The following is a 57,223-nucleotide window of genomic DNA, read 5'->3' on the forward strand; positions in this document are numbered from 1 at the left end:
CGCGACCCACTGGCCATCGACCAGCGCGATGCGCACAGCGCCGATGGGACCGGAGAAGGGCAGGCCGGAGAGCTGCGTCGACAGCGACGCGGCGTTGATCGCGAGGGTGTCGTAGGCGTCGTCCGGGTGGATGGCGAGGACGGTCACGACGACCTGGACCTCGTTGCGCAGACCCTTGACGAACGTGGGGCGCAGCGGACGGTCGATGAGGCGGCACGCGAGGATCGCCTCGGTGCTGGGACGTCCCTCGCGGCGGAAGAACGAGCCGGGGATGCGTCCCGCGGCGTACATCCGCTCCTCGACGTCCACCGTCAGCGGGAAGAAGTCGAACTGGTCCTTGGGGTGCTTGCCGACCGTCGTGGCCGACAGCAGCATGGTCTCGCCGTCGAGGTAGGCGACGGCCGATCCGGCGGCCTGGCGCGCGAGGCGCCCGGTCTCGAAGCGGACGGTGCGGGTGCCGAAGCGCCCGTTGTCGATCACTGCTTCGGTGAATTCAATCTCGGGACCCTCCACGGGTGCCCTCCGTTTCTCAAAGGGTCCGCGTCCATCACCTGACGGTCTTCGATCGAGGTCCACGGACTGGTGCAGCGTCTGCGCTGCTTCCGTGAGCCACTACCGAGGACCGGACGAGGGCGACGAGCGGACCGGTGCTGTGCTGGGTTGTGCAGGACGTTCAGTGAGACTGAACCAGCCCGGACCCACGAGGGATCCGGGCTGGTAGGAGCATCCTCAGCGACGAAGGCCGAGGCGCTCGATGAGGCTGCGGTAGCGGTTGATGTCGACCTTCTGCAGGTAACCCAGGAGGCGACGGCGCTTACCGACGAGGAGGAGCAGACCACGACGGCTGTGGTGGTCGTGCTTGTGCTCCTTGAGGTGCTCGGTCAGGTCCTTGATGCGCTGCGTGAGCATCGCGATCTGGACCTCGGGTGAACCAGTGTCGCCCTCGGTGGTGGCGTACTCGGTCATGATCTGCTGCTTCGTGGCAGTGTCGAGGGGCACGGCTCTCCTTGTGTCAGTCGTTGCGCGGCGCTCCGGGGCATGTCCACCCGAGCTCTCTGTGTCCGCGGCCGTTCAGACGGCGGTGTAAGTCTAGCAGGGTTCCGCGGGCGTCCCGGGTCCGCTCGTCGGCTCCCCCACGCTGCTGACGATCGCCAGCGCTACGGCGGACGCGCCGGTCTGCAGGGCGACGACAGTCCAGGACGACGCGCCGTTCACGAGTGCGACCCCGAGCGGGATACCGCAGAGCATGGCGACGTCAGGGCCACGCGTGATGAGCGACAACGCACCGGTCGGGACCGCGCCTGCCGGGGTCGCCAGCAGCGGACCGGACCAGTCCGGGGCCACCCGGTAGGCGCTGCGCACCGCCGCGGCGCCGAACGTGGGTGCCGCGGCGGCGATCAGAAGGATCCATCGGGGGTCCGTGAGCACCGGCGTGAGGCCCACAGCGAGACAGGCTGCCGCGCACAACCCCGGGAGGATGATGCGGGAGAGGCGTGTGCGTCGCGCTGAGAGCGGCAGGAGGCCGTCGAGCGCGGGGACCATGTCCGCGGCGCGCGCACCCTCGGCACCGGCGCTGGCAGCGGAGAGCGCCACCAGCAGGACGATCGCGACGAGCGCGAGACCACCGTCGATCGCCGGGACCTGCTGCGCCAGGAGGATGACGGCGCCGAGCCCGAGCGCCCGCGCCGCCGCGCGGGGACGACGGCTCAGGAGGACGAGATCGGCGACGAGCAGGGCCGACACAGGTCCCCGGACGGTCGTCAGGCGACGACTGCGGAACGTCGTGCGTTCTCCGACGGCGTCCGACAGCACCCGTGCCATGCTCTGGACGTCGAGCGAGAGGAAGGCCACCGAGACCTGCTCGGTCACCGCGCTGCGAGCGCGGAGCACGGCACTGCCGACGAGGTCCAGGCGTCGCCACCAGGGGACGAGCAGCGCGAGCGAGCACACGAGTGCTGCGCCGACGAGGAGCGGCTCGACGGCCAGCGGGACCGAGGGAGCGTCCCCCGAGAGCATGAGGACGACGCCGGTGACGGGCAGGACCCCCAGAGCGACGTCACTGCAGCGCGCCAGATGCTCGACCGACCGGGCCGCTGGCTGAGCGAGCCCGGCGAGGGCGACGACGACCGCACCGCTCGTCGCCCCGAGGAGCGCGGCAGTGAGGACGTCCGCCACGCCCGTCATCCGATCGACGACGACGAACGCTGCTGCACCGCCGACCGTCCACGTCGCGGTCACCCGCCCGAAGCTCGCGGCGAGCAGCCCGTGGCGATCGACCGGCATGGCCAGCCACCAGGATGCGCCCGCGGACGACACACCCACGGGTCCCGTGCGCACCGCGCCACCGAGAGCGGCCGCGACGAGCGCGAGCATCCCGATGAGGCCTACGGTCTCCGCCGGCAGGTTGCCGTGCGTCGCTGTGTCCGTCGTCAGGGTCCCCCGCACCACGTCGGCGATGCCGATCACGAGGCCGATGGAGATCGCTATCGACACCACCGCGTAGCCGATGCTGGTGAGCAGCTCACCCGGGCCGGCGTCGGCACCGGCGGAGGCCGCCCGCGCCGTCAGCTGGCGGACCTCGCGTCCGGTGAGCTGCTCCTGCGGGTCGTGCGTCGGGCGCAGCAGCGTCATGCGCCGCCCTCGAGCGCCTCGAGCGCTGCCGAGTTGCCGAGCCGTCGACACACGTCGTCCGCGACGTGCAGGGCCTCGGCACCGGTCGCTCCGAGGAGCGTCGGGTCGTGCGTCGCGAAGATCACGGCGACTCCCGCGGACGCCTCCTCGACGAGCATCTGAGCGAGGGTGCCACGCATCCGGACGTCGAGACGTTGCTCCGGTTCGTCGAGCACCAGCAGCTGACGCGGCCTGACGAACCCGGCTGCCAGGAGCAGCCGTCGCCGCTGACCCGACGAGAGTGTCTGGGGGACCACGTCCCGCTGCTCAGCGATACCGAACTGGTCCAGCAGGTCATCGACGAGCGCACCCGCCGCGGGTACGCCATGACCACGAGCAGTGAGCACGAGATGCTCCCGCACCGTGAGCCCTGGGAAGTACGCGTCCGCGTCGAGCACGCCAGCAACCGCCGCCCGGAACTCGCGCTCACGCTCGTCCACGGGACGACCGAGCACCTCGACGTCCCCACCGAGCGGCTCGAGCGTGCCGAGGAACGATCTCAGGACGGTCGACTTGCCGCTGCCGTTGGGTCCGATCACGGCGACGAGCTCCCCCGGCGCGACCTCGAGGTCGACGGGCGCACAGACGCGGGTCGACCCGTATCCCACGAGCAACCCCCGGGCGCGCAACGCCAGGTCCACCGGCGTCACGCGGGGGATCTCCCGGAGGGATCGGTGGCGGTGGCCACACCGAGCACCTCGCGTGCCTGCGCGACGTCGATGTGCATCTGCGCGACGAGCGGCTCGAGCCCGTCGAACCGCAGTGTCGGGCGCAACCGCTCGACGAACTCGAGGACGATCTCCTCGCCGTACAGGTCGAGGTCGGTCCGGTCCAGCACATATGCCTCGACCCGGCGCTCGACGCCGTCGAACGTCGGGTTGGTGCCGATGGAGATCGCCACCGGCAGCACCCCGTCGTCGGCGCCGGCTGCGAGGACGGCGGGCCGCCGCATCCACCCGGCATAGACACCGTCCCCCGGGACCATGCCCACGGCGTCCTGGCTGAGGTTCGCCGTCGGGAAGCCCAGCTCGCGGCCCCGGGCATCCCCGTGCACGACGACGCCCCGCAGGGAGTGGTCGCGTCCGAGGATCTCCGCCGCTGCGCGCACGTCGCCCGACGCAAGGAGACCGCGGACGGCCGTCGACGACCATCGCGCGTCCCCGGCACGGCCGAGGTCCTCGATGACCTCGACATCGAAGCCGTAGACGTCTCCGAGCTCCCGCATCGTCTCGAGAGACCCTGAGTTGTCGACACCGAACCGCACGTCGCGTCCGACGACGACCGTGGTGGCGTGGAGCGCCTCGACGAGGTGCCGGACGACGAACTCCTCCGGCGTCTGGCGCGCGAGCTCGAGCGTGTACTCGAGGACGAGGACGCCGTCGAGACCCGTCTGCGCCAGCAGCTCGAGCCGGTCCGCGATCCCGGACAGGAGCGGGGGCGCCTCGTCAGGACGGTGCACCTGCGCGGGATGCGGGTCGAACGTCACCGCCACCGCGCAGGCGCCCGTGGCGCGCGCTCGCTCGACGATCGTCGACAGGACGAGGGCATGCCCTCGGTGCACGCCGTCGAAGTTCCCGAGGGTCACGACCGAGGGGCCGTAGCCTTCCGGCACCTCGCCCAGACCACTCCAGTGCTGCACACCTACTCCTACCGAACGATGTCGCGGCCGCTCGCCGCAGGGTCAAGACTGCCACGGGGCGTCCGGGCAGAGAGAATCAGGACGGCTGGCCCGCACTCCCGTACGACGCCCGGGTCCCGGGGCGCGGGCTCGCGGCTCACGCCGGGGCGAACACGAGCACAGGGCGCGCGTCCTTCCCGGTCTCCCGGACGAGCGCGATGAGCTCGCCACCGGGCGCGACCGCTGCGACGAGCGCGCCCTCTGGCCCGCCACCGGTGACGAGACGCTTGCCGTGGCCGAGGTCACGCACCTCGTCCTCCGTCACCTGCCGGACGTCGAATCTCGCGCGTGCGGCGTCGACCAGCGGCATGACCGCGAGCCTGCCGTCCGCGTCGACCTGCTCGGCCATCTGGTCGAGCGTCGCGGCATGGTCGAGGAGGTATCCACCGACCCGCGTGCGGCGCAGCATCGTCAGGTGGCCTCCGCACCCGAGGGCGTCGCCGAGATCGCGAGCGAGCGCCCGGACATAGGTACCCGACGAGCACACCACGGTCACGTCGAGATCGAGCACCACCGTGCCCGCATCGTCGTCCGCGTGGCGCTCGTGGACAGCGTCGATGTCGAACCGGGAGACCGTGACGGAACGCGCCGCGAGCTCCACGGTCTCCCCCGCGCGTACGCGCGCATATGCCCGTCGCCCGTCGACCTTGATCGCACTGACGGCGCTGGGGACCTGCTGGATCGACCCGGTGAGCGCGGCCACGGACCGGACGAGCGCGTCGCGGTCCACGCCCTGCGCACCTCGAGCGACGACGACCTCGCCCTCGGCGTCGTCGGTCGTCGTGCTCTGACCGAGGCGGATCGTCGCGCGGTACTCCTTGTCCTCGCCGACGACATAGGTGAGGAGCTTCGTCGCACGGCCGATGCCCAGCACGAGGACACCCGTCGCCATGGGGTCGAGCGTCCCCGCGTGCCCGACCTTGCGCGTCGCGGCGAGCCGACGCACGCGCCCGACGACGTCGTGGCTCGTCCACCCCTGGGGCTTGTCGACGATGACGAATCCGTCGGGCGCGGTGGGACGGTCACGGTCCGGCCGCGGGCCTGCTGCGTCAGGCCGGGTCACCGCTCGTTGTCACCGCTGTCAGCGGTCTCGCGGCTCTCGACGTCCGTCTCGTCGTCCGTGTCAACGACGGGCTTGCGGTACGGGTCCTCGTCGCCGGCATAGCGGGCGTTGGCCCGGAGCTCGGCGAGCTCCTTGTCCCGGCGCGCGGCGTCGAGCAGTGCGGCATCGAAGCTCGCGGCGTTCTCCGGGACCGAGTCGAGGAAGAACTCGATCGTCGGCGTGAGGCGGATCCCGGTCTGCTTGCCGACCTCGGACCGGATGACGCCGCGGGCGCTGGCGAGCGCGGCCGCGGTACCGGCCCGGGCTTCCTCGTCGCCGAGCACCGTGTAGAACACCGACGCGTTCTGCAGGTCTCCCGTCACGCGGACGTCCGTCACGGTGACGAAGCCCAGACGCGGGTCCTTGATCTTCGTGTCGAGCATCTGCGCGACGATGACCTGGATGCGCTCAGCGAGCTTGCGGGCCCTCGGGTGGTCGACCATGTCAGTTCCTTCCTGGACCTGGTGGAGGTGTGGGAGAGCCCGCGGGGCGGGGAGGAGACTCCTCTCCTCCCCGCCCCGCGGGCTCGTGGCGGGCGCCGGTGGGCGCCCCGCCACGGGTGGTGCTCAGGAGCGCGGCTTCTCGCGCATCTCGAACGTCTCGATCACGTCGTCGACCCGCAGGTCGTTGAACGACCCGAGACCGATACCGCACTCGTAGCCCTCACGGACCTCGGTCGCGTCGTCCTTGAACCGCTTGAGCGACTCGACGGTGAGGTTGTCCTGCACGACGGCACCGCCACGCAGCACACGAGCCTTCGTGTTGCGACGGATCGTGCCGGACCGCACGAGGCAACCCGCGATGTTCCCGAACTTCGAGGAGCGGAAGATCTCGCGGACCTCCGCGGTGCCCAGCTGGGCCTCCTCGTACTCGGGCTTGAGCATGCCCTTGAGCGCAGCCTCGACGTCGTCGATCGCCTGGTAGATGACGGAGTAGAACTTGATGTCCACTCCCTCGCGGTCAGCCAGCTCGGCCACCCGCTCACCCGTCTTGACGTTGAACCCGATGATCACGGCGTTGTCCACCGTGGCGAGGTTGACGTCGTTCTGCGTGATCGCGCCGACGCCGCGGTGGATGACGCGCAGCTCGACCTCGTCGCCGACGTCGATCTTGAGCAGCGCGTCCTCGAGTGCCTCGACAGCACCGGACACGTCGCCCTTGAGGACGAGGTTGAGGGTCTCGACCTTGCCCTGCTGAAGGGCCTGGGTGAAGTCCTCGAGGCTGATGCGCTTGCGGCGCTTGGCCAGGAGGGCAGCACGCTCGGCCGCCTCACGCTTCTCGGCGATCTGGCGAGCAGTGCGGTCGTCGGGCGCCACGAGGAACGTGTCCCCGGCACGCGGCACCGATGTCAGACCGAGCACCATGACCGGGCGGGCCGGCGTCGCCGCCTCGACGGGCACACCGTGCTCGTCGAACATCGCACGGACACGTCCGTACGCCGTACCGGCCACGATCGAGTCACCGACGTGCAGGGTCCCGGACTGGACGAGGACGGTCGCTACCGCACCGCGCCCCTTGTCGAGGTTCGCCTCGATGGCGACACCGCGAGCGTCCTTGTTCGGGTTGGCCCGCAGGTCGAGCGAGGCGTCAGCCGTGAGGAGCACCGCACCGAGCAGCTCGTCGATGTTCAGCCCCTGGCGTGCAGAGACGTTGACGAACATCGTGTCGCCGCCGTACTCCTCCGCGACGAGGTTGTACTCCGTGAGCTGCTGGCGCACCTTGTCGGGGTTCGCGCCTTCCTTGTCGATCTTGTTCACCGCCACGACGATCGGCACGTTGGCCGCCTGTGCGTGGTTGAGCGCCTCGATCGTCTGGGGCATGACGCCGTCGTCCGCAGCGACCACGAGGATCGCGATGTCGGTGACCTGGGCACCACGAGCACGCATGGCCGTGAAGGCCTCGTGACCCGGGGTGTCGATGAAGGTCAGCGCACGGTCGACGCCCTCGTGCTCGTGGTGCACCTGGTAGGCACCGATGTGCTGCGTGATGCCACCGGCCTCCCCGGAGACGACGTCCGTCTGGCGGATCGCGTCGAGCAGGCGGGTCTTTCCGTGGTCGACGTGACCCATGACGGTGACGACGGGCGGACGTGCCTCGAGCTCCTCGTCGCCCTCCTCGGCCAGCTCGGCCTCGAGGTCGATGTCGAAGCCACCGAGCAGCTCGCGGTCTTCCTCCTCGGCCGACACCATCTCGATGACGTAGCCGAGCTCCGCGGCCAGCGTGCCGAACGTGTCCTCGTCGAGGGACTGGGTCGCGGTCGCCATCTCACCGAGGTGGAACAGCACGGTGACCAGGCTCGCGGGGTTCGCGTCGATCTTGTCGGCGAGGTCGTTGAGCGACGAGCCGTGGCGCAGCCGCACGACGGTGCTGCCGTTCCCGCGGGGCACCTGGACGCCACCGAGCGACGGCGCCTGCATCTGCTCGAACTCCTGGCGCTTCGCGCGCTTCGACTTCCGTCCACGGACGGGACGGCCGCCTGCGCGACCGAACGCGCCCTGCGTGCTTCCACGACCCGCGCCACCCGGACGGCCACCACCGCCGGGACGACCAGCGAAACCGCCGCCCGTCCCCGGCGCACCGCCACCACCGGGAGCACCGCCACCGGGACGGCCGGCGAAGCCGCCGCGTGCGCCGCCACCACCGCCTCCTGGGCGTCCGGCGCCCGCAGGCGCTCGGTCACCCGGACGAGGAGCAGCACTCCGACCGGGCATCATGCCCGGGTTGGGGCGCGGACCGCCGGGACGCGGAGCAGCGGGGCGGGGCCCGCCGGGCCGCTCGGACGTGTTGCCCTGAGCCGCCGCGGGGTTGACGTTCTCCGTGCGCTCGGGACGCTGTCCCGGTCGCGGCATCCCCTGGCTCGTGGCGAAGGGGTTGTTCCCGGGACGCGGCGCGCCGGAGCGCGGCATCCCCTGGCTCGTGGCGAACGGGTTGTTCCCGGGACGCGGCGCGCCCGTGCGCGGTGCGCCGGACCCCTGACCGGGAGCCTTGGGGGCGCGCTGAGCGTCCGCAGCAGGCGGAGCCTTGGGGGTCGGCGCGCTCGGCCGGGGGCCAGCGGGCGCCGGTGCGGCGGGTGCGGGGGTTGCCTCAGGTTCTGCGGAGGCAGCGGGCGCTGCTGCGGGAGCAGCGTGCGCTGGCGCGTCCGCGGTCGGCTGCGTGGGAGCCGCCTCTGCGGGGGGCGCCGGCGCGGGAGACGCCTGCGCGGGGACCTGCTCGGCGGGCGCCGCCTCGGCGGGCTGCGCGGACCGCGGCGCGGCAGGCTTGCGCGCAGCCGGCTTCGCGGGCGCACTCTCTGCCGCCGGGGCCGGGAACGCGTCCCGGAGCTTGCGAACCACGGGGGGCTCGATGGTTGATGATGCTGACCTGACGAACTCACCGAGCTCGGTCAGCTTGGTCATGATGGTCTTGCTTTCCACCCCGAGCTCTTTTGCGAGCTCGTAGACGCGGACCTTAGCCACAACTCTCCTGTCTTGGTCCACCCAAGGCAGGGAGGACCGTCGTTAGTACTGGGAACTCATCGCTGAGTACTCATCGGGCGCCCATCGGCTTCGAACCCGCTTCCTTGTCGACGTGTCGTGCTGACGCGGGGCACGGACCCCAACGCTTCCTTCATCTGATCCGGATCGACGACCACTGCCGAGCGCAGCGCACGAGGAAACGCCTTGCGACGTACCGCGAGCTCTGCACAGACGGTCCGGGGATGGAGCCAGGCTCCACGCCCCGGGAGGGAGCGATCCAGGTCCGCCAGCAGGACGAGCGGCGAGCCGTCGTCCCCCGAAGACCGGTCTATCACGAACCGGACCAGAGATTCCTGGCAATCACGACCTCGACACCCCACGCATGTCCGCACCGGTCCGACACGCCCCTCGCAGACAGCGGAGGCATCGTTGGACGACAGGGGAACAGGCGCAGACTCTCGCAGTCGCGACCCAGACTCCACTACTCTACCGCGCCCGCCCACAGATCGGGACCTATTCCGCTCCGGGAGATGTCGCGGCGTCGTCGTCGGGCGCGCCACCGTCCGACCTGATGTCGATCCGCCATCCGGTGAGCTTGGCGGCCAGACGGGCATTCTGGCCCTCCTTGCCGATCGCGAGCGAGAGCTGGAAGTCCGGGACGACCACACGAGCGGCCCGGGCATCCGGGTCCACGATCGTGACGGAGCTGACGTTCGCGGGTGACAGAGCGCTGGCCACGAACCGCGCCGGGTCGTCGCTGAAGTCGACGATGTCGATCTTCTCGCCGTGCAGCTCCGCCATCACGGCACGGACGCGCTGGCCCATCGGGCCGATGCATGCACCCTTGGCGTTGAGACCCGACACCCGGGCACGGACAGCCATCTTCGTGCGGTGCCCTGCCTCGCGAGCGATCGCCATGATCTCGACGGACCCGTCGGCAACCTCGGGCACCTCGAGCTCGAAGAGCTTCCGGACGAGGTTGGGGTGGGTACGGCTCAAGGTGATCGACGGCCCCTTCATCCCACGGGACACGTCGAGCACGTACGCGCGCAGGCGCTCACCATGGACGTACCGCTCCGTCGGCACCTGCTCGTGCGCTCCGAGCACCGCCTCGGTGCCCCCGATGTCCACGAGGACGTTGCGCGGGTCGTGGCCCTGCTGGATGACGCCGGCGATGACCTCGCCCTCCTTCCCGCGGAACTGCCCGAGGATCTGGTCGTCCTCGGCGTCCCGCAGGCGCTGCAGGATGACCTGGCGTGCCGTCGAGGTGGCGATCCGCCCGAAGTTGCTCGGCGTGTCGTCGAACTCCGGCCCGAACGAACGCACCACCGGCGCCGGGGCCTCCTCGCCGTCCGCCGCGGGCAGCGCCTCGCCCTCCGTCTCGATCTCCTCGCGGGCCCACACGGTCACGTGGCCGGAACGCCGGTCCACCTCGACGCGTGCCGTCCGGTGCGCGTCCGGCGTGCGCTGGTACGCGAGCGCGAGGGCCTGCTCGATGGCGGAGACGAGCACGTCGAGACTGATGTCCTTCTCGCGCTCGAGCATCCGCAGGACGGTCATGTCGATGTCCATGTCAGGCCTCTTCGTCTGTGTCGTCGGGCGAGAGCGGGACGAACGCGTCCTCGTCGAGCTCTGCGGCACGCTTGAGCTCGACCTCGACGCGACCGCTCCGGATCGCGCCAGCATCGATCCGGCGCCCGCCCGGGTCCAGCACGACCGTCTGCCCGTCGACCTCGACGATGCGGCCGGTGACGGTCGACCGGTCCTCGAGGTCCAGCGTGACGAGCCGGGTGCGGGCGCGCTTGAGGTGCCGCAGCTCGGTCAGCGGCCGGCTGGTCCCTGGCGTGGACACCTCGAGGGTGTAGACGCCGGGCACCGTGCCCCGCTCGTCGAGCGTGTCCGAGATGACGCGGGACACCTCGGCCACGCGGTCGAGACCCAGCGACCCTGTCTCGTCCTCGGGGAGGTCGAGCGTGATCCGGACGACGGTCTTCGAACCGGCCGGCGCGACCTTCACGTCCTCGAGGAACAGCCCGGCGTCCTCGACGGCCGGGCGCACCGCACTCGCCACCTGGTCCGCGGTGATTGCTGCCATCACTTCACTCCTGTCGGGTCCACAGCCCACCGGGCATGGATGAGACCGGTGTGCAGTTGTTTCTGCACGCAGTCTACCGAGTGCAGAGCCGTCGGCCGTCCCCTCGCCTCGTCGAGCCGTCCTGCGCACCGCGAGGGATCCGTGCCCACCCCGGGGCGTCTCGGGTGGACCGCGTCGGACCCACGGGAACGGCGCCACGTGGCATCATCGGGGACGATGAACCTTCCCCGCGTGCCCGCCCGGTCTGCTGCCGCGCCCACAGGTCCCGGCGCCAGCACCCGCCGCCGCGTGCTCGCGGCGGGGATGAGCGCCCTCGTCGCGCTCCTCGGCGTCTCGGGGTGCGGTCTGCGGCTCGAGACCCCGGCGCCGTCCGCCCTCGTGCTCGACGCCGACGAGGTCTCCCGCCAGGCGATGGTCGCGGACGTCGTCGCGGTCCGGGACGCCGCGACCCAGGCGCGACTCCCGCTCGCCGCCGAGGACCCCTCCGCCGGCGCGCTCGACCAGGTCCTGCTGCTCGCGGACCAGCACCTGACGGTTCTCGGCGGCGCGTCCGACGTCGCGGACGGCGCAGGAGCCGATCCCGCAGACAGCGCGCTTCCCGCGGACGGTCACACGTCGCTCGAGCCCGGCACCGTGACCAACGACACCGGCGGCGTCGACCCGTCCGGCACCTCCACGCCTCCCCCGCAGGACGCCCCGTCCGAGCCCGCTGACGCCGCCGCGGTCGTGGGCCTCCTCACCCAGTCGTCGGCCCGCGCCCGCGGGTCCCTCGCGACACCGCTCGACGGGGGCCTCGCCCGCCTGTACGCGTCGATCGCCGCGTCCCAGCTCGAGAGCGCGCGGGACCTCGCGGCATCGACAGGCGTCGAGTTCATGGTGCCCGAGACGTTCACGACGCAGGAGCCGGCGACCCTCCCGCTCGACGTCGGGCTCGAGGAGCTCGCCGTGCTCGTCCGGAGCGAAGACTCCGCGGGCTACGCCCACGAGGTCGTCGCCGCCTGGTCGTCCGACGCCGTGCGGGGGCTCGCCATCACCCGCGCCAGCACGCACCGGGACCGTGGCCAGGCGTGGGCCACGCTGGCCTCACTCGACGGGACCACGCGCGATCCCCGGCGGGCCGCGTACCAGCTACCCGTGACCGCCGTGTCCACCCCCGACGGTGCCGCCGCCCTCGCGCGGTCGGTCGAAGACACCCTCACGACGACCTACGCGACTCTCGTCGGGCGGGTCGATGCCGCGAACCGGGCCCCCATGCTCGACCTCCTCGTCGACAGCTACGCCGCAGCGCGGGCATGGGGATCGCCCGTCCTCGCGTTCCCCGGCCTGCCTGAGCAGGCCGCGCAGGGGTAACGCGCTCTCGGCACGGGTCCGCCGGGTCGCAGGCGCCCCGAGGGGGCCCGTGCCGAGAGCGTCAGAGCGACTCGACGAGCTCGGCGATCCGATCGACGGCAGACTCCACGGCGACCTGCTCAGCCTGGCCCCCGACGCGCGGACGGACCTCGACCACGCCGTCCGCGAGCCCACGCCCGACGACGACGACGAGCGGCACGCCCAGCAGCTCCGCATCCGCGAACTTCACGCCGGGCGAGACCTTCGGACGGTCGTCGAACAGGACCTCGACGCCCCGCGCGGACAGCGTCCCGGCGATCGACTCCGCTGTCTCGAAGACAGCAGGGTCCTTGCCCGTCGCCACGACGTGCACGTGGGCCGGCGCGACCTGGACCGGCCACGCCAGACCCTTCTCGTCGTGGTGCGCCTCGGCGATGGCGGCGAGCGCCCGGGTCACCCCGACACCGTAGGAGCCCATCGTCACGGTCACCTGCTTGCCGTTGACGTCGAGCACCTTGAGACCCAGGGTCTCCGCGTACTTGCGGCCGAGCTGGAAGATGTGGCCGATCTCGATCCCGCGGGCGAGCTCGAGCGGGCCCGAACCGTCCGGCGCGGGGTCTCCTGCCCGCACGGCAGCGGCCTCGATCGTCGCGTCCGCGCGGAAGTCGCGCCCCGCGACGAGGTCGAACACGTGCTGGTCGCGGACGTCTGCGCCCGAGATCCACCGGGTGCCCGGAACGACCCGGGGGTCGAGGAAGTACCGCACCGCGGTCTCGTCCCCCGTGGTCGTGCGCCCGAGGGCACGAGGACCGATGTATCCCTTGACGAGCTCGGGGTGCTTCGCGAAGTCGGCGTCGCCGGCCGGCTCGACCTCCGCCGGAGCGAGCGCCGCCTCGACGCGGCGGAGGTCGATCTCCCGGTCGCCGGGAAGACCGACGACGACGACCTCGCGGCTGCCGTCCGGGTGGGTCAGGGCGAGCACGACGTTCTTGAGGGTGTCCGCCGCCGTCCACGCCACCCCGTCGGCGCGCGGGTGCCGCACGTTGGCCAGCTCGACCAGGCTCTCGATCGTGGCCGTCCCGGGAGTGTCCTCGACGTGCGCAGGTGGCGCGTCGCTCGCGTCGACCGACTCCGGGACCGGGGTGACGACCGCCTCGACGTTCGCGGCGTAGCCACCGGGTGAGCGGACGAAGGTGTCCTCCCCGATGGGCATCGGGGTGAGGAACTCCTCGCTGCGCGAGCCCCCCATGGCGCCCGAGGTCGCGGCGACGATGACGTACTCGAGACCCAGGCGCGTGAAGATGCGCTCATAGGCGTCACGCTGGGCCTGGTACGAGACCGCCAGTCCGGCGTCGTCGAGGTCGAAGGAGTACGCGTCCTTCATGATGAACTCGCGGCCACGCATGAGACCCGCGCGTGGGCGCGCCTCGTCGCGGTACTTGGTCTGCACCTGGAACAGCGTCACCGGGAGGTCCTTGTACGAGGAGTACAGGTCCTTCACCAGGAGGGTGAACATCTCCTCGTGGGTCGGCGCGAGCAGGTACTCGGCGTCCTTGCGGTCACGCAGACGGAAGAGGTTGGGGCCGTACTCGGTCCACCGGTTCGTCGCCTCGTAGGGCTCACGAGGCAGGAGCGCGGGGAAGTGCACCTCCTGGGCACCAGCACGCTCCATCTCCTCGCGGACGACAGCCTCGACCTTCGCGAGCACCCGCAGCCCCAACGGGAGCCAGGTGTAGATCCCTGGCGCGGCCCGGCGGATGTATCCGGCACGGACGAGCAGGCGGTGGCTGGCGACCTCGGCGTCCGCCGGGTCCTCCCGGAGGGTGCGCAGGAACAGCGTGGAGAGGCGTAGAAGCATGGCACGAGCGTAGTCGTTCTGGACGCTCGCCCGTGACCCGCAGGAGCACCGGTCAGAACAGGACCGTCGCGAAGGTGCCCACCTGCTCGAACCCCACCCGCCGGTACGCCGCCAGCGCGCGATCGTTGTAGTCGTTGACGTACAGGGAGACCACCGGTGCGATGTCGCGCCGCGTGGTCGCGACGACAGCAGCCATGCCCGACTCGGAGTAGCCCTGACCCCGGTGGTGCGGCGCGACCCACACGCCCTGGACCTGCGCCACGCCGCGGCTCGCCGCCCCGATCTCCGCCTTGAAGACGACCTCCGGGGCACGGTCGAGGCCCCGCACGCCGTCCGCGTCGATGCTCCTGCCGTCCGTCGTCTCGACACGGACGAAGGATCGGCGTCCGGTGATGAGCGAACGGACACGGTCCTCGTACGCGCTCGCGGAGTACTCCATGGGTGAGTATCCGACCTCCTCCTGGAACATCCGCACACAGGCGGGCAGGAGCACCGGATAGTCCGTCATCTCGGAGTACCGCACGCGGTCGTCGGGGACGACGAGAGGGTCGGTGGTGATCATCATCGACGGCTGGTTCGCGCGGACCTCGCGTGCCGCGGGCCAGATCGGCTCGAGCCGCCGCCACAGCCCGAGCGCAGCGTCGGCAGCACCGACGATCGACGAGCACCTGCGTCCCTGCACCATCGCCTGCCGGGCGAAGGCGTCGAGCGCCTCAGGTTCCGCACCCGGCACGACGGGGACGAGGTTCGCCCCGGACCAGCAGACCGCCTCGATCGGTCCGTCCGCGGGAAAACCCCACACCTGGCCGCCGGACCGGGCGATGGACTGCTCGGCCGCCGCCTCGATCCGGGTGGTCGCGAGGACCGAGGCCACCGGATCGACGGCGCAGACCTCGAGCGCACGGCCGAGATCAGCCTCCGTGAGCATCCGCACCCCGGACGCGCCGCTGGCCGTTCCCGCCCCCTTCATGCCCGCCATGTCACCGCGGGTGGCTCGACGCGCACGAGAGGTGCGCCTCAGCTGACGGAGACGACTGCGCCGCCCCCGGGGCCGTCGACGGGCTCCATGGTCGCGGCGATCCGCATCGCCTCGTCGATGAGGGTCTCCACGATGAGGTGCTCGGGCACCGTCCTGACCACCTCGCCCTTGACGAAGATCTGGCCCTTGCCGTTCCCCGAGGCGACACCGAGGTCCGCCTCCCGCGCCTCACCCGGGCCGTTGACGACACAGCCCATGACAGCGACGCGCAGCGGCACGTCGAGGCCCTCCAGACCGGCAGTCACCTGCTCGGCGAGCGTGTAGACGTCCACCTGGGCACGCCCGCACGACGGGCACGAGACGATCTCGAGCTTGCGGGGACGCAGGTTGAGGGACTGCAGGATCTGGATCCCGACCTTGACCTCCTCCACCGGGGGTGCGGAGAGCGAGACGCGGATCGTGTCGCCGATGCCCTTCGACAGGAGCGCACCGAACGCCGTCGCCGACTTGATCGTCCCCTGGAACGCCGGGCCGGCCTCCGTGACGCCGAGGTGCAGCGGCCAGTCACCGCGCTCCGAGAGAAGCTCGTAGGCGCGCACCATGATCACGGGGTCGTTGTGCTTGACGGAGATCTTGAAGTCGTGGAAGTCGTGCTCCTCGAACAGGGACGCCTCCCACACGGCCGACTCGACGAGAGCCTCAGGGGTCGCCTTGCCGTACTTCGCGAGCAGTCGCGGGTCCAGCGAACCGGCGTTGACACCGATCCGGATGGAGACGTTCGCGTCACGCGCAGCGTCAGCGATCTGTTTGACCTGGTCGTCGAACTTCCGGATGTTGCCGGGGTTCACGCGCACGGCCGCGCATCCCGCGTCGATCGCCGCATAGACGTACTTCGGCTGGAAGTGGATGTCCGCGATGACGGGGATCTGCGACTTCTTGGCGATGGCCGGCAGCGCGAGAGCATCGTCGGAGCTCGGAACGGCGACGCGCACGATGTCGCACCCGGCGGCGGTGAGGGCGGCGATCTGCTGGAGGGTCCCGTTGATGTCGGTCGTCGGGGTGGTCGTCATCGACTGGACGCTCACCGGTGCGTCGCCGCCGACGTCCACCTTGCCGACCTTGATCTTTCGGGTCGGGCGCCGAGGGGCGAGGACAGGGACCGGGGCCTGGGGCATGCCGAGACTGATAGGAACACTCACCCGACCAGTATCCACCTCCCGCGGTCCGGCTGCCGCCGTAGGCCCGCCGACCGGACCGACGTCCCTCGAACCTTCACAGGATCCGGATCGGCTTGACGATGTCCGCGTACATGAGCAGAGCCCCCATGGCTCCGAGGACGAGGAACACCCCGTAGGCGACGGGCATCATCCGGGCGGTGTCGGCCGGCGCTGGACGAGGCTGCCCCCGCAGGCGCGCGACCTGCCGACGCCCGCCCTCGTACAGGGCCCCCACGACGTGGCCGCCGTCGAGCGGGAGCAGCGGGACGAGGTTGAACGCGAAGAGCGCGAGGTTGAGGCCCGCGACCATCATGAGCAGGTCGGCCGTCATGAGCGCCGGGCCGTACCCGTCGACGTCGGCGGAGGTGATCTCACCTGCGAACCGCCCGATACCCACGACCCCCACGACGGACGTCTCGTCGCGCTCCGCGTCCCCGAACGCCGCCTCCGCGATGTCCACCATCCGCTCCGGGAGGGTGGCGATGACCTGGACGGTCATCGCGAGCCGCTCCCCCACCATCCCGGGGACGACGGTGATCGGCTGGGGCTGCAGCTCGTCCGTCGGACCGACGCCGAGGAACCCCACCTCCTCGGTGCGAGGCGTCCCGTCCGCGGTCTCGACGGGCTGGCCCTCCTCGTCGAGGACGAGGCGCTCGGCCACGACCGGGGTGACCGTCATCGTGAGGATCTCGCCGTCCCGCTCGACAGCGACCTCCGTGCTGCGTCCCCCGGAGGCGGTGATGAGGTCCACGAGCTCGTCCCACGACGAGACGTCCTGACCCCCGAAGGCGACGATCGTGTCACCGGGCTCGATGCCCGCCGCCGCGGCGGGGGCGGGCACGTCGGACGCGGTGCACTCCGCGTCCGCCGGCGCGTCCGCGGGCAGCACGCACTCCGAGACGCGGGCGACGGTCGTCGACGGCTCCATCGCCCCGAACCCCACGACGACGGCCGAGAAGAGCACGACGGCGATGACAAGGTTCATGAACGGCCCGCCGAGCATGACGACGAGCTTCTTGGGCGCCGAGAGGTTGTAGAACGCCCGCCCCTCCTCGCCGGGGTGGATCTCCTCCGCGCTCGCGTCGCGCGCCGACTGGATGAGGCGCGCGATGCGGCCGGTCCTGCGCGCGCGTCGAGGGTCGCCCGGGGGGTACATCCCCACGAGCCGGACGTAGCCACCGAGCGGGATCGCCTTGATCCCGTACTCCGTCTCACCCCGGGTACGGGAGAACACCGTGGGGCCGAATCCGACCATGTACTGACTCACCCGCACGCCGAACCGCTTTGCCGGGACCATGTGACCCAGCTCGTGGAGCCCGATCGAGACGAGGACGGCGACGACCATGACGAGGACGCCGGCGAGGTAGGCCATCTGATCTCCTGTGCACGGGGCCGGAGCCGCAGTGGCTCCGGGGATGAGGCAGGGGCCGGCGGCGGTGCCCCTGTCGATGGATCATGATGCCGCCGCCCCCTGAAGATTTCCAGAGAGGCGGAGGGGGATCTTTGCTCCCTCAGGAGGCAGCGAGGACCTCGCGGGTCCTCCTGCGTGCCCACCGCTCGGCCTCGAGCACTGCCTCGAGCGTGAGCTCGCCGTCATCGCCGTGATGCTCGCCGAGCACACGTTCGACGGTGTCCACGATGTCGAGGAATCCCGTCCGTCCGTCGAGGAAGGCGCTCACGCACTCCTCGTTCGCGGCGTTGTACACGGCGGGGTGCGTCGCCGACGCGACCACGGCCTCGCGCGCCAGCCGGACCGCGGGGAACACGGACTCGTCGAGCGGCTCGAACGTCCAGGCAGCTGGCTGCGTCCACGCGCAGGGCGACGCGACGTCGGCCAGCCGCTCCGGCCAGCTCAGGCCGAGCGCGATGGGCAACCGCATGTCCGGCGGCGACGCCTGGGCGATCGTCGAACCATCGACGAACTCGACCATCGAGTGCACCACGGACTGCGGGTGCACGACGACGACGATGTCCTCGACCGGGACGTCGAAGAGGAGGTGCGCCTCGATGAGCTCCAGACCCTTGTTCATGAGCGACGCGGAGTTCACCGTGACCACCGGCCCCATGGACCACGTGGGATGAGCGAGCGCCTCGCGCGGGCCCACCGCCGCGAGCCGGTCCCGCGACCACCCGCGGAACGGCCCGCCCGATGCCGTGAGGACGAGCCGGCGGACCTCGCCACGCGAGCCCGAGCGCAAGCACTGGGCGATCGCCGAGTGCTCCGAGTCGACCGGCACGACCTGGCCGGGGCGGCCCTGCGCCTGCGCGACGAGCGAGCCACCGACGACGAGCGACTCCTTGTTCGCCAGCGCCAGCGTCGAGCCGGCGCGGAGCGCAGCCAGGGTCGGGCCCAGCCCGACGGAGCCGGTGATGCCGTTGAGGACGACGTCGGCACCCGTTCCCGCAATGACGGTCGCCGCGTCCGGCCCGGCCACCACCTCGACGCTCCCCGCCGCGCGCCCGACCGCACGCAGTCGCGCATCGAGGGCCGCGCGGACGGCCGGCACCGCACCAGGCTGCGCGACGGCGACGACCGGGACGTCGAACGCGACGGCCTGCTCGGCGAGGAGCAGCGGATCACCGCCCCCCGAGCCGAGCGCCGTGATCGAGAACTGGTCGCGGTGCCGGTCGACGACGTCGAGAGCCTGGGTGCCGATCGACCCTGTCGACCCGAGCACGACAAGGGAACGGTGACCGCCAGCACCGGCCACGCCGGTGCTACTCGACACCGAGGAGGACCTCGACGGCGCGCGCGAGGAAGGCATCGACCGGAGCCTCGGCATACCCCTTCGATCCCCGCCGTGGACGGAACACCGCCCGGCGGATCTCGGCCGCTGACACGGCCTCGGTCTGGTCGAAGTACGCGACGAGCCGGTCGCAGAGCTCGTCGACCTCGTCCTTGTCGTACCCCGGTCCCCCGCGCGGCGCGTCCGCGAAACGTTCCCCGTCAGGACGGCGCAGGCGGCCGTAGAGGCTCCGCGCTCTCTCCGCGAGGTCGGTCATCCAGGCACCCTGACCCTGCGCGAGGACGAACTCCTGGCGCTGCCGGGCGACGAAGGCAGCCTCGAGCCGGTCGAGTGCCGCATCGACCTCGCTGGTGACATAACCGCCCCGGACGAGCGCGAAGGTCCTCGTCTGGATGTCCCGGCTCGTCAGCTCCTCGCTGCCCGTCCCCTCGTACGCCTCCCGCGCCTCGTCGAAGAAGTCGTCGACCTCGTCCTGGTCGTACCCCTTGCGTAGGCGGGAGACGGTCGAGAAGACCTTCGTCATGCTTCTTCCTCCGCTGCGAGCTGCCCGCAGGCACCGTCGATGTCGCTCCCCCGGGTGTCCCGGATCGTCGTCGGGATGCCGTGGCCGCGCAGGCGCGCGACGAACTCATCCTCCACGGCCGGGTCGCTCGCCGTCCAGATCGACCCGGGCGTGGGGTTGAGCGGGATCGGGTTGACGTGCACCCAGCCCTGGCCCCGTGCAGTGAGCTTCTCACCGAGCAGGTCGGCGCGCCACGCATGATCGTTCATGTCGCGGATGAGCGCATACTCGATGCTCACCCGCCGACCGGTGACCTCGAAGTACCGACGGGCCGAGTCGAGCACCTCGTCGACGGACCACCGGGTGTTGATCGGCACGAGCTCGCTGCGCAGCTCGTCGTCCGGGGCGTGCAGCGAGAGCGCGAGCGTCACCGGGATGCCCTCCTTGGCGAGCTTGTCCATCGCCGGGACGAGACCCACCGTGGAGACGGTGATGTTGCGCGCGGACATCCCGAACCCGTCGGGCGTGGGCGCCACCGCCTGACGGACCGTCGCCATGACCGCCTTGTAGTTCGCCATCGGCTCACCCATGCCCATGAAGACGAGGTTGTTGAGCCGGGTCGGCCCACCAGGCAGCTGCCCGTCCGCGAGAGCCTTCGCGGCGGACCGCACCTGCTCGACGATCTCCGCGGTCGAGAGGTTACGGGTGAGTCCCAGCTGTCCCGTCGCACAGAACGGGCACGCCATCCCGCACCCCGCCTGGCTCGAGACGCACAGCGTCGAACGGTTGGGGTACCGCATGAGCACCGACTCGACCTTCACGCCGTCGAACAGGTGCCAGAGAGTCTTCACCGTGGAGCCCCCGTCCGCCTGCATGACACGCGCGGGTGTGAGCAGCGGGGGCAGGAGCCCTGCGGCGAGGGCGTCACGCGACACCTGCGGGAGGTCGGTCATCGCTGCCGGGTCCGCGGTGAGGTGCGTGAAGTAGTGCGTCGCCAGCTGCTTCGCCCGGAACGGCTTCTCGCCGAGGTCGACGACGGCCTGGACGCGCTCCTCGGGTGTCATGTCCGCGAGGTGGCGCGGCGGCTTGCCCCGGCGGGGGGCCGCCATCGTGAGGGTCAGCGGCGTCGAAGGTGCAGCCATGGTGAGAGGTCCAGTCACGTGCGGTAGGGCGGCGTCAGACCGGCAGGTCAGGCGCCACGGAGAACAGCAGATATACGAAGGGAGCGGTGAGCAGCATCGAGTCGAGGCGATCGAGGACGCCCCCGTGCCCCGGCAGCAACGATCCCATGTCCTTCAATTCTAGGTCTCGCTTGATGAGCGACTCCGCGAGGTCTCCGAGCGTCGCCGTGAGCGGCGCGAGGAAACCGAGCGTCAGACCGATGACCGGGTTGACGTCGAGCACGAGGATCGACCCGACGAGACCCACTGCGAGGGCGAGGACGAACGACCCGGCCAGACCCTCCCAGCTCTTCTTCGGGCTCACCGAGGGCGCCAACGGATGGCGTCCGAACAGCACGCCGGCGACATATCCGCCGACGTCGTTCGACACGGCAAGGAGGATGAAGATGAGCACCTGCTCGCGGCCGTCCTCGGCCCGGAGCATGAGCATGACGAAGCCGCCCATGAGAGGCAGGTACGAGGCGGCGAAGACGCCCGCCGCTGCATCACGGACGGCTCCGATCCCCCCACCGTCGACGATCCGCCACACGACGAGCCCGGCCACCGTGAGGACGAACGAGACCATGAGCGCCTCGGCGCCCGCCTGGTACGTCGAGACGAGCATCCCGACGGTGCCCACCACGAGCGGCACGAACGGGATGTGGACGTTGCGCCGCTGAAAGGCCTTGGTCAGCTCCCACAGCGCCGCAGTGATCGCCACGAACGCCAGGAGGATGAAGCCCTCCTTGCGGAAGTACAGAGACCCGCCGACGACGGCGAGGAGGGCGACGCCCACCCCGGTCGCAGCGGGGAGGTTGCGCCCCGCGCGCGGGGCGCCCGGAGTGGGCAGGGACACCGACGAGTCGACCATCAGACTTCGAGGAGCTCGGCTTCCTTGCGGGCGAGAAGACCGTCCACCGCATCGACGTGCCGCTTCGTGATCGCCTCGAGCTCCTTCTCCGCGCGGGCGCCCTCGTCCTCGCCGGCGTCGCCGTCCTTGACGAGGCGGTCGAGCGCCTCCTTGGCCTTGCGCCGGATGCTGCGGACGGACACGCGTGCGTCCTCGGCCTTCGTCTTGGCGAGCTTGACGTACTCCTTGCGCCGGTCCTCGGTGAGCACCGGCAGGACGATGCGGATGACGTTGCCGTCGTTGCTGGGGTTGACGCCCAGGTCGGAGTCCCGCAGGGCCCGCTCGATGGCTCCGAGCACCGTCTTGTCGAACGGGGAGACGAGGATGGTCCGCGCCTCGGGCGTCGTGAACGACGCCAGCTGCTGGAGCGGCGTGGGGGCGCCGTAGTACTCGACGACGATCCGCGAGAACATCGACGCGTTCGCACGACCTGTGCGGATCGTCGCGAAGTCCGTCTTCGCGACCTCGATCGCCTTGTCCATCTTTTCCTCGGCCTCGAGGAGGGTCTCGTCGATCACCCGTGCTCCTTCATCGCTTGCGGATGCCACACGGTCCGCGTGGCTCGTACGTCGGACGACGCCCCGGCAGACCGGGACGCGTCCTGCTCACCCTGATGTGACGAGCGTTCCGATCTTCTCACCGACGAGCGCCCGGGTGACGTTCCCGGGGGTGTCCATGCCGAACACGCGCATGTGCACGTCGTTGTCCCGGCACAGGCTCAGTGCGGTCGCGTCCATGACGGCGAGGTCCCGGATGAGCGCGTCGGTGTAGGTCAGCTCGTCGAACCGCTCAGCGGTCGGGTCCGTCCGGGGGTCGGCGCTGTACACCCCGTCGACGCCGTTCTTTCCCATGAGCACCTCGTCGCAGTGCGTCTCGAGCGCTCGCTGTGCCGAGACCGTGTCTGTCGAGAAGTAGGGCAGGCCGGCGCCAGCACCGAAGATCACGACGCGGCCCTTCTCCAAGTGGCGGATCGCACGGAGCGGGATGTACGGCTCCGCGACCTGACCCATGGCGATCGCCGTCTGGACACGCGTGCTCACGCCGGCCTGCTCGAGGAAGTCCTGCAGGGCGAGGCAGTTCATCACCGTCCCCAGCATCCCCATGTAGTCGGCCCGCGCCCGGTCGAGTCCCTGCTGGGAGAGCTCGGCGCCGCGGAAGAAGTTGCCACCGCCCACGACGATCGCGACCTCGACGCCCGCGCCGACCGCCTCGGCGATCTCCGCCGCGACGCGCCGGACCACGTCCGACGCCAGACCGATCTGGCCTCCGCCGAAGGCCTCGCCGGAAAGCTTGAGGAGCACCCGCCGCGCACGCGTACCACGCGCTCCACGGGGCTGAGCGCCGTCGCTCATGAGGTTCTGGGTCACTGTCCTACCATCCCACCGTTGTCGTGCCAGCCCTACGTGTACGGAAAGCCCGGCCCGCAGCACCTGCGGACCGGGCGACCATGTGGTGTGTCAGGCTCCGACGCGGAACCGCACGAAGCCGGTGACGGAACCGCCGACCTCGGAGGCGGTCTGAGCGACCGTCTTCTTCGGGTCCTTCGCCAAGGGCTGGTCGAGGAGGACGACCTCCTTGAAGAACCCGCCGAGGCGTCCTTCGATGATCTTCGGCAGCGCCGCCTCGGGCTTGCCCTCGTTGCGCGAGGTCTCCTCGGCGATGCGGCGCTCGTTGGCAACCGTCTCGGCCGGGACATCGTCCCGCGTCAGGTAGGACGGGGAGAGCGCGGCGATGTGCTGCGCGATGTCCTTGGCGACAGCGGCGCCGGCCTCGTCGGTGGCCACGAGGACACCGATCGACGGCGGAAGGTCCTTGCTCGTGCGGTGCAGGTAGCTGCTGACCTTCGGGCCACGCACACGCTCGACGCGACGCAGGACGATCTTCTCGCCCAGCGTTGCTGCGGTGTTGTCGATGAGGCTCTGCAGCGTCTCGCCGTCCACCTCGGCAGCCAGTGCGGACTCGACGTCCGTGGCACCGCTCGCGACGACAGCCTCGAGCACGCGGGCACCGAGGTTGACGAAGTTCTCGCTCTTCGCGACGAAGTCGGTCTCGGAGTTCAGCTCGATGATCGTGCCGACCTCGCTGTCGCCGTCCGTCGCCACGGACAGGGCCACGAGACCCTCCGACGTCGAACGGCCCTCGCGCTTGCTCACGCCCTTGAGGCCCTTGACGCGGATGATCTCGAGCGCCTTCTCGGCGTTGCCGTCAGCCTCGTCGAGCGCCTTCTTGACGTCGAGCATGCCGGCACCGGTGCGCTCACGCAGCGCCTTGATGTCTGCGGCGGTGTAGTTCGCCATGTGTGTACGTCCTTTGCAGAAGAATCGATGGAGAGAGACGTGGTGGCCGGCTCCTGCGAGCCGACCACCACGTGCACCCTGCTTACTTGGACTCGGCCTCGGGGGCCGTCGTCTCGGCGGCGACGGGCGCCTCCGTCTCGGCCGCAGCGGCCTCGGGCGCTGCAGCCTCAGGCGCAGCAGCCTCGTCGGACGCGTCCACCTCGGTGGCGACCTCGGCGACCGCGTCGGGCGTTGCCGCGGCCTCGACAGCCGCGACCGGCGCGGGCTCGACGGCTGCAGGCGCCTCAGCACCGGCGAGGAGCTCGCGCTCCCACTCGGCGAGCGGCTCGGACTCAGAGCCCGCGGTGGCGCCGGACTTGCCGGCGTGGCGCTGGATGAGGCCCTCGGCGACGGCGTCCGCGACGACCCGCGTGAGGAGCGCGACGGCGCGGATCGCGTCGTCGTTGCCCGGGATCTTGTAGTCGACGACGTCGGGGTCGCAGTTGGTGTCGAGGATCGCGACGATCGGGATGTTCAGCTTGCGTGCCTCGTCGACCGCGAGGTGCTCCTTGTTCGTGTCGACGATCCAGATGGCGGAGGGGATCTTCGCCATGTCACGGATACCGCCGAGCGTGCGGGCGAGCTTGTCGCGCTCGCGACGCATGATGAGGAGCTCCTTCTTCGTGAAGGCGCTTCCTGCGACGTCGTCGAAGTCGATCTGCTCGAGCTCCTTGAGGCGCTGCAGACGCTTGTTGACGGTCTGGAAGTTGGTGAGCATCCCACCGAGCCAGCGGTGGTTGACGTACGGCATGCCGACTCGGGCGGCCTGCTCGGCGACCGGCTCCTGCGCCTGCTTCTTCGTGCCGACGAAGAGGACGGAACCGCCGTGGGCGACCGTCTCCTTGACGAACTCGTACGCGGTGTCGATGTACGTCAGCGACTGCTGGAGGTCGACGATGTAGATGCCGTTGCGCTCGGTGAAGATGAAGCGCTTCATCTTCGGGTTCCAGCGGCGGGTCTGGTGTCCGAAGTGGACACCGCTCTCGAGGAGCTGGCGCATGGTCACGACGGCCATGGCACTTCCTTTCGGTGCGGGTCGGGACGATGCCCCGGCTCCGCGCGCATGTTGGCGGTCCGGTGGACCGCATCTCGGTTGTCGACGCGCCCCGGTCGGAGCCCGTCCCTAGCACCACGGATGGCCACGCCGGGACGAACCCGGACCGTAGTGGCTGCGCCGGACGGCACGGAGGCCGTCGTCTGGTGCGTGAAGTCGACCAGCTGTCGTGCCGCTCATGCGAGATGAGGGCAGCACTGACGTACTGATCGCGTAGGTGAGTCTACCCGACGCCTGCACTGTGGACCGCCGTGCGCGTCCACATCCCCACTGCGCCCCGGTGCGGGGGCCGACTCGCGGCAGGACGCTCACCTCATGCACCTCGACACCCGGCGCGCCGTGCCGCGGCGAACCCGTCCCTCAGCACTGCTCCTCGTGCTCGCGCTCGCGCTCGCGCAGGTCGCCACGAGCGGTGCGCCCGCCGGAGCAGCACGAGCCCGGGACGACCCCGCCACGGCCACGGGGCCGGCTCCGGCGTGGGACGAACCGCTCTACGCGCTCCCGATCGCCACCGGCGGCGGGAACGAACCCCCGGCACGCGCTGCTCTCCTGGCCTCAGGGCTGCTCCTGCGGGACTTCCACGCGCCCGAGGTCCGCTGGGCGGCCGGTCACCGGGGGGTGGATCTCGCGCACAGCCTGGACGGGGAGGTGCTCGCGCCCGCGGACGGCACGGTGACGTTCTCCGGGGTGGTCGTGGATCGTCCGCTCGTCGTCATCGCCCACCCGGACGGTCTGCGCTCGACGCTCGAGCCCGTCGTCTCGGGCCTCGCCCCCGGCGACGTCGTGGCGCGGGGCGAGGCCGTCGGCACGCTCGCCGATGCGAGCGGGAACCACTGCGCACCCGGAGCATGCCTGCACTGGGGCGTGCGCCGAGGCGACGACTATGTCGACCCCCTCGCACTGCTCGGTGTGCTGGAACCGATCATCCTGCTCCCCGACGCGCGGTGAGACGCGGTCAGGAGGTCTCGCTCGTCGTCAGCCGCGAGCGCAGCCGGAGCATCGCCGCCGTGTGCATCTGCGAGACCCTGGACTCGGTCACCCCGAGCACCCGCCCGATCTCCGCGAGCGTCATGCCCTCGTAGTAGTAGAGGACGACCATGATCTTCTCGCGCTCCCCGAGCTGGTCCATCGCCTGGGAGAGCAGGAACTTCGTCTCTTTGCTCTCGAACGTCCCTGCGGGGTCGTTCGACCGGGAGCGCTGGACGGCATCGAGGGCGCTGACCTGCTCCACGCGGTCGCCCGTCCCCACGACTTCGTCGAGCGCCACGAGGGCGACGGAGGCGACCTGGCTCTGGATCGCGTGCAGCTCGGTGGTCGCGATGCCGAGACGTGCGGCGAGCTCGTCGGGGCTGGGTGCACGGTGCAGCTCGTACTCGAGCTCGGCGTGCGCCTGGTCCACGGCCCGGGCCTTGCTCCGCACCGACCGCGGCACCCAGTCCGCGGCACGGAGCTCGTCGAGGATCGCGCCGCGGACACGCGTGTTCGCATATGTCTCGAACTTGATGTCCCGCGCCGGTTCGAACTTCTCGATCGCGTCGATGAGGCCGAACATCCCGTAGGAGACGAGGTCCGCGTGCTCGACCGAGCTCGGCAGCCGCATACCTACCCGCGACGCCACCGATGCGACGAGCGGCGCGTAGTGGAGGATGAGCTGCTCCCGCACCGCCGCCGTCGGCGACTGCTTGTACCGCGCCCAGACCTCGATGAGCTCGGCGGCGACCGCAGCACCGTCAGGGCTCTCGACGACCACCGGGGGCTCCGCCTGCGGCGTCTGGTCCAAGCGCGCGTGCAGCAACCCCGAACGCGCGGGCCGCCTGATCACGACGGTGGCAGCGGCGGTCGGTGCTGGGCTCGCTGTGGGCATGAGGGTCTCGTGGTCTTTCATGCTCGTGGGTGCGCCAACCGATAGGACGACTGCAGTCGCTCGGCGGACACGTGGGTGTAGCGCTGGGTCGTGGCGAGGGTGGCGTGCCCGAGGACCTCCTGGACGGTGCGCAGGTCGGAACCGCCCTCGAGGAGATGGGTCGCCGCGCTGTGGCGCAGGTCGTGGGGTGCGACGTCGTCGACCCCTGCGAGGGCCGACAGGCGGTGGACCGACTCGCGGACCTGACGTTGCCCCCACCGCTGGCCCCGTTGGCCGATGAAGAGCGCGTCCGTGGGCACCTTCCCGACGAGCGCCGGGCGCCCCGTCGAGAGCCACTGGTCGAGCGCGCCGGCGGCGGGAACACCGAACGGGACCATCCGCTCCTTGCTGCCCTTGCCCATGACTCGCACGGTGCGCTGCTCGAAGTCGACGTCAGCGATGTTCAGCTCCACGATCTCTCCGACCCGTGCCCCCGTGGCGTACAGCAGCTCGACGCAGGCCCAGATCCGCAGGTCCCCCGGTTGACCGCTGGCGGCGATGTCCCGCGCTGCGTCCATGAGCGTCGCAGCGGAGTTCACGGCGAGGACCGTGGGGAGGCTCCGGTGCAGGCGCGGGCTCGCGAGGCGCGCGGAGGGGTCCTCCGAGATGCGGGAGGTCCGCACGGCCCAGTCGAAGAACGTCCGGACGGCCGCGCCGCGTCGGGCCACGGTCGAGCGGGAGAGCTGGCGGGCGGACATCTCGGCGAGCCATCCCCGCAGCAGCGTGAGATCGACCTCCTCGAGCGAGGGGACTCCGTGGGCGACGGCGAAGGCGAGGAGCTGCTCGAGATCCGAGGTGTAGGCCCTGACCGTGTGCGCCGACAACCCGCGCTGGGCGGTCAGGTGCGAAGCAAAAGCCACAAGGACCTCGGGCTGCGTGCGGGTCCCGGGATCCCCCGTCGGCGAGTGCATGCCCTTACGGTGACGGGTGCCGGTCGAGGTTTCAAGGGTCCTTCGCAGCACCCGGGGAGCGGCTCGCCCGAATTCGTTCAGTTTGCAGCACAATCCTGGCGCCGAAGCGGACGGTAACAGGCAAAGTTCACCCATAGCACGGTTGTGCACATCTTGCTACCTGCAGCCTCGTCACGCTGCCGGAGCTCTGCGCCAGCCTCCGCTCTCTCGCACGGCGAGACCCGCCAGCTCGAGCCGCCCCAGGGCATCCATCCCCTCGGCGGGCGACACACCGGCAGCGCGCACGATCGCCTCGACGGGCGCGCCGCGTCGTACGGGGAGCGCATCGAAGACACGGCGACCGGCATCGTCGAGTCCGTCGTGAGCACGACGCGCGGCGGCGTCCCGCGCGTCCTCCCCCGCCCGGGCTCCCGCGCCGTCCGTCCCGAGCCCACCAGCAAGCTCGAGCACCTCGTCCACGTCCGTCACGCACACAGCGCGTCCCTCCCGCAGGAGCCGATGGCACCCGGCAGACGCCATGGAGGTCACCGGGCCGGGCACCGCACCGACCGGCCGCAGGAGCTCGAACGCCAGTCCCGCTGTGGCGAGCGACCCCGACCGCCATGCCGCCTCCACGACGACGGTGGCTGCCGCGGCCGCCGCGATGAGCCGGTTCCTCTTGAGAAACCGCACCCTGCTCGGCACCGACCCTGGCGGGACCTCGCTCACGACCGCTCCCCCGCGCACGACGACAGCGCGCAGCAGGTCGGCGTTGCCCGCCGGGTACAGACGGTCGACACCGCCGGCCAGGAACGCCACCGTCGGGCCACCCACCGCGAGAGACGCACGATGGACCGCCGCGTCGATCCCGTAGGCGCCGCCCGAGACGGTCGTCACGCCCCGCGCCGCCAGCCCCGCGCTCATCTCGCCCGCGACGCGGTCGCCGTAGTCGGTGCTCGCTCGCGCGCCCACGACAGCCACCGCGCGGGCCAGGAGCCGTGCTGGATCGCCTGTACCACGCACCCACAGGCACGGCGGGGCCGCGTCACCGAGCGCGTCGAGCTGGTGCGGCCAGGACGAGCTCCCGGGAACGACGAGACGTCCGCCGAGACGGTCCAGCACCCTCAGCTCGCGGTGCGGGTCGAGGCCGACCGTCCGCGGCAACCAGCGAGCGACCGCTCGGGCCATCCGCTGCCGCGCACGCTGGTCCTCCACACCGAGGTGGTCGGCAAGCCGCGCCACCCCGCGCGCGGGGCCCGAGGGGTCGACCGTGTGGAGCCAGGCGAGAGCGGGGACGGCCCCGACGGTCCGCAGGAGGGCACCTGCGACCTCGTCCCCGGGCTCCACGATCCTGCTCCATGCGGCGCGGGCCTCGAGCTCCTCGCTCGGTGGCGTCGTGGTCATGACCCCTGCCCACGGGTCCGCAGCGCGAGTGCGTGCCCGATGTCCTGACGAGCGGGAGCGTCCCGCCCCGCGAGGTCGGCCAAGGTCCACGCCACCCTGAGCACCCGATCGACGCCACGGAGGCTGAGCGTCCCGTGGTCGAGCGCCGCGTCAAGGTCGGCGAGCAGGCGCCGGTCGGGGCCCAGCCTGTCCCGGAGCCACGTCCCGGGCACCTCGCTGTTGGTTCCCCAGCGCGTCCCCGCCAGTCGCGCGCGGGCGGCCGCGCGTGCGGCGTGGACCCGTGCGGCCACCGTCGCGGTGCTCTCACCGCGGACGTCGCTCGCGACGTCGAGCCGCGTGACCGGGTGCACCTCGACCTGCAGGTCCACGCGATCGAGCAGCGGCCCCGAGAGGCGGGCGAAGTAGCGCCGCCGCGCGATCGGGCTGCACGTGCAGTCGAGGCCCTTGCCGATCGCCAGACCACACGGGCACGGGTTCGCGGCGAGCAGCAGCTGGAAGCGCGCCGGATATCGGGCACTGCCTGCGGCCCGCTGGATGACGAGCTCACCCTGCTCGAGCGGTTGACGCAGGGTCTGCAGCACCCGCGGCGAGAACTCCGGGGCCTCGTCCATGAACAGCACCCCCCGGTGCGCCCGCGAGGCAGCACCGGGCCGCGGAAGGCCTGACCCTCCCCCGACGATCGCGGCCGGCGTGGCGGTGTGGTGCGGGTTCTCGAACGGTGGCCTCGCGAGCAGGCCTCGCGCCGGGTCGAACGTGCCGGCGACCGAGTGCACCGAGGTCACCTCGATCGCGTCCGCCTCCGTGAGGTCCGGGAGCAGGCCGGGCAGCCGTGCGGCGAGCATCGTCTTGCCCGTGCCGGGTGGCCCGACCATGAGCAGGTGGTGCCCGCCCGCGGCGGCGACCTCGAGCGCCGACCGTGCCGCGACCTGCCCGATGACGTCGCGCAGGTCGGGGACGGCAGCAGGCGGGGCCGGGACCACCTGCCGCCGTGCCTGCAGGGACGCGTCGGACGGGACCGGCACGTCCGCGCCGTACGCGTGCGCGAGCTCGGCGAGCGTCCCGACGCCGAGCACCTCCACCCCCGGTACGAGACGGGCTTCGGCCACGTCGGCGAGCGGGACGACGACCCGGCACACCCCGGCCTTCACCGCAGCGACGACCGCCGGCAGCACGCCCCGGACCGAGTGCACCCGGCCGTCCAGCCCGAGCTCGCCCAGGTGCACGGCCCCCACCGGACGCGCCGGGTCCACGAGGCGGGCACCGGCGAGCATCGAGATGGCGATGGCGAGGTCGAACCCCGACCCTGCCTTCGGGAGCGCGGCCGGGGAGAGATTCACGGTGACCTTGCGCTGGGGCAGCACGAGGCCTGCCGAGGAGATCGCTGCCCGCACCCGGTCCCGCGACTCGGCCAGCGCGGCGTCCGGGAGACCGACGAGCGTGAAGCCCGGGACAGAGGCTGCCAGGTGTGCCTCGACGTCGACGACGTGCCCCTCGAGGCCGACAAGACAGACCGACAGGGCTCGCCCGAGCGACATCAGGACACTCCCCGCAGGTGCTCGACCGTGGCAGCACCGGACCGCGGCAGGACGACGGCGACGACGTCGATCCGCACCGAGGCAGCTCCCACGGCGTGCTCGCTGAGCCACTGCCCGGCCAGCCGACGCAACCGGGCCAGCTTCGCGGGCGTGACCGCCTCTGCCGGGTGGCCGAACCCCGTCCCGCGGCGTGTCTTGACCTCGACGACGACAACCTCCGGGCCCTGCCGCGCGACGATGTCCAGCTCACCGCGGGTGCCGCGCCAGTTGCGGTCGAGCACCTCGTACCCCGCGTCGACGAGAAACCGCTCCGCGACCCTCTCTCCATGCTGGCCGACTGCGGCCCGTACGTTCGACGTCATGTCCCACCTCCGCCACGACTGTGCGACGCAGGAACGCGGACCGTCCCGGCCGCGGCGGCACCCGGTGGACGCGGGCGGGGCGGACCGTTCTGTGGAGGACATGCTGCCGCAGGTCAACGGCTGGCTGGCCCAGCTCCTCAGTGACGGGGCAGGAGAGACGCCACGCAGGTCAGAGGTCGAGCTCCGCCTGGACGAGCTCCTCGACATTGACGTCCTTGAACGTCACGACACGGACCGACTTGACGAAGCGCTTGGAGCGATAGACGTCCCAGACCCACGCGTCGGTGAGGCTCACCTCGAAGTACACCTCGCCCGCCGCAGACCGCACCTGGAGGTCGACCTTGTTGGCGAGGTAGAACCGTCGCTCGGTCTCGACGACGTACGCGAAGAGCCCGACGACGTCGCGGTACTCACGGTAGAGCGCGAGCTCCATGTCGGTCTCGTAGTTCTCCAGGTCTTCTGCGCTCACCCGACCATCATGGACCATCGGCGGCGACGAGGTCCGCCCGGTCCATCCCGGGCAGCCGCCAGCTCACCCGGTGCGCCGGGCTGGGACCGTGCACCGCGAGCGCATCGACGTGCCTGCTCGAGCCGTACCCCTTGTTGGAGTCCCACCCGTACACCGGGTGCAGCTCTGCAAGCCGCACCATGTGCGCGTCCCGGTCGCACTTGGCCACGACGCTCGCCGCCGCGACGGACGCGCAGCTGAGGTCGGCCTTGACCCGGGTGAGCACCCGTGGCTCGACATACCCCGGCGGGCAGCTCACCGGGGCAGCCAGCAGGTCGAGGAGGTCGGCCTGCGGCTCGGTGAGCCAGTCGTGGGACCCGTCGAGCAGAACGGTATCGACGACGGGCACCGTCCGCGAAAGCTCCACGAGGGCGCGTCGGCCTGCCAGACGGAGGGCGCGGATGATGCCGAGCTCGTCGATCTCCGCGGGCGTGGCGGAGCCCACGGCAGAGCCGAGCGCCCACCTCGTGATGAGGGGCACGTACTGGGCCCGGGCGCGTGGCGTGAGGACCTTGGAGTCCGTGAGGCCCTGGGGGCACCGCCCGGTCGCTGCTCCGACCGCGCAGACGCCGACGGTGACGGGGCCGGCGAGCGCACCGCGCCCGACCTCGTCCATGCCGACGACGACCCGGGCGCCCTCCGCGAGCAGGACGCGCTCGTGGGTGAGGTCCGCGGAGCGGCGCAGCGGGACGCGAGGGCGGCTCGTCACGGTTCCGGGACGTCCGCGAAGGTCTCACCGGGGTTGCGCAGCCATCCCCACCGGTCGGGGGGCCACACGGTGACGAAGGCCGTGCCGACGACGTTGTCGACGGGGACGAAACCACCACCGGGGCTTGCGGCGTTGTAGCGGGAGTCCGTCGAGTGGGCCCGGTTGTCCCCCATCACCCAGAGGAAGCCGTCGGGGACGGTCTCGTCGAACTCCACGACCGAGGGGTCCGAGCCCGGCTTGAGGTAGGGCTCGTCGATCGGCTCACCGTTCACGGACACGCGCCCCTCGGCGTCGCAGCACACGACGTGGTCACCCCCGAGCGCGATGACACGCTTCACGAGGTGCTCGCCCGCATCCTGCGGAAGGAGCCCGATGAAGGTGAGGGCGTCCGTGACGCCCTGCTGCAGGGGTGTGCGCTCCGGCTGGACCGTGCCGCTGAGCCACGTCCCCGGATCCTTGAACACGACGATGTCGCCGCGGTGGATGTCGAACACCCCCGGCACCATCTTCGACACGAGGATGCGGTCGCCCTCGAGGAGGGTGTCCTCCATCGAGCCGCTGGGGATGTAGAACGCCTGGACGAAGAAGGACTTGATGATCCAGGACAGCACCAGAGCACTGCCGAGGATGATCACCGTCTCCTTGAGGACCGACCCGCGTCGGGAACGGGGGCGCTTGTCGGTGTCGTCGGCGTCGCGTGTCACCCGCCTACTGTGCCACCTCGACCAGTGTTCACCCGAATGCGCTGCGAGAACGACGACGGGCGGCCACCCCGGAGGGTGACCGCCCGTCGTCGCGGAGCAGTGGTGCCGGCCCGACCGTGAGGTCAGTGTCCGGCAGCGCCGATCACTTCGCGGGAGCGAAGTCCCGCTTCTCCTTGATCTTCGCCTTCTTGCCGCGCAGCTTGCGCAGGTAGTACAGCTTGGCGCGACGCACGTCACCACGGGTGATGACCTCGACGGACTCGATGGTCGGCGCGTTGAGGGGGAACGTGCGCTCCACCCCGACGCCGAAGCTGATCTTCCGGACGGTGAACGTCTCGCGGACGCCGCCGCCGACGCGAGCGATGACGACGCCCTGGAACGCCTGGACGCGAGAGCGGGTGCCCTCGACGACCTTGACGTTGACCTTGACGGTGTCACCGGCGCGGAAGGCCGGGATGTCGTGGCGCAGCGAGGCTGCGTCGACGCTGTCGAGAGTATGCATGTCGTTCTCCCCGTCCTGCCACAGGTCAGGCACGTATCGTGGGCACGCGCGGCTCGCACCGCGCGGTCCAGTCCAGTTCAGAAGGTGGTGCGACATCCTGCGGGAGCCGCAGGACGACATCGCCGTGTTGGACGCCCCTGTGGCAGAGTCCGGTCCAGCGCACACCAATGACCTATCTTGCCACACGAGCAGGGAGCCGGTGCACGCCGGCCCGACCGGTCTGCGTCAGGCGCTGGCGGTCCCTGGCGGTCTGGGATGGCCCGTCGCCCCCACGGACCACCCGTGGGCCGCGAGCACTGCGCGGTCGCCCGCGTCGAGGGCCTCCGCGTCGAGCGCCAGCACGAGGTCCGGACGCCGCGCCAGGGTGCGCTCCAGCGACTGGTCGCGCCGCCACCGGACGATGCGCGCGTGGTGACCGCTGAGCAGGACGTCCGGCACCCGGTGACCCATCCATTCAGCCGGCTTCGTGTAGACGGGATACTCGAGCAGCCCGGCCTCCCCGTGCGACTCCTCGACGAGAGACCCTGGGTTGCCGATGACGCCCGGGAGCAGGCGCGCGACCGCCTCGATCATGACCATCGACGCCACCTCGCCCCCGTTGAGGACGTAGTCACCGATCGACAGCTCTCGTACGTCGCCGCCCGACGCGCGATGGCGCTCGACGACACGCGCGTCGATGCCCTCGTAGCGCCCGCACGCGAAGACGAGCTGGGACGCGCCTGCCAGCTCGTGCGCGGTGCGTTGCGTGAACGACTCCCCCGACGGCGTCGGGACGACGAGGGTGCCTTCCGGTCGCAGCACCTCGTCGAGCGCGGCACCCCACACGTCGGGCCGCATGACCATGCCTGCGCCGCCGCCGAAGGGCGTGTCGTCGACCGTACGGTGCCGGTCGCTCGTCCAGCCCCGCAGGTCGTGCACCCCGAGCTCGAGCAAGCCCGAGGCCACCGCCTTGCCCACGAGCGACAGCCGCAGCGGCTCGAGGTAGTCCGGGAAGATGGAGACGACGTCGATCCGCATGTCAGCGATCGCCGTCCGGCTGCACGCCAGGTGCCCCGGCGTCCTCGTCGTCCGGCTCGGGCCGATCGGAGCTGTCGCCCGCCGGCAGCGCGACGTCCAGGTTCGCGGCGTCGCGTGCGAGCAGCCCGCCGGGCGGGTCGAGGACGACCCTGCCGCCGGGGACGTCGACGACGGGGACCATGGCGCGGACGAAGGGGACGAGCGTGCGCGTGCCGTCCGTCTCGAGCAGCACGAGGACGTCGTGCGCGGGCATGTGCTCCAGGCCGCTGATCGTCCCCACCACGGTCCCGTCGACGAGCTCCGCGCGCAGGCCGGCCAGCTCGTGGGGGTACCAGGCGTCCTCCTCCTCGGAGGCGTCCACGTCGACGACGAGCTCGATCCCCCGCGAGGCCTCGGCAGCGGTCCGGTCCGTGATCTCGGCGAAGTACACGTGCCACCGGCCGTTCTGGATCCGCGTCCCGGTGACGGTGAGGGGACCCGCGGACGCGGGGACGGTGCGCAGCACGGCCCCGACCGCGAGACGGGTCTCGGGGTCGTCCGTGTGCAGGTCCAGCGCGACCTCGCCGCGCAGCCCGTGCGCGCGGCCGATCTTCGCGACCGTGAGTTCCATGGGTGCTCCTCCTGCAACGACCTCGTCCGAGGTCTGGTGACAACGCACCGGGGCCCGCCCACCTCACGGTGGCCGGGCCCCGGGCCATGCTGGTCGTACGTGTGCCGGTGCGCTCAGCGGCGGTCGATGTCGACGACGTCCACCCGCACGGGCGTGTCACCGGCGAGCGCGCCGGTCACCGTCCGCAGCGCGCGCGCCGTCCGACCGCCGCGACCGATCACCCGACCGAGGTCGTCGGGGTGCACCCGGACCTCGAGGAGCTCGCCACGGCGCAGGGCCTTGGCGTTCACCTGCACGTCATCGGGGTTGTCCACGATGCCGCGCACCAGGTGCTCGAGCGCGTCGGCGAGCATCAGGCCTGCTCGTCCGCGGGAGCGTCAGCGGCGGGGGCGCTCGCTGCAGCGGCAGCCTTTGCCTCGGACGCCTTCGCCTTGACCTTCTCGGCGTCGGCGGCAGCCGTCGCGACGGCCTCGGCGACAGCCTCGGCGCTCGGCGCGGCCTTCACGCGCAGGGTGCCCTCCGCGCCGGGGAGGCCCTTGAACTTCTGCCAGTCACCGGTGACCTTGAGCAGCGCGAGGACCTGCTCGGTGGGCTGGGCGCCCACGCTGAGCCAGTACTGCGCACGCTCGGAGGTGATCTCGATGAGCGAGGGCTCCTCGGTCGGGTGGTACTTGCCGATCTCCTCGATGACGCGGCCGTCACGCTTGGTGCGGGAGTCGGCGACGACGACGCGGTAGTACGGTGCTCGGATCTTGCCGAGACGCTTCAGACGGATCTTGGTGGCCACAGTGGTGGTCTCTCCTGCTTCTGGGGATGTGGTGAACCGTGCACCTCCCGGCGGGGTGCGGGGGGTCCGTGGTTCGAAACGCGGCTACGCACGGAGAGAGGGGCCGGGCATGCCGAGTACAGCGGATCATTATGCCAGATCCACGAGGCCCGCTCCACCTACGTTCGCGGGTGGATCTCACCGCGCAGGACGACCGCCGACGGCGCCGCCAGGACGCCGATGTCCGCCCGGGGATCCTCGGCGTAGAGCACGAGGTCTGCCGGCGAACCGTCGCCGAGCCCGCCGACCCCGAGATACTGCCGGGAGCGCCAGCTGGCCGCCGCGACGACGTCCGCTGCTGGTATCCCCGCGCGCACGAGCTCCGCACACTCGGCGGCGATCCGACCATGCGCGATCGTGCCTCCCGCGTCCGTCCCCACGAGAAGACGGACGCCCGCGTCGTGCATGTCCCGCACCTGCTCGTACCTGCGCCGATGCATCGCGCGCATGCGCGCTGCGAACACGGGGTACCGGGCGTCCGCCTGCCGGGCGATCTCCTCGAACTGGCTGATCTGCAGGAGGGTCGGCGTCACGGCCACCTGCCGCCGGGCCACCTCGTCGATCTGCTCGGGTGTCAACCCGGTGCCGTGCTCGAGGCAGTCGATCCCCGCCCCGAGCAACCCGGGTACGGCCTCTGCCGAGAACGTGTGAGCGGTCACCCGGGCGCCGGCACGGTGCGCCGCCGCGACAGCGTCGTGCACGACGTCGTCCGGCCAGAGCGGAGCGAGGTCCCCGAGGTCCCGGTCGATCCAGTCGGCGACGATCTTCACCCAACCGTCCCCGCGGGCGGCTTCCTCGGCGGCGGACGCGGGGAGCTCCCGCACGTCGTCGAGCTCCCGCGCGAACCCACGGATGTACCGCTTGGGCCGTGCGAGGTGCCGTCCAGCCCGGACGATCCGTGGGAGGTCCGGGCGCCGGGCGATCCATCCGGTGTCGACGGGCGAGCCGGCGTCGCGGATGAGCAGGACGCCACTGTCCCGGTCGGCTCGCGCCTGCTGCTCGGCGACCGCCGGACCGACCCCGCCGTCCGGGCCGAGACCCACGTGGCAGTGCACGTCGACAAGACCGGGGAAGGCGAAGCCCTCCAGGTGCAGGACGTCCCCGCTCAGTCCGGTCGGCGGCGTGAGGCGGACGTGCCCGTCCTCGACCCAGAGGTCCCCGACCTCCTGGTCCTCCCCGAGCACGACGACGCCGCGCACGTGGATCACCTGGGGCATCGCGTACCTCGCCCGGCCCGACCGTCAGCGACCGAGGAACTTCTCGAGACCTGCGGGGATCTCGAGCGGAGCGTCCGGCTGGCCGCTCTGCCCGATGCCGAAGGCCGAGCCGGGGGCGGTCGGAGCTGTCCCGGCCGCAGCTGCGCGCTGCTCAGCAGCGCGCTTCGCCGGGTTGCCGGACTTGCTCTTCTTGCCACGGACCTGCTGCGCCTGCTGGCGACCGCGCGACTTCTTGCCGCCCATGCCGGGGAGGTTCCCCATACCGGGGACCGCCATGCCGCCGCCGCGGGACATCTGCCGCATCATCTTCTGCGCGCCGGCGAACCGCTCGAGCAGCTGGTTCACATCCGTGGTCGTCACCCCGGAACCCCGGGCGATGCGCGCGCGGCGCGACCCGTTGATGATCTTGGGCGTCTCGCGCTCGGCGGGGGTCATCGACCGGATGATCGCCTCGATGCGGTCGACCTCGCGCTCGTCGAAGTTCTCGAGAGCCTCGCGCATCTGCCCCATGCCGGGCAGCATCCCGAGCATCTTCTTCATCGAGCCCATCTTGCGCATCTGCTGCATCTGGACGAGGAAGTCGGCGAGCGTGAAGTCCGTGCCCGCGGCGACCTTGGCCGCCATGGCCTCGGCCTCGCCCGCGTCGAAGGCCTGCTCCGCCTGCTCGATGAGGGTGAGGATGTCACCCATGTCGAGGATGCGGGACGCCATCCGGTCCGGGTGGAACGCTTCGAAGTCGGTGAGCTTCTCACCCGTGGACGCGAAGAGGATGGGCTGCCCGGTGACTCTCGCCACCGACAGGGCTGCACCACCTCGGGCGTCTCCGTCGAGCTTGGACAGCACGACGCCGGTGAAGCTCACCCCGTCCGCGAACGCCTGGGCCGTCGCGACCGCGTCCTGACCGATCATCGCGTCGATGACGAAGAGGATCTCGTCGGGGTTCGTCGCGTCCCGGATGTCCGCGGCCTGCTGCATGAGCTCAGCGTCGACACCGAGGCGACCCGCGGTGTCGATGATGACGACGTCGTGCTGCCGCGAGCGTGCCGTCTCGACGCCGGCGCTCGCGACCGCCACCGGGTCGCCGCGGGGTGTCTCGTCCTCACCGGCGACCCCGGGGTGCGGGGCGTAGACGGGGACGCCCGCGCGCTCGCCCACGACCTTGAGCTGGGTGACGGCGTTCGGACGCTGGAGGTCAGCGGCGACGAGCAGCGGGGTGTGCCCCTGCGTCCGCAGGCTCAGCGCGAGCTTCCCGGCGAGCGTCGTCTTCCCGGCACCCTGGAGGCCGGCGAGCATGATCACCGTTGGGGGGTTCTTCGAGAACCGCAGGCCACGGCTCTCGCCGCCGAGGATCGCGACGAGCTCCTCGTTGACGATCTTGACGACCTGCTGCGCGGGGTTGAGCGCCCCGGAGACCTCCGCGGACAACGCTCGCTCACGCACGGTCCCGGTGAACTCGCGGACGACGGGGACGGCGACGTCCGCGTCGAGGAGCGCGCGCCGGATCTCCCGCACGGTCGCGTCGATGTCCGCCTCGGACAGACGTCCCTTGGTCCGGAGGTTCTTGAAGGTCGATGTCAGGCGGTCGGACAGAGTGGCGAACACCGTTGCAATCCTCACCGTTCGCTGGATATGGCCAAGAGCCAAGACTACCGGCTCACTCCTCGGGCGTGGCGCCCCGGCCGTCCCCCGGCCCGTCTTCGAGGGTCCGCCGCGTGCGTTCGACGAGGTCGTCGACGAGCCGCGCACGCCACGCTGTCCAGGCCGTCGGTCCGAGCGACGACGAGTCGGCTTCGGTCAGGGCACGCAGCACGTCGAGCAGGTCCGCACGGTGGTCGACGGCTGCGGCGAGCTCGGCGACGGTCGCCGGGTCGTTCGGGTCGCTGCTCACCGCGAGCCGCGACAGGGTCAGGTGGTGGGCGACCATCCGCGCGACGTCGGCGATGACGTCCTCCGCGAAGCCCATCCGCCCCAGGATCGCCGGGACGAGACCCGCGCCGGTGACGGAGTGGTCCTGCGCGCCGGCGCGCTTGCCGATGTCGTGCAGGAACGCTGACAGCAGGAGGACGTCGCCGCGAGCCACCGCCTTGCGGGGGACGAGCGAGACCGCCTCGATGAGGTGTCGGTCGACGGTGTGCCGGTGGATGGCGGCCCGCTGCGGCCGGTTCCGCACACCGGCCCACTCGGGGATCCAGGACGTGACGACGCCGGCCAGGTCGAGCGCCTCCCACACGGGGATCTGTGCCTGACCGGAGCCGAGCACGGTGAGCAGCGCAGCCCGGGCCGCGCGCGGCCACGGCTCAGGCAGTGGCGGGCACTGCGCGAGGCTCGCCACGGACACCGGTGAGATCGTCAGACCGGTGCGCGCTGCCGTCGCGGCGGCCCGCAGCGCGAGCATGGGGTCCGTCGTCGGGTCGGTCGCGACGGCGAGCACGAGCTCGCCGTCGTGCTCGACGAGCCCGTCCCCCACGGGACGCAGGCGGGGAGCCGCCCGTCGGCCGCGGATCATGAAGGGGCGCGCCGCGGCCAACGGGCGTTGCAGTGCCTGGCGTGCACGACGCACGGTCGTGTCCAGCCCGTAGGAGATCTCCCGGCCTGCCTCGGCGAGACTCGCGAGGAAGTCATCGGGGTCGTCGTACCCGCAGCGCGCGGCGACCTCGTCGAGGTCCGCGAGCACGAGGCGGTTCGTGTGGCGTCGCGTCGCGAGCTGGAGCGCGTCGCGCGCGTCGAGCAGGTGCGCGTAGGCCCGGTCGACGGCCCCGTGGGGGCGGTCGGTCAGCCAGGTCGCGGCGAGTGCTCCGAGGACGACCGCATCGCGGATGCCGCCTCGTGCCTCCTTGAGATCCGGCTCGACGAGGTAGGCGAGCTCCCCGTGCCGATCTGCTCGCGCACGGGTCGATGCGAGAAGCTCGGGCAGGCGCCGTCGCGCGGCGGAACGCCAGTCGGACAGCACGGCGGAGGTGGCCCGGTGCACGACGACGGTGTCTCCCGCGATCGGCCGCACGTCAAGCATGCCGACGGCCGCGGGAAGGTCCTTCGACGCCACCTGTCGGCACTGCGCGAGCGACCTCACCGAGTGGTCGAGGTCGAGGCCGGAGTCCCAGATCGGGTACCAGAGCCGGTCTGCGAGCGCGGACAGCTGTTCTGCGGAGTGCGTCCGCCCGTCGTGCACGAGCACGAGGTCGAGGTCGCTCATCGGCCCCAGGTCTCCGCGTCCGAGGCTCCCGACGGCCGCCAGCGCGACACCGCTCGGGTCGAGGTCCGCGGCGGCGTCCTGCCACAGCTCGGCGAGCCTGCCGGTGACGAGGTCCACGAGCGACTCCCGCCGTGCACGTCCCAGCTCGGACGTCCCTGCTCCTGCTGCACCGACCCGGTTGAACCGCTCCGCGACGGCGAGCCGCTCGGTCCGCAGGTCCCGCACCCCCCGTGCTGCTCCCGGCGCTCCGGGGGAACCGGGGTCCGCCTGCGCGCCGTGTCCCTGCACCTGCTCCGTCATCCTGTCGCCCCCTGACGTGCTCCCCGGCCGGGGAGCGCAAGACGGACCGGCCGATCGACCGGTCCGTCTCGTGCTGTTCGGTGTTCGTCCGTGCGCTACAGAGCCTGCGCGCCGTGCTCCCCGGTACGGACCCGGGCCACGTCGTCGACGGGAACGGTCCAGACCTTTCCGTCGCCGATCTTCCCGGTCTGCGCGGCCTGGACGATCACGCCGGTGACGACCATGGCGTCGTCGTCCTCGACGAGGACCTCGATGCGGACCTTGGGCACGAGGTCCACGGTGTACTCGGCGCCGCGGTACACCTCGGTGTGGCCTTTCTGGCGGCCGTAGCCGCTGGCCTCACTGACGGTCATCCCTCGGACGCCGGCCGCCTCGAGGGCCGACTTCACGTCGTCGAGACGGTGGGGCTGGATGATTCCGGTGACGAGCTTCATGCCTTGACCTCCGTAATGACCCGGCCGCCGCCGAGGGTCTCGTATGCGCCCTCACCGTGGACGGCGAGGTCGATGCCGCCGACCTCCGCCTCCTCGGTGACCCGCCAGCCGAGGGTGCTCTTGATGATGAGGCCGATGACGAGCGTCACGACCGCCGAGACGATCATGGCCACGACTGCGACGACGATCTGGATGATGAGCTGGTCGATGCCGCCACCGTAGAACAGACCGGTCTCGGTCGCGAGGAATCCGATCGCGACGGTACCGACGAGGCCCCCGACGAGGTGGACGCCGACGACATCGAGCGAGTCGTCGTAGCCGAACCGGTACTTGAGGCCGACGGCGAGTGCGCACAGGGCGCCGGAGACGAGACCGAGGACGATCGAGCCGACGGGGCTGAGCGCACCAGCGGCGGGGGTGATGGCGACGAGACCAGCGACGATGCCGGACGCGGCACCGAGCGACGTGGCGTGACCGTCACGGATCTTCTCCACGACGAGCCACCCGAGGATGGCTGCCGCGGCGGCCGTCGTCGTGTTGACCCAGGCGAGGCCGGCCGTCTCGTTGGCACCGAAGGCGGAGCCCGCGTTGAACCCGAACCAGCCGAACCACAGGAGCGCGGCACCGAGCATGACGAACGGGAGGTTGTGCGGGCGCATCGGCTCCTTGCCGAAGCCCTTGCGCGCTCCGATGAGCAGGACGAGCACGAGCGCTGCCACACCGGCGTTGATGTGCACGACCGTGCCACCCGCGAAGTCGATGGGCGCGACGTCGGCCACGCCGTCCGTGCTGCCGAAGATCATCGACGCGATGCTGTTCTCGGCACCGCTGAGGATCCCACCGCCCCACACCATGTGGGCGATCGGGAAGTAGGAGAGGGTGACCCACAGGGCTGTGAACAGCAGCCAGCTGCCGTACTTCACACGGTCCGCGATGGCGCCGCTGATGAGCGCGGTCGTGATGATCGCGAAGGTGACCTGGAAGGCGACGTCGACGACCTGCGGGTAGTTGCCGAGGGTGCTCACCACCGGATCACCCGCCTCGTCGAAGATGGTGCCGGAGAGGCCGAACTGATCGAACGGGTTACCGATGATCCCGCCGACGTCGGAGCCGTACGACATCGACCAGCCCCACAGCACGTACACGACGCCGATGATGGCCATCGCGCCGAACGACATCATCATCATGTTGAGCACGGACTTGGCTCGGACCATGCCGCCGTAGAAAAACGCCAGACCGGGCGTCATGAGGAGCACGAGAGACGCTGACGTCAGCATCCACGCGGTAGCTCCGGTATCCCATTCCATCGGATCATCTCCCATCCCAGCCGGGGCGGCCGGTCGGGTACAACCTTCTGGGAGCGCGGTTACCCTCAGCGCGCGATCGTGTTACGCCCGCGTGACGAGATCACCACTCAGGTAAACGTTGTGTTTCGCGCAGGCCGACGATGCCCCGATCCGGGCCGGGCTCACTCCTGGAGCAGGGCGTCCACGAATCCGGCGGGGTCGAACGGGGCGAGGTCGTCCGGCCCCTCACCCAGGCCCACGAGCTTGACCGGGACGCCGAGCTCACGCTGCACGGCGACGACGATCCCGCCCTTGGCGGTCCCGTCCAGCTTCGTCAGGACGATGCCCGTGACACCCGCGACCTCTGCGAACACCCGGGCCTGGTTGAGTCCGTTCTGTCCTGTCGTGGCGTCCAGCACGAGGAGAACCTCGCTCAGGGGCGCCTCCTTGGTGATGACGCGGGTGATCTTGCCGAGCTCGTCCATGAGGCCGGCCTTGTTCTGCAGACGTCCCGCGGTGTCGACAAGAACGACGTCCGCACCGCGGGAGCGCGCCGTACGCACCGCATCGAACGCGACGGCCGCAGGGTCTGCCCCGTCCTTGAAGGACCGCACCGTCTCGACGCCCACCCGGGCGCCCCAGGTCGTCAGCTGGTCCGCGGCTGCTGCCCGGAAGGTGTCGGCTGCGCCAAGGACCACCGAGCTGCCGTCCGCGACGAGCACCCGGGTGAGCTTGCCGACCGTCGTCGTCTTGCCGGTGCCGTTGACCCCGACGACGAGGACGACGGCTGGTGTCTTCGTGCCGTCCTCGTTCACCACGGGCCGGGTGTTGAGGCTGCGGTCGAGCGTCGGGTCCACGAGCGTGATGAGCTCGGACCGCAGCATCGCTCGGACGCTCGCCGCGTCCTTGACCCCCTGGACCCGCACCTGCAGGCGCAGGGCCTCGATGAGCTCGGTCGCCGGACCGGCACCCACGTCCGCGAGGAGCAGGGTCTCCTCCAGCTCGTCCCAGTCGTCCTCGGTGAGGTGGTCGCGCGAGAGCACCGAGAGCAGCCGGGTGCCGAGGGGGGAACCGGAGCGCGCGAGCCGCTCGCGCAACCGGGTCAGCCGCCCGGCTGCCGGCTCGGGCACCTCGACCTGCGGGAGGTCGAGGTCGGGCACGCCGACCTCGGGTCGGGTCAGCCCGGGGTCCACGAGCCCGCCGGGAGCCGGGTCCAGCGCGACGCCCGTCCCGTCCGCCTCGTGCGCCCGTGGGCCGACCTGGGCGCCCGTCGAGGAGCGGTCGATCGGCGGAGCCCCGCGGCGCCGTCGTGCGGTCGAGACGCCGACGAAGCCGAGGACGAGGAGGGCGAGGACAGCGAGGGTGATCCACAGCGGGAGGAGTTCAGTCACCCCTGCAGTCTCTCAGGACGGGGCGTCGCGCTGCACCACGAGCGGTCGACCGCGAGCGGACGGGCGGCCAGCACGTTGCCCGACCCCGCCGGCAGGGGGCAGCGTGCGTCAGTCCCGGGCGGGCATGCGCTGGCTGATGACCGTCGTCACGCCGTCGCCCTGCATGGTGACCCCGTAGAGGGCGTCCGCGATCTCCATCGTCCGCTTCTGGTGCGTGATGACGATGAGCTGGCTGTCCCGTCGGAGCTCGACGAAGATCTCCAGGAGCCTGCCGAGGTTGGTGTCGTCGAGCGCCGCCTCGACCTCGTCCATGACGTAGAACGGGCTGGGTCGTGCCTTGAAGATGGACACGAGGAGCGCGACGGCGGTGAGCGAACGCTCGCCGCCCGACAGGAGGGACAACCTCTTGACGCGCTTGCCGGCAGGCCGCGCCTCCACCTCGATGCCCGTCGCGAGCATGTCCGACGGGTCGGTGAGCACGAGGCGCCCCTCACCGCCGGGGAACAACCGCGGGAACACCTCCTCGAACTGGGCCTGGGTGTCGTGGAAGGCCTGGGTGAACACCTGCTCCACGCGCTCGTCGATCTCCCGGACGATCTGCAGGAGGTCGGCCCGGGAGGTCTTGAGGTCGGCGAGCTGATCGGTGAGGAAGGTGTGCCGCTCCTCGAGCGCCGCGAACTCCTCGAGCGCGAGCGGGTTGACGCGCCCCAGACGCGCGACGTCCCGCTCGGCGGCCTTGAGCCGCTTCTCCTGCTCTGCGCGCACATAGGGGCGCTCGCGCGGAGCGTCGGGGTCCTCCCCGTCCGCCGCCGCGCTGCCGGGCGGGTCGGGCACGGGACGGTGCGGCCCGTACTCCTCGACGAGGACCTCGGGGTCGAGCCCGAGGTCCTCACGCGAGCGCTGCTCGGCCTGCTCGATGCGCAGCTGATGCTGGGCCCGGAGGACCTCGTCACGGTGGGCGACGTCGGTGAGCGCCCGCACCTGCCCGTCGAGGTCCTGCACGACGCCCCGTCGTCGTGCAGTCTCCTCGTCGTGCTGGGCGCGGGCCCGCTGCGCCGCATCCCGCTCGAGACCCGCTCGCTCGAGCGAGCGCTCGACCTGGCGCAGGAGCACCGTGGTCGCGTCCTGGACCGCGGCGGCTCGATCGATCTGGCGCAGGCGCTCGGCCTCGAGCGCAGCCGCGCGTTCACGAGCAGCTCGCTCCGCGGCGGCCGCACGGTCGAGCCCTTGCGCGCGACCAGCAAGTGCGCGGGCACGCTCCTCGCTCGTCCGCAGCGCGAGCCGTGCCTCGACCTCCCTGGCTCGGGCGTCGGCCGCTGCTGCGGCGCGCGAGTCGCGGTCCGAGGTCGCCGCTGCGATGGACTGCTCGGACTCCTCCGGGACGGCGTCGGCCGCCTCGAGACGGTCCTCGAGCTCCGCCATCTCCTGCTCGAGACGCTCGAGGTTCGCGGTCGCGGCCGCGAGCTGGGCCGTGAATCGCGCGGCCTCTGCGCTGGCACCACGCGCGGTCGCACCGAGGCGCCCGAGCCGCTCCGCCACGGCCGCCAGCGCGGCGTCCGACGCGTTGAGGTTGACGAGCGTCTCCTCGGAACGCGCCCGCGCGGCCGCCTGCGCCTCGCGTGCCTGCTCCTCGGCAGCACGGATGGCGAGCAGCCGCTCCTCGACCTCACGCGCCCCGGACTGCGCCTCGGCGAGCGCCGCGCGCAGGTGCAACGCACCCGGTGCGGACGCCGAGCCGCCCGCCGCGCGGTCCGCAGCGAGGAGATCACCGGTGCGGGTGACAGCGACGAGCTCCGGGCGCCCGGCGACGAGGCCGCGAGCGGCGTCGAGATCGTCCACGACGACGACGGTGCGGAGCAGGGCTGCGATGCCCCGCGCCACCGACGGGTCCACCGTCAGGACGTCCGTCACCCGCACGACGCCCGGCGGGAGGTCGTCTTCCGCGGACTGCACGACCGGCTCGCCCTCGGCCGCCACCACGAGGGCGGCGCGGCCGGCCTCCTCCTCGCGAAGGAGGCGGAGCGCTGCGGCGGCTGCGTCGACGGACCCGGCCGCAACCCCGTCGGCCCACGACCCGAGAGCCGCGGCGACGGCGTCCTCGTACCCGGGGGCGATGGTCAGCAGATCAGCGACGGGTCCCAGCAGCCCGGACGCGTCGGAGGCCAGCAGCACCCCGGCACCGTCCTTGCGGTCGAGGCTCATCTCGAGCGTCTCGCTCCGGGTGCGCCACCGGGCATGCTCGGCCTCCGCGTCGGCCCGCGCCTCCCGCGCGGCGCGCAGGGCGCTCGTCGCAGCCTCGAGCGCGAGGGCAGCCGCCTCGTGCTGTGCGTCGAGGTCGTGCTCGCCCTGCTCCGCGCCCTGCACCTCGGTCTCGAGCGCCTCAGCCTCCTGCGTGGCGCGGCTCGCGCGGCGCTCAGCCTCGGCGAGCGACTCGCGGACCCGCTCGATCTCGGACGCGGTCGCCTCGAACCGTGAGCGTGCAGCAGCGACCTTGCCCGCGAGGCGCGCCCGTCCCTCCCGCCGGTCGGCGGACGCGCGCACGAGTGCAGCCAGGAAGCGCTCCGCGGAGCTCGCGCCCTCCTCCGCGTCCGTGCGCTCGACGCCAGCCGCCTCGAGCGCCACCCGGAGGCGCTCGACCTCGTGCTGGAGCTGCGCCTCGGTGGCACGGGCACGTTCGGCCTGTGCCTCGAGGTCACGCGGGTCCTGACCCCGGGTCGTCTCCTGCGGTGCTGCGAGCAGCCGCAGACGCTCGGCCGCGAGCGTCCGGGTCCCCCGGACGCGCTCGGCGACGGCGGACAGCTCGTACCAGGTCTCAGCCGCGGCCGCGAGGGCCGGCGCGGCCTCGGCTGCCCTGGCCTCGCTCTCCGCGAGCGCTCCGCGAGCCTGGTCGAGCGCCTGCTCCGCCGCGGCCCGTCGCTGCTGGACCGCGGTGTCCTCGGCGATCTCCTGCTCCCTCGTCGCGAGGAGCTGGGCGAGGTCGTCTGCGAGGAGTCGGGCACGGGCGTCCCGGAGGTCGGACTGCACGGCAGCGGCACGACGCGCGACCTCGGCCTGACGTCCGAGCGGACCGAGCTGCCGGCGCACCTCCGCCGTGAGGTCGCCGAGACGCAGCAGGTTCCCCTGCATGCTCTCGAGCTTGCGGAGCGCCTTCTCCTTGCGCTTGCGGTGCTTGAGCACCCCCGCGGCCTCCTCGATGAACCCGCGCCGCTCCTCAGGGGTCGCCCGGAGCACCGCGTCGAGCTGCCCCTGACCGACGATGACATGCATCTCCCGCCCGAGGCCGGAGTCGGAGAGCAGGTCCTGGATGTCGAGGAGCCGGCAGGATGACCCGTTGATCGCGTACTCAGAGCCCCCGTTGCGGAACAGCGTCCGGCTGATCGTCACCTCGGAGTACGCGATCGGGAGCGCTCCGTCGGAGTTGTCGATCGTCAGGGCCACCTCGGCCCGTCCGAGCGGCGGCCGACCTGACGTGCCGGCGAAGATGACGTCCTCCATCTTCCCGCCGCGCAGCGTCTTGGCCCCCTGCTCGCCCATGACCCAGGCGAGGGCGTCGACGACGTTCGACTTGCCGGAGCCGTTGGGCCCCACGACGCACGTGACGCCCGGCTCGAACCGGAGGGTCGTCGCCGATGCGAACGACTTGAATCCCCGCAGAGCGAGGGTCTTGAGATGCACGGTACGACGGCCGGTGTGCTGCTGGCGGCGTGGGTGTCAGGTGCTCAGAGGCCGGGGAACCACAGGGCGATCTCGCGGGCGGCAGACTCCTCCGAGTCGCTGCCGTGCACGAGGTTCTGCTGCACCTTCAGGCCCCAGTCACGGCCGAGGTCACCACGGATGGTGCCGGGGGCGGCGGTCGTCGGGTCGGTCGTCCCTGCGAGCGAGCGGAAGCCCGGGATGACGCCCTGCCCCTCGGCGACGACTGCGAGCACCGGGCCGGACTTCATGAACTCGACGAGCGGTGCGTAGAACGGCTTGCCCTCGTGCTCGGCGTAGTGCTGCGCGAGGAGCTCGTCGGTCGCGGTCTTCAGCTCGACGGCTGCGAGGGTGTACCCCTTGGCCTCGATCCGGCGCAGGATCTCCCCCGACAACCCCCGGCGGACGCCGTCCGGCTTGACGAGGACGAGGGTGCGGGAGGTCGCGGGTGCGGGGTCTGTAGTCATGCGGAACACCCTAGTGGGTGACTCCGACGCCGCGGCGATCAGCGGACGTTCGGCGCCTCGTCGGGGTGCGCCGCGTCGTACTCCGCGCGCTCCCGGTCGATCTTCGCGCCCAGCCACAGCGAGACGATCCACAGCGCGATGAAGACGATCGCCACGGGGAACATGAGGGGGATGACGAGACCGCCCGCGAGGAACGGGACCTGGACGAGCGACCCGGCGACATAGCCGCCCGGCATGGTCACCGTCCGGCTGAGGACGAGGAGCGTGAGAGCGAGGACACCACCGACGAGCCAGACCTGGCCCGCGGGGACGTCGAGGAGCCGTGACGCCGTGAGCGTGGCGAAGACCACGACGAACGCCTCGAGGACGAGCATCGTCGACGCGAACTGCGGCTTCGCGGGCTTCTTGGGGACGATGCGTGGTACTCCGCCGCTCTGCGGGGAGACACCGGGGCCGACGGGCTCGGGGGTGCTGCTGGCTCTGCTCACCGACCCAGGATACCGACGACAGCGCCCGGGCCTGCCGCTCAGGCCTCGCCGAACCCGCCCTCGACAGCGTGCACGACAGCTGCCACGGCCTCGACGGCCTGCGGTCCGCTGGCCGAGACGTCGAGCTCCTGCCCGCCGGTCGCACCCAGCTTCATGAGCTCGAGGATGCTCGCGCCGTTCACCCCGTTGACGGTGAGGCGGGCGTCGAACCCCGCGATGAGACGGGCGAGGACCGCCGCCGGCCTGGCGTGCAGACCGAGCGGGTTGCGCAGCACCACCGACCGGCGTGTGCCGTCGCCGTCACCGCTTGCTGCAGCGGGCACCCCGGCCTCGCTCGTCCTCTCCGGCCACTCCCGGTCCGAGAAGGTCGAGCCCGCATGCTCCGCGGAGTCGAGCACCTCGGCGAGGCTCCCGCCGCCATGAGCCGTGACCGCGGCAGCGACCGCTCCCTCGACGAACGGAGCGTCCGCGAGGCGGACGCGTTCCGAGTCCGCGGCAGGCAGCACCTCGATGACCGACTCCACCGTGAGGATCGCCGAGCCGAGGTCGGCGAGGACGAGCACCCCGTCCGACGTCCGCAACGCCTCGGAGACCGCGCCACTGACCCGGCCGAAGTCGGTGCCGAGCGTCTGCTCCGCGGTCCCGCCGGCGTGCAGCAGGAGCACCCCCGGCGCCATCTGCGCGGCGAGCTCCGCGGTCCCCGCGGCGAGCCGCTGGGAATGGGAGACGAGGACCAGCGCCACACGTGCTCTCATGCTGCGTCCTCCTGGGTGGCCGCCCGCACAGCCGCGCACAGGACGATGACGCTCGAGGCTGCCCCGGGGTCCTCGTGACCGACGCTCCGCTCACCGAGGTAGCTCGCACGCCCCTTCGTCGCGACGAGCGGCTTCGTCGCGTCCGCGCCCGCGCTCGCACCCTGCGCGGCAGCGACGAGGACCCCGAGCGGAGCGGCGCCGGCGGCCGCGGCAGCGACCGCGGCCTCGACCGCCGGCACCCACGCGTCGACCATCGTCTTCTCGCCCTGGACCGCCTTGCCTCGCGCCGTGATGCCCTCGAGGGCCGCCTCGAGGAGTGCCACCACACCACGCGCGTCGAGCGTCTCGAGCCCTGTGACCTTGGCGGCGCGCAGGTACGCCGTCCCGTACAACGGACCGGAGGCCCCCCCGACCGAGGACATGAGCGTCGTGGCGACGAGCCTGAGCACGTCACCGATGAGCCGTGGCTCCTCCTCGACCGAGTCGAGGGCGCTCACCACGGCCCGGAAGCCCCGGTCGAGGTTCTCCCCGTGGTCCCCGTCCCCGATCTGCCGGTCGAGCTCCACGAGATCGTCGCGCGCTCCTGCGATCGCGGCTGCGGTCTCCCGCGCCCATCGCTCCGCCCACGCCACGTCCAACGCCATACCTGCCACAGTCCTTCTCTCGCCCGCATCCGTGCATCTCTCGTGACCCGCCCGCGTCACTCCCGCACTCCCGCACGCCCTGCTCGTCGCCGGGCTGGAGCCGTTCGTCGTCGGGCCGGGCTTCGTCACCCGCCGGGCACCCGTGTGGTTCACCACCGGAGAGCTGCCGTCCGGACCGGGGCGTCCCACAGCTCGGTGAGCTCGTCGTCAAGGCGGAGCACCGTGACCGACGCCCCCTGCATGTCCAGCGCAGTGACGTAGGAACCCACGAGCGACCTGCTGACCTCGACACCCTGCTCCTCGAGGAGCCGGCGTGCCTGACGATAGACCACGTACAGCTCCGACACGGGTGTCCCGCCCATACCGTTAACGAACAGCAACACCCGGTCCGCCGGTCGCAGGGCGAGGGCACTCCCCACCGCGTCGAGCAGGACGCGGGTGAGCTCGTCGGCGTTCGTGTGCGGGACACGGCGACGCCCGGGCTCACCATGGATCCCGATGCCGATCTCCACCTCGTCCTCCGCGAGGTCGAAGCTCGGACGTCCGACATGCGGCACGGTGCACGCCCGCAGGGCGACGCCCATGGTGCGGACGTCGCCGACGACCCGCCGGGCGAGCGCCGCGACGGACGCCAGGTCGTCGCCGCGCTCTGCGGCGGCGCCGGCGATCTTCTCCACGAGCAGCGCTCCGGAGACACCCCGCCGGCCGATCCCTGGCTCGTCGGTCGCGACGTCGTCGTCGACGACCACCGTGACGACGTCGCGGCCGTCATCCACCGCGATCTCGGCCGCGGTCTCGAAGTTGAGGACGTCGCCCGTGTAGTTCTTGACGATCGCGAGGACCCCGCGCCCGCTGTCGGCTGCGACGAGACCCCGCAGCACCTGGTCCGGCGTGGGCGAGGTGAACATCGGACCCGGGACGGCGGCGTCGAGCATGCCCGCTCCCACGAATCCCGTGTGCAACGGCTCGTGCCCGGATCCCCCGCCGGAGACGAGGCCGACCTTGCCGGCGCTCGTGCCCCCGCGTCGGGTGACCACCAGGGAACCCGGGAGCTGCGCCACGAGGTCGGCGTGTGCGAGGACGAACCCCTCGACGGCCTCGGCCACGGCCTCCTCGGGCGCGTTGATCAACTTCTTCATGGCACGCCTCTCCCCGGGTCGCGTCGTCGTCGGTCCCGCCATTAGACCACCCCGGCTCCGGCGGTGCGGGCCGGAGCCCGGTCAGCCGCGGCCGAGGAGCACCCGGGCCTCGGCCGCGAGGATGACGGACCCGGTGATGAGCACGCCGGTGCCGGTGCCGACACCGATGGTGTCCTCGCTCTCCGCGCGGCCGGCCGCGAGGTCGATCGCGGCGTCGAGCCGTTCAGCGCTGTGGACCCGGTCCTCCCCGAAGATGTCGATCGCGAGCTCCTCCAGGTCGTCGACGTCGTGCGACCGTTCGGAGCTCGAACGGGTGACGACGACCTCCGCGAGGAGCGGCTCGAGGAGGGCAAGGATCGTCTCGGCGTCCTTGTCCGCGAGGACACCCACGACGCCGATGAGCCGGGTGAACTCGAAGGACTCCTCGACGGCGTCGACGAGCGCCTGCGTCCCGGCGGGGTTGTGCGCCGCGTCGACGAGCATCGTCGGGCTGGAACGGACCACCTCGAGGCGCCCGGGGCTGTCGACGTCCGCGAACGCCGCACCGACGACCTCGCCGTCGAGGGCCCGTCCACCGGAGAGCAACGCCTCGGTCGCCGCGAGGGCGAGCAGCGCGTTGTGCGCCTGGTAGGCCCCGTACACCGGGAGATAGATCTCCGTGTAGAGCCCAGCCGGGGTGCGCAGGCTCGTGAGCTGGCCGCCGACAGCCGGGTAGCGCTCGGGGACCTCGAGGTCGATCCCCTCGCGCAGGACACGCGCCCCGCGCTCCGCGGCCACCGCGAGGATCACTCCCTCGGCGTCCTCGCTCTGCTCCGCCAGCACGAGCGTCGCCCCCTCCTTGACGATTCCCGCCTTGGTCCCGGCGATGTCCGCGATCGTGTGACCGAGCCACCGCTGGTGGTCGAGAGCGACGGGAGTGATGATCGCGACCTCGCCGTCCGCGACGTTCGTCGAGTCCCAGGTGCCGCCCATCCCGACCTCGATGATCGCGACGTCGACAGGGGCGTCGGCGAACGCGGCGAAGGCCATGACCGTGAGCACCTCGAAGAAGCTCAGTCGCGGGCCACCGGACGCCTGCGACGACTCGTCCACCATCTCGACGTACGGCTGGACGTCGCGCCACACCTCGATGAAGCGCTCCGCGCTCAGCGGCTCGCCGTCGATGGCGATGCGCTCGGTGACGGAGGTGAGGTGCGGGCTCGTGAAGCGTCCGGTGCGCAGCCCGTGCTCGCGCACGAGCCGCTCGACCATGCGGGAGGTGGAGGTCTTGCCGTTCGTGCCCGTGACGTGGACCGTGCGGAACGCCCGCTGCGGGTCGCCCAGGAGCTCGCAGACCTGGCGGACCCGGTCGAGGGTCGGGTCGATGTCATGCTCCGGGGCGCGGCTCATGATCGACCGGTACACACCGTCCAGCTCCGCCTGGACCTCGGGCGGGACCTCGGGGCCCTCGTCCCGACGTCGGCCGTTCGTCCTGCTGCTCATGCGTCCACCCCCGTGGTCGTCCCCTCGCCGGTCGCGCGGGCGACCGTGACGTGCCGGTCCGGCGCCGGCGACGCGGCGACGACGATCTCGACCGCGAGCGTCTCCCGTGCGATGAGCTCGGAGTGCTCCTCGACGGCTGCGAGCCACTCCGGCGGCACCGTCAGCGAGAGGGTGATGCGGTCGGTCACGTCGAGGTCCGCCGCCTTCCGGGCGTCCTGCACGTCGCGGACGACGTCGCGGGCGTACCCCTCGGCGAGGAGCGCGTCCGTGAGAGCGAGGTCGAGCACGACGAACCCGCCGTCGGGCAGGACCGCCGCGGCGACCTGTCCGTCCGCGTCACCGGAGCCGACGACGGTCGACACCTCGTACTCCGCCGGCTCGAGCGGCACGTCGCCGTCGGGCGTCGTCAGCACGATCGTGCCGTCCGGCTCCTCGCGCCACTGGCCCGCCTTGGCCGCCTTGATCGCAGCCTGGACGCCCCGGCCCAGGCGTGGGCCTGCCGCGCGGGCGTTGACCGACAGTCGGCGGGAGATGCCGTACCTCTCGGCCGCGCCGGAGTCGAGGCCGACCAGCTCCACGTCCTTGACGTTGAGCTCGGTCGCCAGGAGGTCGGTGTACGGCGCGAGCGTCGTCGGGTCCTCCACGACGACGGTGAGCCGGGCGAGCGGCTGGCGCACCCGCAGCTTGTGGGCCTTGCGCAGACCGAGGCTCAGCGAGCACGCGGTGCGGACGCGGTCCATGACGGCGACGAGCCCGGCGTCCGGCACGAGGACGGGGTCGACGACCAGCCGCACCCCGGCCGCGCGGACGGCGCCGTCGACGACGAACGGTTCGGCGTCCTCGTCGACGCGCTGCTGCGCGGGCCAGTCGGTGAGGTGCACGCTGCGTCCACCGGTGAGCCCGCGCCACACCTCCTCGCTGAGGAGCGGAGCGAGGGGGGCCATGACCCGGGTGAGCACCTCGAGCGCGGTCCACAGCGTGTTGAACGCGTCGGTGTCCTCCGCCCAGAACCGGTTGCGCTGGGTGCGCACGTACCAGTTGGTGAGCACGTCGAGGTGCTCCCGGACGCTCTCACAGGCGCCGGAGATGTCGTAGACGTCCATCTGTCGGGTCACGGTGTCGACGAGACGCTCGGTGCGCGCGAGGAGGTACCGGTCCATGACGGGCAGGCCGGCGACCTCGTCGGGCGTGACGGCGCGTGCCTGGTACCCCGCGCCGCCATTCGCCGCGTCCGCGTACAGCGTGAAGAAGTAGTACGTGCTCCACACGGGCAGCAGCACCTGACGCACGGAGTCCCGGATGCCCTCCTCGGTGACGACGAGGTTGCCACCACGCAGGATGGGCGAGCTCATGAGGAACCACCGCATCGCGTCCGAGCCGTCGCGGTCGAGGACCTCGGAGACGTCCGGGTAGTTGCGCAGCGACTTGCTCATCTTGCGGCCGTCCGACCCGAGCACGATCCCGTGCGAGACGGCGGTGCGGAAGGCAGGCCGGTCGAACAGGGCGGTCGCGAGGACGTGCAGCGTGTAGAACCAGCCCCGCGTCTGCCCGATGTACTCGACGATGAAGTCGCCCGGGTAGTGGTGCTCGAACCAGTCGGCGTTCTCGAACGGGTAGTGCACCTGCGCGAACGGCATGGACCCCGAGTCGAACCACACGTCGAGGACGTCGGGGATGCGGCGCATCGTCGAGCGCCCCGTGGGGTCGTCCGGGTTGGGGCGCGTCAGCTCGTCGATGAACGGGCGGTGCAGGTCGGTGACGGGCACGCCGAAGTCCGCCTCGAGCTCGGCGAGTGAGCCGTAGACGTCGACGCGTGGGTAGGCAGGGTCGTCCGAGACCCACACGGGGATAGGCGTGCCCCAGTAGCGGTTGCGGGAGATCGACCAGTCACGGGCGTTCGCGAGCCACTTGCCGAACTGGCCGTCCTTGATGTGCTCCGGTGTCCAGGCGATGTCCTGGTTGAGCTCGACCATGCGGTCGCGGATCTTCGTGACGCTGACGAACCAGCTCGACACGGCCTTGTAGATGAGCGGGTTCCGGCACCGCCAGCAGTGGGGGTAGGAGTGCTGGTAGGTCTCGTGGCGCACGACGACCGCGCGGCGCGCCGCGTCGGTCCGGGCGAGCGGCCCGGTGCCGTCCTTGAGGTCCTTGATGATCGCCGGGTTGGCGTCGAACACCTGCTGGCCGGCGTACTCCGGCACCTGCGCGGTGAACCGACCGCGGTCGTCGACGGGCACCACCGTGCTGATGCCTGCCTCGAGGCACACCGCCATGTCGTCCTCGCCGAAGGCGGGCGCGAGGTGCACCAGCCCGGTGCCGTCCTCGGTGGTGACGAAGTCGGCCGTGAGGATCTGGTGAGCGGCGGGGTCGGCGTCCGCCCCCGCGAAGTAGTCGAACGGCGGGACGTACCGGCGGCCGGCGAGCTCGGCGCCGCGGACGGTGCGCAGGACGTGCGACGCGACGTCGTCGGAGAGGTCGAGCTCCTTGGCGTAGGCGGACAACCGCGCCGCACCCAAGAGCACCTCGTTGCCCGCGAGCGCAGACTCGGGGCCGGGCGCGACGACGACGTACTCGACGTCCGGCCCGACGGCGACGGCGAGGTTCGAGGGCAGCGTCCACGGTGTCGTCGTCCAGATGAGCGCGAGCTCCTGGGTGGGCTCGCCGGCGTCGTCGAGCAGGCGGAGCCCGACGGTCAGCGCCGGGTCCTGACGGGACTGGTAGACGTCGTCGTCCATGCGCAGCTCGTGGTTGGACAAGGGTGTCTCGTCGCGCCAGCAGTAGGGCAGCACCCGGTAGCCCTCGTACGCGAGCCCCTTGTCGTACAGCTGCTTGAACGCCCAGATCACGGACTCCATGAACGTGATGTCGAGCGTCTTGTAGTCGTGCTCGAAGTCGACCCAGCGCGCCTGGCGCGTCACGTACTGCTGCCACTCCCCCGTGTACCGCAGCACGGACTCGCGGCATGCCGCGTTGAACGTGTCGATGCCCATGGCCTCGATCTGCGACTTGTCGGTGATTCCCAGCACCCGTTCGGCCTCGAGCTCGGCCGGCAGGCCGTGGGTGTCCCAACCGAAACGGCGCTCGACCCGCTGCCCACGCATCGTGCGGTAGCGCGGCACGACGTCCTTGGCATACCCGGTGAGCAGGTGGCCGTAGTGCGGCAGGCCGTTGGCGAACGGGGGGCCGTCGTAGAAGACGAACTCGTTGCTGCCGTGCTCGCCCTCGGGGCGGTTGTCGATCGACGCCTGGAACGTGCCGTCGGCCTGCCAGTAGGCGAGGACCTCCTCCTCGAGCGCGGGGAGGTTCGGGGAGGCGGCGACGCCGTCGTCGGACGGGCGGTGCAGCGGATAGCTCATGAGTACAGCTCCTGTGGCGGGTGGTCCGGGTCGTGCTCGCTCTCGTGCGAGGACGACACCGACGCGTGAGCGTCGAGCCGCGGTACCACCCCGCTTGCCGCTGGTCGGTGCAGACCGGCGGCCTCTCATGTCGGCTGTGACGGGCCACCCGTCCGGTTCTACTGGGGTGCCCCGGTGAGGGAGACCTGTTCTTCCGGAGGCTCACCGGTGATGGCCGGGTCGACGCCTGTGCTCCCACTATAGCCACCGGTCCGCGCGCTGCGGGGCGGGTGACGGCGGCCAGGACGCTGTGGTGGCGCCAGGCGACGGGCGGAGTAGGCGGAGATGTCGCGGGCGACGAGCATCTCGATGGTGAGGGGTGCGGAGGCGAGGACCTCGAGGGTGACCATGGTGTTCCTCTGGGGCGGTGCTGGGCCCGCTCACCTCAGGGACATGGTCCTGGGTCGGCGCGGGCAGGGCGGGTCGGAGGCAGGGGCCTCAACAACACGCGGCACGGGTGACCTGCACCGCAGCGGAGCGCACGCGCTGGGCGCGCACGACGGCGGGGCGGGAGGTGGTCACGACGAGGAGTGTGCCATCTCCCCAACGGTCGGGCAAGGGCACCCGCGGCTCGGGGCGCGCACCGGCGATACGTCAGGCGGGCGGCGTGCGTGCGACGACCGTGTTCGACGCCTGTGCCCGCGGGCGGATCACCATGGAGTCGATGTTCACGTGGTGGGGTCGGGTGAGGGTCCACGTGATCGCGTCGGCGACGTCCTGCGCGGTGAGCGGCTCCTCGACGCCGGAGTAGACGTCGTCGGCGCGGCGCTGGTCGCCGCCGAACCGGGTGAGCGAGAACTCCTCCGTGCGCACCATGCCGGGGGCGATCTCGATGACACGCACGCTCTCGCCCACGAGCTCGAGGCGCAGCGTCTCGGCGAGCACGCGCTCGGCGTGCTTCGCGGCGACGTACCCGGCACCGCCCGGGTAGGTGCCGTGCCCGGCGGTGGACGTGACGACGACGACGTCACCGCGTCCGGACTCTCGGAGGGCGGGCAGCAGCGCCTGGGTCACCTGGAGGGTGCCGAGGACGTTCGTCTCGTACATCTGACGCCACTGCTCGACGTCGCCGGTGGCGACGGGGTCGAGCCCGAGCGCTCCCCCGGCGTTGTTGACGACCGCGTGGAGCGGACCCTGTTCCGTGACCAGCGCGGCCAGGCGTGCGACGTCGTCGGCGCGCGTGATGTCGGCCGCGACCGCGGTGGCGCCGGTCTCGGCGGCCAGCTCGGCGAGGCGGTCCGCACGGCGCGCGACCGCGACGACCTCCCAGCCCTGCG

At 71.5% G+C, this 57,223-nt stretch carries 54 protein-coding genes (2 of these 54 cut by a window edge); 2 read left to right on the forward strand and 52 right to left on the reverse strand.

The features are described from left to right. From AC54T1_RS08120 to rimP, 11 genes are all read right to left on the reverse strand, one after another. Positions 1-513, reverse strand: the start of a protein-coding gene (locus AC54T1_RS08120) for a polyribonucleotide nucleotidyltransferase (RefSeq protein WP_496911625.1). It extends 1,719 nt beyond the left edge of the window; 513 of the gene's 2,232 nt are visible here — the first part of the coding sequence; its start codon is at positions 511-513; the stop codon falls past the left edge of the window. 216 nt (positions 514-729) lie between these two features. After that, positions 730-999, reverse strand: a complete 270-nt coding sequence (rpsO, locus tag AC54T1_RS08125; protein WP_484345292.1) for a 30S ribosomal protein S15 — start codon at positions 997-999, stop codon at positions 730-732. 90 nt (positions 1,000-1,089) lie between these two features. Further along, positions 1,090-2,631: a DUF6297 family protein gene (locus tag AC54T1_RS08130; RefSeq protein ID WP_496911626.1), complete on the reverse strand. Its 1,542-nt coding sequence runs from the start codon at positions 2,629-2,631 to the stop codon at positions 1,090-1,092. Next, complete coding sequence (locus AC54T1_RS08135; RefSeq protein WP_484345290.1) at positions 2,628-3,320, reverse strand: ABC transporter ATP-binding protein; 693 nt, start codon at positions 3,318-3,320, stop codon at positions 2,628-2,630. Before AC54T1_RS08135 ends, AC54T1_RS08130 begins: the two co-directional genes overlap by 4 nt. Then, positions 3,317-4,309 carry a bifunctional riboflavin kinase/FAD synthetase gene (locus AC54T1_RS08140; protein ID WP_496911627.1) on the reverse strand — a complete coding sequence of 331 codons (993 nt, stop codon included), beginning with the start codon at positions 4,307-4,309 and terminating at the stop codon, positions 3,317-3,319. The genes AC54T1_RS08135 and AC54T1_RS08140 overlap by 4 nt, the downstream gene beginning before the upstream one ends. A gap of 136 nt (positions 4,310-4,445) precedes the next feature. Then, a complete protein-coding gene (gene truB / locus AC54T1_RS08145; RefSeq protein WP_496911628.1) occupies positions 4,446-5,411 on the reverse strand; it encodes a tRNA pseudouridine(55) synthase TruB in 966 nt (321 codons plus the stop codon). Continuing rightward, on the reverse strand, positions 5,408-5,893 hold the full coding sequence (gene rbfA / locus AC54T1_RS08150) for a 30S ribosome-binding factor RbfA (RefSeq protein ID WP_484345287.1): 486 nt from the start codon (positions 5,891-5,893) through the stop codon (positions 5,408-5,410). The genes truB and rbfA overlap by 4 nt, the downstream gene beginning before the upstream one ends. Positions 5,894-6,016: 123 nt before the next feature. Then, complete coding sequence (infB, locus tag AC54T1_RS08155) at positions 6,017-8,905, reverse strand: translation initiation factor IF-2 (protein ID WP_496911629.1); 2,889 nt, start codon at positions 8,903-8,905, stop codon at positions 6,017-6,019. A gap of 56 nt (positions 8,906-8,961) precedes the next feature. After that, entirely contained in the window at positions 8,962-9,519 is a 558-nt protein-coding gene (locus AC54T1_RS08160; protein ID WP_484345285.1) for a YlxR family protein, read from the reverse strand. Beyond that, a complete protein-coding gene (nusA, locus tag AC54T1_RS08165; RefSeq protein WP_496911630.1) occupies positions 9,419-10,477 on the reverse strand; it encodes a transcription termination factor NusA in 1,059 nt (352 codons plus the stop codon). The genes AC54T1_RS08160 and nusA overlap by 101 nt, the downstream gene beginning before the upstream one ends. 1 nt (position 10,478) lies before the next feature. Further along, a complete protein-coding gene (rimP, locus tag AC54T1_RS08170) occupies positions 10,479-11,000 on the reverse strand; it encodes a ribosome maturation factor RimP (RefSeq protein ID WP_484345283.1) in 522 nt (173 codons plus the stop codon). Between the two features lie 216 nt (positions 11,001-11,216). On the opposite strand from rimP, the gene AC54T1_RS08175 reads away from it, so the two are divergent. After that, on the forward strand, positions 11,217-12,350 hold the full coding sequence (locus AC54T1_RS08175; protein ID WP_496911631.1) for a DUF4439 domain-containing protein: 1,134 nt from the start codon (positions 11,217-11,219) through the stop codon (positions 12,348-12,350). 61 nt (positions 12,351-12,411) lie between these two features. Here AC54T1_RS08175 and AC54T1_RS08180 read toward each other — a convergent pair whose 3' ends face one another. From AC54T1_RS08180 to rpsB, 12 genes are all read right to left on the reverse strand, one after another. Then, positions 12,412-14,187 (reverse strand): proline--tRNA ligase, encoded by a 1,776-nt coding sequence (locus tag AC54T1_RS08180; protein ID WP_484345281.1) that lies wholly within the window; start codon positions 14,185-14,187, stop codon positions 12,412-12,414. A 52-nt stretch (positions 14,188-14,239) separates the two neighbouring features. Continuing rightward, positions 14,240-15,166: a GNAT family N-acetyltransferase gene (locus AC54T1_RS08185; RefSeq protein ID WP_496911632.1), complete on the reverse strand. Its 927-nt coding sequence runs from the start codon at positions 15,164-15,166 to the stop codon at positions 14,240-14,242. Between the two features lie 38 nt (positions 15,167-15,204). After that, a complete protein-coding gene (gene ispG, locus AC54T1_RS08190; protein WP_496911633.1) occupies positions 15,205-16,365 on the reverse strand; it encodes a flavodoxin-dependent (E)-4-hydroxy-3-methylbut-2-enyl-diphosphate synthase in 1,161 nt (386 codons plus the stop codon). A 73-nt stretch (positions 16,366-16,438) separates the two neighbouring features. Then, positions 16,439-17,755: a M50 family metallopeptidase gene (locus AC54T1_RS08195; protein ID WP_496911634.1), complete on the reverse strand. Its 1,317-nt coding sequence runs from the start codon at positions 17,753-17,755 to the stop codon at positions 16,439-16,441. A gap of 139 nt (positions 17,756-17,894) precedes the next feature. Then, a complete protein-coding gene (gene dxr / locus AC54T1_RS08200) occupies positions 17,895-19,112 on the reverse strand; it encodes a 1-deoxy-D-xylulose-5-phosphate reductoisomerase (RefSeq protein WP_496911635.1) in 1,218 nt (405 codons plus the stop codon). Next, positions 19,102-19,653: a DivIVA domain-containing protein gene (locus AC54T1_RS08205; protein ID WP_484345276.1), complete on the reverse strand. Its 552-nt coding sequence runs from the start codon at positions 19,651-19,653 to the stop codon at positions 19,102-19,104. Before AC54T1_RS08205 ends, dxr begins: the two co-directional genes overlap by 11 nt. Beyond that, entirely contained in the window at positions 19,650-20,774 is a 1,125-nt protein-coding gene (gene rlmN / locus AC54T1_RS08210; RefSeq protein ID WP_496911636.1) for a dual-specificity RNA methyltransferase RlmN, read from the reverse strand. The genes AC54T1_RS08205 and rlmN overlap by 4 nt, the downstream gene beginning before the upstream one ends. A 34-nt stretch (positions 20,775-20,808) precedes the next feature. Further along, on the reverse strand, positions 20,809-21,663 hold the full coding sequence (locus AC54T1_RS08215) for a phosphatidate cytidylyltransferase (RefSeq protein WP_484345274.1): 855 nt from the start codon (positions 21,661-21,663) through the stop codon (positions 20,809-20,811). Next, complete coding sequence (frr, locus tag AC54T1_RS08220) at positions 21,663-22,220, reverse strand: ribosome recycling factor (RefSeq protein WP_484345273.1); 558 nt, start codon at positions 22,218-22,220, stop codon at positions 21,663-21,665. The genes AC54T1_RS08215 and frr overlap by 1 nt, the downstream gene beginning before the upstream one ends. 87 nt (positions 22,221-22,307) lie before the next feature. Next, positions 22,308-23,054: a UMP kinase gene (pyrH, locus tag AC54T1_RS08225; protein ID WP_484345413.1), complete on the reverse strand. Its 747-nt coding sequence runs from the start codon at positions 23,052-23,054 to the stop codon at positions 22,308-22,310. A 105-nt stretch (positions 23,055-23,159) separates the two neighbouring features. Further along, positions 23,160-23,999: a translation elongation factor Ts gene (gene tsf / locus AC54T1_RS08230; RefSeq protein WP_484345272.1), complete on the reverse strand. Its 840-nt coding sequence runs from the start codon at positions 23,997-23,999 to the stop codon at positions 23,160-23,162. Between the two features lie 82 nt (positions 24,000-24,081). Beyond that, positions 24,082-25,053: a 30S ribosomal protein S2 gene (rpsB, locus tag AC54T1_RS08235; protein WP_496911637.1), complete on the reverse strand. Its 972-nt coding sequence runs from the start codon at positions 25,051-25,053 to the stop codon at positions 24,082-24,084. Between the two features lie 354 nt (positions 25,054-25,407). Here rpsB and AC54T1_RS08240 point away from each other — a divergent pair, with 354 nt between their 5' ends. Next, positions 25,408-26,040, forward strand: a complete 633-nt coding sequence (locus AC54T1_RS08240; RefSeq protein WP_496911638.1) for a M23 family metallopeptidase — start codon at positions 25,408-25,410, stop codon at positions 26,038-26,040. A 7-nt stretch (positions 26,041-26,047) separates the two neighbouring features. Here the strand turns inward: AC54T1_RS08240 and AC54T1_RS08245 are convergent, their stop codons facing one another. The 29 genes from AC54T1_RS08245 to AC54T1_RS08385 form a co-directional block, all read right to left on the reverse strand. Then, positions 26,048-26,956: a FliA/WhiG family RNA polymerase sigma factor gene (locus AC54T1_RS08245; RefSeq protein WP_496911639.1), complete on the reverse strand. Its 909-nt coding sequence runs from the start codon at positions 26,954-26,956 to the stop codon at positions 26,048-26,050. 17 nt (positions 26,957-26,973) lie between these two features. Further along, positions 26,974-27,906: a tyrosine recombinase XerC gene (locus AC54T1_RS08250; protein ID WP_496911640.1), complete on the reverse strand. Its 933-nt coding sequence runs from the start codon at positions 27,904-27,906 to the stop codon at positions 26,974-26,976. Positions 27,907-28,077: 171 nt separating this feature from the next. Continuing rightward, a complete protein-coding gene (gene dprA, locus AC54T1_RS08255) occupies positions 28,078-29,289 on the reverse strand; it encodes a DNA-processing protein DprA (protein WP_496911641.1) in 1,212 nt (403 codons plus the stop codon). Further along, positions 29,286-30,824: a YifB family Mg chelatase-like AAA ATPase gene (locus AC54T1_RS08260; protein WP_496911642.1), complete on the reverse strand. Its 1,539-nt coding sequence runs from the start codon at positions 30,822-30,824 to the stop codon at positions 29,286-29,288. Before AC54T1_RS08260 ends, dprA begins: the two co-directional genes overlap by 4 nt. Further along, a complete protein-coding gene (locus AC54T1_RS08265) occupies positions 30,824-31,186 on the reverse strand; it encodes a YraN family protein (RefSeq protein WP_484345265.1) in 363 nt (120 codons plus the stop codon). The genes AC54T1_RS08260 and AC54T1_RS08265 overlap by 1 nt, the downstream gene beginning before the upstream one ends. A gap of 169 nt (positions 31,187-31,355) precedes the next feature. After that, positions 31,356-31,655: a DUF2469 domain-containing protein gene (locus AC54T1_RS08270; RefSeq protein WP_484345264.1), complete on the reverse strand. Its 300-nt coding sequence runs from the start codon at positions 31,653-31,655 to the stop codon at positions 31,356-31,358. 7 nt (positions 31,656-31,662) lie between these two features. Further along, positions 31,663-32,403, reverse strand: coding sequence for a ribonuclease HII (rnhB, locus tag AC54T1_RS08275; protein ID WP_496911643.1), 741 nt, complete (start codon positions 32,401-32,403; stop codon positions 31,663-31,665). After that, positions 32,400-33,107 (reverse strand): signal peptidase I, encoded by a 708-nt coding sequence (lepB, locus tag AC54T1_RS08280; RefSeq protein WP_484345262.1) that lies wholly within the window; start codon positions 33,105-33,107, stop codon positions 32,400-32,402. The genes rnhB and lepB overlap by 4 nt, the downstream gene beginning before the upstream one ends. 142 nt (positions 33,108-33,249) lie before the next feature. Continuing rightward, positions 33,250-33,609 carry a 50S ribosomal protein L19 gene (gene rplS / locus AC54T1_RS08285; RefSeq protein ID WP_484345261.1) on the reverse strand — a complete coding sequence of 120 codons (360 nt, stop codon included), beginning with the start codon at positions 33,607-33,609 and terminating at the stop codon, positions 33,250-33,252. A gap of 225 nt (positions 33,610-33,834) precedes the next feature. Next, the gene (gene trmD, locus AC54T1_RS08290; RefSeq protein ID WP_496911644.1) at positions 33,835-34,626 is read right to left on the reverse strand and encodes a tRNA (guanosine(37)-N1)-methyltransferase TrmD; all 792 of its coding nucleotides are present in this window, start codon (positions 34,624-34,626) and stop codon (positions 33,835-33,837) included. 1 nt (position 34,627) lies between these two features. After that, a complete protein-coding gene (gene rimM / locus AC54T1_RS08295; RefSeq protein ID WP_496911645.1) occupies positions 34,628-35,236 on the reverse strand; it encodes a ribosome maturation factor RimM in 609 nt (202 codons plus the stop codon). Between the two features lie 113 nt (positions 35,237-35,349). After that, positions 35,350-35,589, reverse strand: coding sequence for an RNA-binding protein (locus AC54T1_RS08300; RefSeq protein ID WP_484345258.1), 240 nt, complete (start codon positions 35,587-35,589; stop codon positions 35,350-35,352). Then, positions 35,589-36,023 carry a 30S ribosomal protein S16 gene (gene rpsP, locus AC54T1_RS08305; RefSeq protein ID WP_484345257.1) on the reverse strand — a complete coding sequence of 145 codons (435 nt, stop codon included), beginning with the start codon at positions 36,021-36,023 and terminating at the stop codon, positions 35,589-35,591. Before rpsP ends, AC54T1_RS08300 begins: the two co-directional genes overlap by 1 nt. Positions 36,024-36,181: 158 nt before the next feature. Further along, the gene (locus tag AC54T1_RS08310; RefSeq protein ID WP_496911646.1) at positions 36,182-37,279 is read right to left on the reverse strand and encodes an amidohydrolase family protein; all 1,098 of its coding nucleotides are present in this window, start codon (positions 37,277-37,279) and stop codon (positions 36,182-36,184) included. Positions 37,280-37,303: 24 nt separating this feature from the next. Then, positions 37,304-38,881: a signal recognition particle protein gene (ffh, locus tag AC54T1_RS08315; protein WP_484345255.1), complete on the reverse strand. Its 1,578-nt coding sequence runs from the start codon at positions 38,879-38,881 to the stop codon at positions 37,304-37,306. Positions 38,882-38,933: 52 nt separating this feature from the next. Further along, the gene (locus AC54T1_RS08320; RefSeq protein WP_496911647.1) at positions 38,934-40,772 is read right to left on the reverse strand and encodes a [protein-PII] uridylyltransferase; all 1,839 of its coding nucleotides are present in this window, start codon (positions 40,770-40,772) and stop codon (positions 38,934-38,936) included. A gap of 95 nt (positions 40,773-40,867) precedes the next feature. Beyond that, complete coding sequence (locus AC54T1_RS08325) at positions 40,868-41,206, reverse strand: P-II family nitrogen regulator (RefSeq protein ID WP_484345253.1); 339 nt, start codon at positions 41,204-41,206, stop codon at positions 40,868-40,870. Next, positions 41,203-42,513 carry an ammonium transporter gene (locus tag AC54T1_RS08330; protein WP_484345252.1) on the reverse strand — a complete coding sequence of 437 codons (1,311 nt, stop codon included), beginning with the start codon at positions 42,511-42,513 and terminating at the stop codon, positions 41,203-41,205. Before AC54T1_RS08330 ends, AC54T1_RS08325 begins: the two co-directional genes overlap by 4 nt. Positions 42,514-42,674: 161 nt before the next feature. Beyond that, positions 42,675-43,883, reverse strand: a complete 1,209-nt coding sequence (ftsY, locus tag AC54T1_RS08335) for a signal recognition particle-docking protein FtsY (protein ID WP_496911648.1) — start codon at positions 43,881-43,883, stop codon at positions 42,675-42,677. A gap of 108 nt (positions 43,884-43,991) precedes the next feature. Next, positions 43,992-47,558, reverse strand: a complete 3,567-nt coding sequence (smc, locus tag AC54T1_RS08340) for a chromosome segregation protein SMC (RefSeq protein WP_496911649.1) — start codon at positions 47,556-47,558, stop codon at positions 43,992-43,994. Positions 47,559-47,602: 44 nt separating this feature from the next. Next, a complete protein-coding gene (gene ndk / locus AC54T1_RS08345; protein WP_484345249.1) occupies positions 47,603-48,043 on the reverse strand; it encodes a nucleoside-diphosphate kinase in 441 nt (146 codons plus the stop codon). A gap of 38 nt (positions 48,044-48,081) precedes the next feature. After that, a complete protein-coding gene (locus AC54T1_RS08350; protein WP_484345248.1) occupies positions 48,082-48,531 on the reverse strand; it encodes a DUF4233 domain-containing protein in 450 nt (149 codons plus the stop codon). A 38-nt stretch (positions 48,532-48,569) separates the two neighbouring features. After that, on the reverse strand, positions 48,570-49,286 hold the full coding sequence (gene dhaM, locus AC54T1_RS08355) for a dihydroxyacetone kinase phosphoryl donor subunit DhaM (protein ID WP_484345247.1): 717 nt from the start codon (positions 49,284-49,286) through the stop codon (positions 48,570-48,572). Continuing rightward, positions 49,283-49,930, reverse strand: coding sequence for a dihydroxyacetone kinase subunit DhaL (gene dhaL, locus AC54T1_RS08360; RefSeq protein ID WP_484345246.1), 648 nt, complete (start codon positions 49,928-49,930; stop codon positions 49,283-49,285). Before dhaL ends, dhaM begins: the two co-directional genes overlap by 4 nt. A 149-nt stretch (positions 49,931-50,079) precedes the next feature. Then, complete coding sequence (dhaK, locus tag AC54T1_RS08365) at positions 50,080-51,069, reverse strand: dihydroxyacetone kinase subunit DhaK (RefSeq protein ID WP_496911650.1); 990 nt, start codon at positions 51,067-51,069, stop codon at positions 50,080-50,082. 81 nt (positions 51,070-51,150) lie between these two features. Next, complete coding sequence (locus AC54T1_RS08370; protein WP_484345244.1) at positions 51,151-52,551, reverse strand: bifunctional folylpolyglutamate synthase/dihydrofolate synthase; 1,401 nt, start codon at positions 52,549-52,551, stop codon at positions 51,151-51,153. Beyond that, positions 52,548-55,907, reverse strand: coding sequence for an isoleucine--tRNA ligase (gene ileS / locus AC54T1_RS08375; protein ID WP_496911651.1), 3,360 nt, complete (start codon positions 55,905-55,907; stop codon positions 52,548-52,550). The genes AC54T1_RS08370 and ileS overlap by 4 nt, the downstream gene beginning before the upstream one ends. Positions 55,908-56,065: 158 nt before the next feature. After that, positions 56,066-56,296, reverse strand: coding sequence for a hypothetical protein (locus AC54T1_RS08380; protein WP_484345242.1), 231 nt, complete (start codon positions 56,294-56,296; stop codon positions 56,066-56,068). Between the two features lie 244 nt (positions 56,297-56,540). Beyond that, positions 56,541-57,223, reverse strand: the 3' portion of a protein-coding gene (locus tag AC54T1_RS08385; protein WP_484345241.1) for an SDR family oxidoreductase. The gene runs 76 nt beyond the window's last position; only the last 683 of its 759 coding nucleotides appear in the window; its start codon lies beyond the right edge, outside the window; it ends in the stop codon at positions 56,541-56,543.

This window comes from Sanguibacter sp. Z41_6 (genome assembly GCF_059621145.1).

What these genes read in the sequence shown, in the direction of transcription:
- AC54T1_RS08215 (WP_484345274.1), bottom strand. Translation starts at nt 21,663, where the DNA reads ATGGTCGACTCGTCGGTGTCCCTGCCCACTCCGGGCGCCCCGCGCGCG.
- AC54T1_RS08260 (WP_496911642.1), bottom strand. Translation starts at nt 30,824, where the DNA reads ATGTCGCTCGGGCGAGCCCTGTCGGTCTGTCTTGTCGGCCTCGAGGGG.
- AC54T1_RS08320 (WP_496911647.1), bottom strand. Translation starts at nt 40,772, where the DNA reads ATGACGGAGCAGGTGCAGGGACACGGCGCGCAGGCGGACCCCGGTTCC.
- ileS (WP_496911651.1), bottom strand. Translation starts at nt 55,907, where the DNA reads ATGAGCTATCCGCTGCACCGCCCGTCCGACGACGGCGTCGCCGCCTCC.
- rpsB (WP_496911637.1), bottom strand. Translation starts at nt 25,053, where the DNA reads ATGGCCGTCGTGACCATGCGCCAGCTCCTCGAGAGCGGTGTCCACTTC.
- AC54T1_RS08240 (WP_496911638.1), top strand. Translation starts at nt 25,408, where the DNA reads ATGCACCTCGACACCCGGCGCGCCGTGCCGCGGCGAACCCGTCCCTCA.
- AC54T1_RS08130 (WP_496911626.1), bottom strand. Translation starts at nt 2,631, where the DNA reads ATGACGCTGCTGCGCCCGACGCACGACCCGCAGGAGCAGCTCACCGGA.
- AC54T1_RS08300 (WP_484345258.1), bottom strand. Translation starts at nt 35,589, where the DNA reads ATGCTCGCCGACGCGCTCGAGCACCTGGTGCGCGGCATCGTGGACAAC.
- AC54T1_RS08175 (WP_496911631.1), top strand. Translation starts at nt 11,217, where the DNA reads ATGAACCTTCCCCGCGTGCCCGCCCGGTCTGCTGCCGCGCCCACAGGT.
- pyrH (WP_484345413.1), bottom strand. Translation starts at nt 23,054, where the DNA reads ATGAGCGACGGCGCTCAGCCCCGTGGAGCGCGTGGTACGCGTGCGCGG.
- dhaL (WP_484345246.1), bottom strand. Translation starts at nt 49,930, where the DNA reads ATGGCGTTGGACGTGGCGTGGGCGGAGCGATGGGCGCGGGAGACCGCA.
- dhaK (WP_496911650.1), bottom strand. Translation starts at nt 51,069, where the DNA reads ATGAAGAAGTTGATCAACGCGCCCGAGGAGGCCGTGGCCGAGGCCGTC.
- AC54T1_RS08250 (WP_496911640.1), bottom strand. Translation starts at nt 27,906, where the DNA reads ATGCACTCGCCGACGGGGGATCCCGGGACCCGCACGCAGCCCGAGGTC.
- AC54T1_RS08205 (WP_484345276.1), bottom strand. Translation starts at nt 19,653, where the DNA reads ATGACGAAGGTCTTCTCGACCGTCTCCCGCCTACGCAAGGGGTACGAC.
- AC54T1_RS08380 (WP_484345242.1), bottom strand. Translation starts at nt 56,296, where the DNA reads ATGGTCACCCTCGAGGTCCTCGCCTCCGCACCCCTCACCATCGAGATG.
- dprA (WP_496911641.1), bottom strand. Translation starts at nt 29,289, where the DNA reads ATGACCACGACGCCACCGAGCGAGGAGCTCGAGGCCCGCGCCGCATGG.
- rplS (WP_484345261.1), bottom strand. Translation starts at nt 33,609, where the DNA reads ATGCATACTCTCGACAGCGTCGACGCAGCCTCGCTGCGCCACGACATC.
- dhaM (WP_484345247.1), bottom strand. Translation starts at nt 49,286, where the DNA reads ATGAGAGCACGTGTGGCGCTGGTCCTCGTCTCCCATTCCCAGCGGCTC.
- AC54T1_RS08195 (WP_496911634.1), bottom strand. Translation starts at nt 17,755, where the DNA reads ATGGCCTACCTCGCCGGCGTCCTCGTCATGGTCGTCGCCGTCCTCGTC.
- nusA (WP_496911630.1), bottom strand. Translation starts at nt 10,477, where the DNA reads ATGGACATCGACATGACCGTCCTGCGGATGCTCGAGCGCGAGAAGGAC.
- ndk (WP_484345249.1), bottom strand. Translation starts at nt 48,043, where the DNA reads ATGACTACAGACCCCGCACCCGCGACCTCCCGCACCCTCGTCCTCGTC.
- AC54T1_RS08160 (WP_484345285.1), bottom strand. Translation starts at nt 9,519, where the DNA reads ATGCCCGTCTGGCCGCCAAGCTCACCGGATGGCGGATCGACATCAGGT.
- tsf (WP_484345272.1), bottom strand. Translation starts at nt 23,999, where the DNA reads ATGGCGAACTACACCGCCGCAGACATCAAGGCGCTGCGTGAGCGCACC.
- AC54T1_RS08330 (WP_484345252.1), bottom strand. Translation starts at nt 42,513, where the DNA reads ATGGAATGGGATACCGGAGCTACCGCGTGGATGCTGACGTCAGCGTCT.
- AC54T1_RS08180 (WP_484345281.1), bottom strand. Translation starts at nt 14,187, where the DNA reads ATGCTTCTACGCCTCTCCACGCTGTTCCTGCGCACCCTCCGGGAGGAC.
- rbfA (WP_484345287.1), bottom strand. Translation starts at nt 5,893, where the DNA reads ATGGTCGACCACCCGAGGGCCCGCAAGCTCGCTGAGCGCATCCAGGTC.
- AC54T1_RS08245 (WP_496911639.1), bottom strand. Translation starts at nt 26,956, where the DNA reads ATGCCCACAGCGAGCCCAGCACCGACCGCCGCTGCCACCGTCGTGATC.
- rimP (WP_484345283.1), bottom strand. Translation starts at nt 11,000, where the DNA reads ATGGCAGCAATCACCGCGGACCAGGTGGCGAGTGCGGTGCGCCCGGCC.
- AC54T1_RS08325 (WP_484345253.1), bottom strand. Translation starts at nt 41,206, where the DNA reads ATGAAGCTCGTCACCGGAATCATCCAGCCCCACCGTCTCGACGACGTG.
- AC54T1_RS08370 (WP_484345244.1), bottom strand. Translation starts at nt 52,551, where the DNA reads ATGAGCAGCAGGACGAACGGCCGACGTCGGGACGAGGGCCCCGAGGTC.
- rlmN (WP_496911636.1), bottom strand. Translation starts at nt 20,774, where the DNA reads ATGGCTGCACCTTCGACGCCGCTGACCCTCACGATGGCGGCCCCCCGC.
- AC54T1_RS08310 (WP_496911646.1), bottom strand. Translation starts at nt 37,279, where the DNA reads ATGCCCCAGGTGATCCACGTGCGCGGCGTCGTCGTGCTCGGGGAGGAC.
- AC54T1_RS08265 (WP_484345265.1), bottom strand. Translation starts at nt 31,186, where the DNA reads ATGACGTCGAACGTACGGGCCGCAGTCGGCCAGCATGGAGAGAGGGTC.
- trmD (WP_496911644.1), bottom strand. Translation starts at nt 34,626, where the DNA reads ATGCGGATCGACGTCGTCTCCATCTTCCCGGACTACCTCGAGCCGCTG.
- rimM (WP_496911645.1), bottom strand. Translation starts at nt 35,236, where the DNA reads ATGGAACTCACGGTCGCGAAGATCGGCCGCGCGCACGGGCTGCGCGGC.
- AC54T1_RS08185 (WP_496911632.1), bottom strand. Translation starts at nt 15,166, where the DNA reads ATGGCGGGCATGAAGGGGGCGGGAACGGCCAGCGGCGCGTCCGGGGTG.